General features: G+C 55.9%; 52 protein-coding genes (2 of these 52 cut by a window edge). 19 read left to right on the top strand and 33 right to left on the bottom strand.

What is annotated here, in order from left to right; genetic code table 11:
* The 12 genes from HALDL1_00495 to HALDL1_00440 form a co-directional block, all read right to left on the bottom strand.
* Window positions 1-131, bottom strand: the 5' portion of a protein-coding gene (locus HALDL1_00495) for a hypothetical protein (protein ID AHG05673.1). It extends 37 nt beyond the left edge of the window; the window shows 131 of its 168 coding nt (coding positions 1-131); it begins with the start codon at window positions 129-131; its stop codon lies off the left edge, out of view.
* 909 nt (window positions 132-1,040) lie between these two features.
* Complete coding sequence (locus tag HALDL1_00490) at window positions 1,041-2,003, bottom strand: endonuclease (protein ID AHG05524.1); 963 nt, start codon at window positions 2,001-2,003, stop codon at window positions 1,041-1,043.
* A 216-nt stretch (window positions 2,004-2,219) separates the two neighbouring features.
* Window positions 2,220-3,119, bottom strand: coding sequence for a DNA-binding protein (locus HALDL1_00485; GenBank protein AHG05523.1), 900 nt, complete (start codon window positions 3,117-3,119; stop codon window positions 2,220-2,222).
* A gap of 736 nt (window positions 3,120-3,855) precedes the next feature.
* Window positions 3,856-4,386 (bottom strand): twitching motility protein PilT, encoded by a 531-nt coding sequence (locus HALDL1_00480; protein ID AHG05522.1) that lies wholly within the window; start codon window positions 4,384-4,386, stop codon window positions 3,856-3,858.
* On the bottom strand, window positions 4,383-4,613 hold the full coding sequence (locus HALDL1_00475) for a hypothetical protein (GenBank protein AHG05521.1): 231 nt from the start codon (window positions 4,611-4,613) through the stop codon (window positions 4,383-4,385). The genes HALDL1_00480 and HALDL1_00475 overlap by 4 nt, the downstream gene beginning before the upstream one ends.
* Window positions 4,614-4,773: 160 nt before the next feature.
* Window positions 4,774-5,142 (bottom strand): hypothetical protein, encoded by a 369-nt coding sequence (locus HALDL1_00470; protein AHG05520.1) that lies wholly within the window; start codon window positions 5,140-5,142, stop codon window positions 4,774-4,776.
* Window positions 5,139-5,786, bottom strand: coding sequence for a transposase (locus HALDL1_00465; protein AHG05519.1), 648 nt, complete (start codon window positions 5,784-5,786; stop codon window positions 5,139-5,141). The genes HALDL1_00470 and HALDL1_00465 overlap by 4 nt, the downstream gene beginning before the upstream one ends.
* Window positions 5,787-5,792: 6 nt before the next feature.
* Window positions 5,793-7,130, bottom strand: coding sequence for a transposase (locus tag HALDL1_00460; GenBank protein ID AHG05518.1), 1,338 nt, complete (start codon window positions 7,128-7,130; stop codon window positions 5,793-5,795).
* 2,506 nt (window positions 7,131-9,636) lie between these two features.
* Entirely contained in the window at window positions 9,637-10,374 is a 738-nt protein-coding gene (locus tag HALDL1_00455) for a hypothetical protein (GenBank protein ID AHG05672.1), read from the bottom strand.
* A 123-nt stretch (window positions 10,375-10,497) separates the two neighbouring features.
* A complete protein-coding gene (locus HALDL1_00450) occupies window positions 10,498-12,240 on the bottom strand; it encodes a hypothetical protein (GenBank protein ID AHG05517.1) in 1,743 nt (580 codons plus the stop codon).
* Window positions 12,233-13,012, bottom strand: coding sequence for a daunorubicin ABC transporter ATPase (locus tag HALDL1_00445; protein ID AHG05516.1), 780 nt, complete (start codon window positions 13,010-13,012; stop codon window positions 12,233-12,235). Before HALDL1_00445 ends, HALDL1_00450 begins: the two co-directional genes overlap by 8 nt.
* Window positions 13,013-13,254: 242 nt before the next feature.
* A complete protein-coding gene (locus tag HALDL1_00440; GenBank protein AHG05515.1) occupies window positions 13,255-13,587 on the bottom strand; it encodes a hypothetical protein in 333 nt (110 codons plus the stop codon).
* Window positions 13,588-14,340: 753 nt separating this feature from the next.
* Between HALDL1_00440 and HALDL1_00435 the strand changes: the two genes are divergently transcribed.
* A complete protein-coding gene (locus tag HALDL1_00435) occupies window positions 14,341-14,700 on the top strand; it encodes a hypothetical protein (GenBank protein ID AHG05514.1) in 360 nt (119 codons plus the stop codon).
* An 18-nt stretch (window positions 14,701-14,718) separates the two neighbouring features.
* Here HALDL1_00435 and HALDL1_00430 read toward each other — a convergent pair whose 3' ends face one another.
* The 4 genes from HALDL1_00430 to HALDL1_00410 all read right to left on the bottom strand — a co-directional run bounded on the left by HALDL1_00430 (window position 14,719) and on the right by HALDL1_00410 (window position 22,184).
* Entirely contained in the window at window positions 14,719-15,540 is an 822-nt protein-coding gene (locus HALDL1_00430; protein ID AHG05513.1) for a transposase IS4, read from the bottom strand.
* A gap of 3,635 nt (window positions 15,541-19,175) precedes the next feature.
* Window positions 19,176-20,450, bottom strand: coding sequence for a transposase ISH8 (locus tag HALDL1_00420; GenBank protein ID AHG05512.1), 1,275 nt, complete (start codon window positions 20,448-20,450; stop codon window positions 19,176-19,178).
* A 283-nt stretch (window positions 20,451-20,733) separates the two neighbouring features.
* Window positions 20,734-20,970 carry a hypothetical protein gene (locus tag HALDL1_00415; GenBank protein AHG05511.1) on the bottom strand — a complete coding sequence of 79 codons (237 nt, stop codon included), beginning with the start codon at window positions 20,968-20,970 and terminating at the stop codon, window positions 20,734-20,736.
* 215 nt (window positions 20,971-21,185) lie between these two features.
* A complete protein-coding gene (locus HALDL1_00410) occupies window positions 21,186-22,184 on the bottom strand; it encodes a hypothetical protein (GenBank protein ID AHG05510.1) in 999 nt (332 codons plus the stop codon).
* A 169-nt stretch (window positions 22,185-22,353) separates the two neighbouring features.
* On the opposite strand from HALDL1_00410, the gene HALDL1_00405 reads away from it, so the two are divergent.
* The 3 genes from HALDL1_00405 (at window position 22,354) to HALDL1_00395 (ending at window position 24,534) form a co-directional block, all read left to right on the top strand.
* The gene (locus tag HALDL1_00405; protein AHG05509.1) at window positions 22,354-22,713 is read left to right on the top strand and encodes a hypothetical protein; all 360 of its coding nucleotides are present in this window, start codon (window positions 22,354-22,356) and stop codon (window positions 22,711-22,713) included.
* Window positions 22,710-23,204, top strand: a complete 495-nt coding sequence (locus HALDL1_00400) for a hypothetical protein (GenBank protein AHG05508.1) — start codon at window positions 22,710-22,712, stop codon at window positions 23,202-23,204. Before HALDL1_00405 ends, HALDL1_00400 begins: the two co-directional genes overlap by 4 nt.
* A gap of 682 nt (window positions 23,205-23,886) precedes the next feature.
* A complete protein-coding gene (locus HALDL1_00395; GenBank protein ID AHG05507.1) occupies window positions 23,887-24,534 on the top strand; it encodes a cell division control protein Cdc6 in 648 nt (215 codons plus the stop codon).
* Window positions 24,535-24,674: 140 nt separating this feature from the next.
* On the opposite strand, the gene HALDL1_00390 is transcribed toward HALDL1_00395, so the two are convergent.
* On the bottom strand, window positions 24,675-25,841 hold the full coding sequence (locus HALDL1_00390) for a transposase ISH3 (GenBank protein AHG05506.1): 1,167 nt from the start codon (window positions 25,839-25,841) through the stop codon (window positions 24,675-24,677).
* Between the two features lie 91 nt (window positions 25,842-25,932).
* Between HALDL1_00390 and HALDL1_00385 the strand changes: the two genes are divergently transcribed.
* Together HALDL1_00385 and HALDL1_00380 are read left to right on the top strand one after the other, a co-directional pair.
* Window positions 25,933-26,553 (top strand): cell division control protein Cdc6, encoded by a 621-nt coding sequence (locus HALDL1_00385; protein AHG05505.1) that lies wholly within the window; start codon window positions 25,933-25,935, stop codon window positions 26,551-26,553.
* 564 nt (window positions 26,554-27,117) lie between these two features.
* Window positions 27,118-27,570 carry a hypothetical protein gene (locus HALDL1_00380; protein ID AHG05504.1) on the top strand — a complete coding sequence of 151 codons (453 nt, stop codon included), beginning with the start codon at window positions 27,118-27,120 and terminating at the stop codon, window positions 27,568-27,570.
* Here HALDL1_00380 and HALDL1_00375 read toward each other — a convergent pair whose 3' ends face one another.
* From HALDL1_00375 to HALDL1_00350, 6 genes are all read right to left on the bottom strand, one after another.
* Complete coding sequence (locus HALDL1_00375; protein ID AHG05671.1) at window positions 27,571-27,669, bottom strand: hypothetical protein; 99 nt, start codon at window positions 27,667-27,669, stop codon at window positions 27,571-27,573.
* Window positions 27,670-27,781: 112 nt separating this feature from the next.
* The gene (locus HALDL1_00370) at window positions 27,782-28,129 is read right to left on the bottom strand and encodes a hypothetical protein (protein ID AHG05503.1); all 348 of its coding nucleotides are present in this window, start codon (window positions 28,127-28,129) and stop codon (window positions 27,782-27,784) included.
* An 801-nt stretch (window positions 28,130-28,930) separates the two neighbouring features.
* On the bottom strand, window positions 28,931-29,869 hold the full coding sequence (locus HALDL1_00365; protein ID AHG05502.1) for an LtrC: 939 nt from the start codon (window positions 29,867-29,869) through the stop codon (window positions 28,931-28,933).
* An 88-nt stretch (window positions 29,870-29,957) separates the two neighbouring features.
* Window positions 29,958-30,305, bottom strand: a complete 348-nt coding sequence (locus tag HALDL1_00360; protein AHG05501.1) for a hypothetical protein — start codon at window positions 30,303-30,305, stop codon at window positions 29,958-29,960.
* 69 nt (window positions 30,306-30,374) lie between these two features.
* Window positions 30,375-31,376 (bottom strand): hypothetical protein, encoded by a 1,002-nt coding sequence (locus HALDL1_00355; GenBank protein AHG05500.1) that lies wholly within the window; start codon window positions 31,374-31,376, stop codon window positions 30,375-30,377.
* A gap of 123 nt (window positions 31,377-31,499) precedes the next feature.
* Window positions 31,500-31,721: a hypothetical protein gene (locus HALDL1_00350; GenBank protein AHG05499.1), complete on the bottom strand. Its 222-nt coding sequence runs from the start codon at window positions 31,719-31,721 to the stop codon at window positions 31,500-31,502.
* A 70-nt stretch (window positions 31,722-31,791) separates the two neighbouring features.
* Here HALDL1_00350 and HALDL1_00345 point away from each other — a divergent pair, with 70 nt between their 5' ends.
* The 3 genes from HALDL1_00345 to HALDL1_00335 all read left to right on the top strand — a co-directional run bounded on the left by HALDL1_00345 (window position 31,792) and on the right by HALDL1_00335 (window position 33,961).
* Window positions 31,792-32,046, top strand: a complete 255-nt coding sequence (locus HALDL1_00345) for a hypothetical protein (protein ID AHG05670.1) — start codon at window positions 31,792-31,794, stop codon at window positions 32,044-32,046.
* Window positions 32,047-32,207: 161 nt separating this feature from the next.
* A complete protein-coding gene (locus HALDL1_00340) occupies window positions 32,208-32,438 on the top strand; it encodes a hypothetical protein (protein AHG05669.1) in 231 nt (76 codons plus the stop codon).
* A gap of 158 nt (window positions 32,439-32,596) precedes the next feature.
* Window positions 32,597-33,961 (top strand): restriction endonuclease, encoded by a 1,365-nt coding sequence (locus tag HALDL1_00335; protein ID AHG05498.1) that lies wholly within the window; start codon window positions 32,597-32,599, stop codon window positions 33,959-33,961.
* Window positions 33,962-33,988: 27 nt separating this feature from the next.
* Here the strand turns inward: HALDL1_00335 and HALDL1_00330 are convergent, their stop codons facing one another.
* The 7 genes from HALDL1_00330 to HALDL1_00300 form a co-directional block, all read right to left on the bottom strand.
* Entirely contained in the window at window positions 33,989-34,858 is an 870-nt protein-coding gene (locus HALDL1_00330; protein AHG05497.1) for a hypothetical protein, read from the bottom strand.
* A complete protein-coding gene (locus HALDL1_00325; GenBank protein AHG05496.1) occupies window positions 34,855-35,805 on the bottom strand; it encodes a hypothetical protein in 951 nt (316 codons plus the stop codon). Before HALDL1_00325 ends, HALDL1_00330 begins: the two co-directional genes overlap by 4 nt.
* Window positions 35,806-35,953: 148 nt before the next feature.
* Window positions 35,954-36,349 carry a hypothetical protein gene (locus tag HALDL1_00320; GenBank protein ID AHG05495.1) on the bottom strand — a complete coding sequence of 132 codons (396 nt, stop codon included), beginning with the start codon at window positions 36,347-36,349 and terminating at the stop codon, window positions 35,954-35,956.
* Window positions 36,350-36,793: 444 nt separating this feature from the next.
* Window positions 36,794-37,285 carry a hypothetical protein gene (locus HALDL1_00315; GenBank protein ID AHG05494.1) on the bottom strand — a complete coding sequence of 164 codons (492 nt, stop codon included), beginning with the start codon at window positions 37,283-37,285 and terminating at the stop codon, window positions 36,794-36,796.
* A 105-nt stretch (window positions 37,286-37,390) separates the two neighbouring features.
* The gene (locus HALDL1_00310) at window positions 37,391-37,831 is read right to left on the bottom strand and encodes a hypothetical protein (GenBank protein ID AHG05493.1); all 441 of its coding nucleotides are present in this window, start codon (window positions 37,829-37,831) and stop codon (window positions 37,391-37,393) included.
* 82 nt (window positions 37,832-37,913) lie between these two features.
* Entirely contained in the window at window positions 37,914-38,294 is a 381-nt protein-coding gene (locus HALDL1_00305) for a hypothetical protein (protein ID AHG05492.1), read from the bottom strand.
* A 343-nt stretch (window positions 38,295-38,637) separates the two neighbouring features.
* Window positions 38,638-39,888: a pyrrolo-quinoline quinone gene (locus HALDL1_00300; GenBank protein ID AHG05491.1), complete on the bottom strand. Its 1,251-nt coding sequence runs from the start codon at window positions 39,886-39,888 to the stop codon at window positions 38,638-38,640.
* 1,323 nt (window positions 39,889-41,211) lie between these two features.
* On the opposite strand from HALDL1_00300, the gene HALDL1_00295 reads away from it, so the two are divergent.
* A complete protein-coding gene (locus HALDL1_00295; GenBank protein ID AHG05668.1) occupies window positions 41,212-41,463 on the top strand; it encodes a hypothetical protein in 252 nt (83 codons plus the stop codon).
* Window positions 41,464-41,894: 431 nt separating this feature from the next.
* Here the strand turns inward: HALDL1_00295 and HALDL1_00290 are convergent, their stop codons facing one another.
* Window positions 41,895-43,283: a metal ion permease gene (locus HALDL1_00290; protein ID AHG05490.1), complete on the bottom strand. Its 1,389-nt coding sequence runs from the start codon at window positions 43,281-43,283 to the stop codon at window positions 41,895-41,897.
* A gap of 7 nt (window positions 43,284-43,290) precedes the next feature.
* Window positions 43,291-43,650: a hypothetical protein gene (locus tag HALDL1_00285; GenBank protein ID AHG05489.1), complete on the bottom strand. Its 360-nt coding sequence runs from the start codon at window positions 43,648-43,650 to the stop codon at window positions 43,291-43,293.
* Between the two features lie 53 nt (window positions 43,651-43,703).
* Here HALDL1_00285 and HALDL1_00280 point away from each other — a divergent pair, with 53 nt between their 5' ends.
* Window positions 43,704-44,849, top strand: coding sequence for a transposase ISH3 (locus HALDL1_00280; protein AHG05488.1), 1,146 nt, complete (start codon window positions 43,704-43,706; stop codon window positions 44,847-44,849).
* Window positions 44,850-45,190: 341 nt separating this feature from the next.
* Window positions 45,191-47,539, top strand: coding sequence for a hypothetical protein (locus HALDL1_00275; GenBank protein ID AHG05667.1), 2,349 nt, complete (start codon window positions 45,191-45,193; stop codon window positions 47,537-47,539).
* Here HALDL1_00275 and HALDL1_00270 read toward each other — a convergent pair.
* Complete coding sequence (locus HALDL1_00270) at window positions 47,498-48,937, bottom strand: transposase IS66 (GenBank protein ID AHG05487.1); 1,440 nt, start codon at window positions 48,935-48,937, stop codon at window positions 47,498-47,500. The two genes, HALDL1_00275 and HALDL1_00270, sit on opposite strands and share 42 nt — an antisense overlap.
* 424 nt (window positions 48,938-49,361) lie before the next feature.
* On the opposite strand from HALDL1_00270, the gene HALDL1_00265 reads away from it, so the two are divergent.
* The 7 genes from HALDL1_00265 to HALDL1_00235 form a co-directional block, all read left to right on the top strand.
* Entirely contained in the window at window positions 49,362-51,593 is a 2,232-nt protein-coding gene (locus HALDL1_00265) for a hypothetical protein (GenBank protein AHG05666.1), read from the top strand.
* A 9-nt stretch (window positions 51,594-51,602) separates the two neighbouring features.
* A complete protein-coding gene (locus HALDL1_00260) occupies window positions 51,603-52,001 on the top strand; it encodes a hypothetical protein (protein ID AHG05486.1) in 399 nt (132 codons plus the stop codon).
* A gap of 55 nt (window positions 52,002-52,056) precedes the next feature.
* Entirely contained in the window at window positions 52,057-53,394 is a 1,338-nt protein-coding gene (locus HALDL1_00255) for a transposase (protein ID AHG05485.1), read from the top strand.
* Window positions 53,395-53,729: 335 nt separating this feature from the next.
* A complete protein-coding gene (locus HALDL1_00250) occupies window positions 53,730-54,626 on the top strand; it encodes a hypothetical protein (GenBank protein AHG05484.1) in 897 nt (298 codons plus the stop codon).
* A gap of 244 nt (window positions 54,627-54,870) precedes the next feature.
* Window positions 54,871-56,163 carry a hypothetical protein gene (locus HALDL1_00245; GenBank protein ID AHG05483.1) on the top strand — a complete coding sequence of 431 codons (1,293 nt, stop codon included), beginning with the start codon at window positions 54,871-54,873 and terminating at the stop codon, window positions 56,161-56,163.
* A gap of 493 nt (window positions 56,164-56,656) precedes the next feature.
* Complete coding sequence (locus HALDL1_00240; protein ID AHG05482.1) at window positions 56,657-57,568, top strand: cobyrinic acid a,c-diamide synthase; 912 nt, start codon at window positions 56,657-56,659, stop codon at window positions 57,566-57,568.
* Between the two features lie 2 nt (window positions 57,569-57,570).
* A protein-coding gene (locus HALDL1_00235; protein AHG05481.1) for a hypothetical protein crosses the window boundary here: on the top strand, window positions 57,571-57,671 show its start. The gene runs 352 nt beyond the window's last position; the window shows 101 of its 453 coding nt (coding positions 1-101); the start codon lies at window positions 57,571-57,573; its stop codon lies beyond the right edge, outside the window.

Genomic DNA, 57,671 nt, shown 5'->3' with positions numbered 1-57,671 from the left:
AATTGGCTGAACGCCTGGCCTATGCTGAACCTATTGGTCAGTATCTCCCGCCTGAGGCTCCGTTTGCTCTTCTGAAGGATGCTGAAGTCCGGGAAGCAAGCGGGACGCTTCCACAACGACCTATCGACCATGTAGCTGAACTCATTAGAGAAGCACAGGTAGTCAAAATCGTTGCGCCTGTTGTCTATCCCTCTATCACTACCGAACTTGTCTCACGGCTCCAAGATGGAGGAATAACTGTAGAGATTCTTATGACCGAGGACGTGCAAAATGAACTTTGGACCACATTCCCTGATGAGATGAAAGCGTGCATGAAGAGTGATTCCTGTACGCTTCAACGAACTAATAATGAATTGCCGTTTGGGATGGTAATCCTCGAGGACAAAACCCTGTGTCTGGGCGTATATGATGATTCTATGCGATTGCTTGGGACAATTACGACCCGTTCAGAGGATGCTGTAGAATGGGGAATCAGCACCTATCGCAAGCACCGAAAAGAGAGTGAGGAGATATTCTATCGCGGAGGAAGCCACAATTCGAGTAAAATATCTACTAGATAATATTGCTCAATCACAATCATGTTGCTGAATCCGCTCTGGGAGTCCGACTTTCCCACAGACGGGACACTCCCGCAGTGGTGTCGGCGGCAGGTCGTTCCAGGCATCCAGAGCAGCCGTTAACTGTGCTTCGACGATTGGTGAGTCGGTCGTGCGGCGGGCTTCGCGGAGGTGAATGCGAAGCCGTTCACGGGCCGTGAGGGTACGTTCTCCGGACATGGGTCTCGGGGGCACGTCTTGGTGTGCCCTCCGCCCCTCTGGGGGCAGACAAACACACTGTCTCGCGACAGCGGGCTTGCCCCTCGGGACACCACCTCCAAAGCTGTGGTCCCGGTTGTGGCTGCCGGCCGACCGCAGGGAGGCCGGGAGCGGAGGGTGGGGCGGTGGGGCTTGGGCTGGTCTGGCAGTAGAATATCAACTGGTCGCTACCTACCCTATCGGTATTCAGTCAGCTACACGTTCGACGGCCGTCTGATACGAAATTCACCGTGTATCAAGGCGAAGCGGTGAGGCCCGCTCCCAGAGATGATGATGCTCGACACACACCGTAATGAGGTTGTCCAGACGGTTGGCCCGCTCGAAGTTGACCTCATTCTCGACATCGCCGAACGCACTTAGTGGCCGAATGTGGTGCACGTGAAGCCCTCTCGTGAACTCCTCTCGGTGCGCCTCTTGCGTCCACTCACAATCCGGCGTCTGGCAGGTGTAGTTATCGCGTTCGAGTGCTTTCTGTCGTTGCTCCTCCCAGTTGTCCCCGTATTCCCGCCACTCGTGGGCTGGCTGTTCCTTCCAGTTGTAGTTATCTGGGCCAGATGGGCGACCAACCGGCTCGTACCCAGCCGCCCGAATTGCAGCTTGCCAGCCCTCCCAGCGGTTAAAATAGGGCCGACGCGAAAACTCACCGTGGTCATTCATCTCCTGCGCTGTGGGGGCCTTCCCTAACTCGTCGACAAGCCGGTGAATCTCTTCGAGTAACGCTTCATCAGTAATGCGATGGCGCTTGTGAGGGTCGTATCCAGCTGCCTCCAACGCCTCGTTCCAACTTCCAAAGCGATCCTGCGCGATTGTGACCGTGAATTTCCCCTTCGAGCGCATTTCGGACGCCGTTGGCGGGGTACCGGTCTCCGTTGCAAGCCGACTGATTTCGTCAAGGATTGCGTCCTCGGAAATCCGGTGTTGCTTTACCGGCTCATATCCCGCGGACTGGAGCGCCTCCGTCCAGCTGCCAAACCGGTTTTCGTACGTCCCAGCTGAATACGCTCCAACTGTATCCATTTCTGTGGTCGTCGGTGAACGACCGAACTCGTCTACTAGACGATCTATTTCAGCCAATAATTGTGCTTCGGAGATTCGACGACTATGGCTACTGCTGTGGCCACCTAGCACGTCCTTGGTGTCAAAGGACTCACCACAGACATCGCAGGTTAGATCACGATTACCCGTCATTTGTACTACCCGGAGCGCTCGTGCGCCCGCACCCCTCTAGGGGCCCGATAAACCCGCTTGGATCGCGCCCCCATTCCCCCGCTTTGTCGGATGAATGTTGGACCGGTGAATGAGGTCGTGGCTGCGCGCGCAGCGAAGCGAGCACGGAGCGGAGGGTGGGGCGGCGGGGTCTGGGTCGGTCCGGCACGTAGCAAAAAAGAAGGCCGCGCACGCTGGCTACGCTTCCCACCACCGACCGCGCTCGGGGAAGTGAACGGTGCTCCACCCGGTTAGAGCCACGGAGACGCGCCCATTGTACCAGTTCTTCGCCGCTCCGTGAATCCGCACGCGCTCGCCCTCTTCGATCCAGGGTTGGTCACTCGCAACCCATGACGTCACCTTCGTTTTCCCACTGTCGTCCGCGATTAGCCCGACTTGCGCGATGGCCGGCGAGTCCGCATCCCAGAGCACCTCGACTCGGCCCTCGATGCTCACCTCTTTGCGATTGACGTTCTCGAGCTTCCCAATGGGAATCACCGTCCCAGGTGCCGTCTGCAACTCCTCGAACACCCCGACGACCGCACTCGTCAGGTCTTTCCCACCGACGACGGCTTCACCCAGCCGCCGACCAATCGCTGCTCGCGACCAGCCATCCAGTTTCTTCGCCAGCCGCATCGACTGCTTGTTCACCGCCGCTAACTGCTCCTGCGTGAGTTCTGCACGAGGATCGCCTCGCTCCGGGTCAGCCATCGGATTCACGCTCGCCGCCCGCTTCTGGAACTCCACACGCCGCTCAGCGCTCCGCTTCGCTGCGATATCTCGCGTCCGCTTCGCGCGTCCCTCCTGCTGACTGAGTTCAGCCTGGGCACTGATGTGCTCCAACTCGGCCTCCCGCGCCTCGATGCGTTCCTCCTGTTCGAGGGTCTTCCCGAACATGTGATCCGGGCCTTCCTCGACCCGCGCGTCAGGATGGTTGGAATCGACTTTCGCCTGCACTTCCATGTCGACCGTTGCCCGGAACTCCGGCGTCTCGTCGACGACCGGGAACCCGTCTTCATCGACCGTCTGACCGCCCGCTTTCTCGAATGCCTGTTCATCCACCGTAACGACCTTGCTACTAGAGCTGTTACTTGACATTGGTCTCACCAAAGACCGAAGGCGCGTACGCGCCGACACCGCGATGCTGCTACATCGCGGTTTTCCGACGACACCGACCGACAGAACCATCTGCGCGCTCTCGCTCGCGCCTTCGCGAGCGCCCCCTTGGGCGCGAGCGAGAGCGCGCCTGCATGAGGTGGCCCCAACCAGCACCGCGCGCCGACCCGCCCGGAGCGAGCGGCCAGCGCATTCCCCGTTCGCCGCGACGCAACCACGTCCGTCGCGGTCGGCGCAGCCGAGGTCCGGAGGACCCGAACGGGTGAAGCGCTGGCGTCGAGACCAGATTCATTTTAGCCCGGAACGGGCGCGGGCGGTGCGGAGAGCGCCCGCACGCCCGGAATGGTCGGTCGCGAGCGACGCGGAGGGCGGAACGCGGCGAGCGGTGCGAGCCGGGACGTACACACCAGCCAACCGATGGAGAGCGCTTACCCAGCAACAGAACCGGGGCGGGACTGAAAGGGGCCGACCGCTCGTCGTGCCCCGGCGACGCAAGCACCGCAGGGACGAGGCGCGCAGCGAGTCGCGACCGGCGAGCGGTCGGGGGCTTTCGAGGTGACCGCACCTGTCGCTAGAAGCTGGTTGTCCTTCTAGAGGACCTATGACGGGACCTTCGGGACGTCACTGCGACTCCCCGAAACGTATGATGGTTCCAGCACCATTAAGCAGCGTATCCGTACTGCCCTCCACTGCTGTGGCGATCACTACGACGGTGGTGCTATTCCTCGAAGTCCTCAGGCAGGGCTGCAGTCACGCTGTCGACCGGCGCGTAGTAATTCCGCTCCTCAATCCACGTCGTAAGCCACTCATCCGCCGTCTCGACGGTCAGTTCCTTGAGAACAACGCCGCGAACCAGCAAGCCGATCGACCCGGTGAGCGCTATGTCGTACTCGGCCGCGAGCGCTCGGGCGGGCCCGTCATCCGTCACGAGCGTCCCATCAGCCGTGTGCGCAGCCACCAGGGCTTCGGCTTCGCCGGGATCGAGACGGGTCTGCACCGTCGGATAGTCCTGCTGGAGCTGCTCCGGTGCCGTCTCCACAATCCCGATCCGCCCCGACTCAAGACCATCGAGGGCGTGCTCTAGATACGCGTAGCCGACCTCACGGCCCTGCTCCAGTTCGGTTCGGACCGCGGGAACTGTCCAGAGGTCATCAAGCGTCGTCGTGAGCCAGGTGACGGAATCAGTGCTCGCGTAGTTACTGAGCACTGTTGCGTCGAGGACAACAGGCCGCGAAACCGGCTCGCTCATTCAAGGTCGAGCGCCACATCGACTTCGTCTTCGAGTTCGTCCATGGACTGCGGGCCGAGCTGCAGCTCAACACCGGCCTCCTGAAGGAGTTCCTCCATCTCCCAGCGAGTCACGCCGGTCCGCTCGGCGGCCTTGCCGAGCGAGATCTCGCTGAGGACGTAGAGCCCGATCGTGGTCGCGAGCTCCTGTTTGTCCTCGACAGCGTTACGGCGGCGATCAGTAGCCATGGGGTCTACCTGAATAAAGGGGCGGTGGACTCATTAATGTGTCTCCAAGGAGGAGTCGGTCGCGAGCGACGCGGAGATCTGGATGGACCGTCCTAATGTGGTTGAAAAAGGAGGGATGGTCAGTACAACGCCGGGTCTTGTTTTCCGCGTTACCACGGGATTATTTGCGTTCTGACGCTTGGATGCGTCCGACCACGACCTTTCCCATTGGCCACGACCAGATGACCACGAGCAGGCCGATCTCCGCTGCCGTCGGCAACCCACGTGGAAGCAACACGAGCCCGATGAGTATGATGCCCGCCATAATGATGAAAAACCGCATATCGTTCTCCACCAGCTCTTGGGCTACGCGGGTCTGCTTTATCACCAGACCCACAATGGTTACAATAGCGCCTCCAATGACCCCAATTATTAATATAGTTCCATCGAGACTGGCGGGGAGACGGCCTCCCCAGAACTCGAACCACACCAGTAGAGTGAGGAGGGCTGAAACGAGGAGATCTGGTGCGATAGATCGGTTCAATTTCATCGGTCCATCAGCGCCCGGATCATTTCCTCCATTTGTTCAAGTACATCCCGTTCGGAGCTGGAGACCCGCTTAGGTATGAGGTAGTTCACATCGAGGTTTGAGAGTGTCTGGAACACTTGTATCGAGTCAAACTCTCGATCACACAGCACTGTCTCGATTGGAACATGCTCTTTCGCTCGTCGAACGAGCCGTCGCACAGTACGATGGATCTGATTCGACGGGTTCTCATCCCACTCAGAGCTCTCTCGAACCGGCTCGACAGCCAAAATCAGCGGGATGTTCTGCCCGATGATCGACAGCGTCGCAAATTTGAACGCTCGACCGTCCCTGTCTTTCGTCCCGCTGACCATCGACATCTCCTCGACATCTCCATAATAGGGAATGGTGGTGATGTCGATCGCCGCAGTGACTGGACGGCGGAATGAGGATTCAGAAGCAATCACGGAAAGCAAGCGATCCGTTGTCTCGTAGAAGCCGTCGACAAGCTCGTCAGGATCGAACTGCTTGACAGTGCGAAGGTGGGTATCGCCATGTGGGCCGTAGTCCTCGCCACGCCGGTACTGAAAGCGAGTAGCTCCCTGCGTGGCTCCGCACCGAACCATTCCCATGAATGTCTGTAACTCGAAAAATTGGTCGTGTTGCAAAGCGGTCTAGACTTTGCCGCTGGTACTCTCAATTGAGAGGTCACAGTTGATTGCTGTTTTGGTCGAACGTTGGAGCAGTTCGTCGAGGAACGCATGGTAGTACTCGGGGTCGGCGTACTTCACCAACCGAAGTTGGAGTATCGCTTCCAATCCCTCTGCTGTCCAGCGCATCCACTGGTTCTTGCACCGCTTGCTGACCTCGCCCATCAGTCGTTCGACGGGGTTCGAGGTCCACGGAACCTCGAACCCCTCGACAGCGTGCTCGGCGAACGTCACAATCGACGGCAGCCACCGCCGAAGATACCCTGCAGCCTTTGCTGACCCGAACTGCTCCAGTTGCCACGCTGTCTTCTCTAATCGCTCTCTCGTTCGCGCGATCCGCGAGCGGATCGCCGCGAACTCCTCCGCTGGACGATGCTTCGCCACAGAGTTCTTCAGATGGAACACCTCGTCGATCACCTCCGAAACGATCTCCTTCCGACGGTCCAAGGAGAAGACGCCATCGTCCCAGAGGGTGTAACCCAGCGTTCGGCCGACGTGGACGAGATCGAGCTGGTGGTCACGGTTTTCGTCGGTAAAGGCTGTGACGATGCCGCTATCAGCGTCACTGACGACCGTCGCGTCGTCAGTGACTGCGCCGATATCATCGAGTTCGGCGGCAGTTTCGTCCCAGTCAGCGTTGACCGACAGATCCAGCAGGGAGCGTGACTCTTCGGCGGTGTCTTCGCCGAGCGTTGCTTGGACGGAGTGGGACGAGCGGTCGTCGTCTTGGCTGTGGCACTTTGTCCCGTCAGGAATGACGGCGTCAGCGTCTGTGCCAGCGACACAGTCTGGAAGGAACTGTTTGAGCTTGTGGCCGTATTTCTTTGCACGGCGGTTGATGGTGGTCGGCGACGGCATCGAGACGAAGCTGTCGCCGTGATTGGCAGCGTCTCGATAGCTGAGCGAGGTAGCGAGATCGACGCTTTTGGCGGCGATGTCCTGCTGATAGCGGTTCTGCCCGTCGAAGTCGAGAACGTCTTCGACGGGCCGGAAGTAGCTGGATTCGTCTGGGGAAGCGGCTGTATCTTCGACGTAGTGGAGAGAGAACTCGTGTTCTCCGGCAGTTGTGACAGCTGTGCGGGTGTCGGTGCCGGCGCGTTGGAAGCGCTGGTCACCGTTGCCATGTGCGTGTTTCTCACCACAGAGCGCCTCGACGCTGGCGGCGTCGAGGCTCTCGACCAGCGATTCGAGAAGGACTGCTTCGAGGTTCTGGTCAGTGACGGCCTCGGCAAGCGTGGCGAGCGGTAGCGTTTTGTCGTCGTCGATACTCAGTTCGAACCGCACGTCGATTGTGGCGTGCATGGGGTACCTCGGTTTGGACACCAGAGGCAACCCCGCCTTCACGGGAGTCAGTTACTACTGAACTCTAGAGGACTTTGCGACACGACCCACAAATTGTAGTCACAAACGATGAAAACATAAAGTTTCTCTACATGACTAGAGTCTGTTCATCCAAATTGGTTGTATTCTACGCCACCGACTAGTCCGTCTCTCGTGACGCCCACTGTTATCTAAGATACTTCGCTGAATCTACACTCTGTATTGACCGTAATTGAAGCAGAATATATCACTTTCTAAGGATTTCAACAGAGCTAAGTATACTCATTCGGTCTATAAATACAGTATGTCGAGTATATCTCAAAATAGTGATGAGGTACGGATAGAATTATGACTAATCAAGGTAAACTAAGATATTTTAATAAATTTTTTGAAAGCTATACATTCCAATATTATCTCGTAGCGAGCCTACTACTGATTTTTCTTATACTTGGGTGGACGTTACGACTGTTCTCTACGTCTTTGTCGACATTACTTGAGCCATATCGAACGCTGTTTCAATTGACGCTTGCAGCAGGTCTCATAGCTATTCTCCGAAACGAATTGGGGCTAAAGACCTACGGGCTGTTTGCTCCGATCGTCCTTGCACTAACATTGCTGTCGACAGGCTTAATTTGGGGATTAGGACTTTTCTTAAATATTTTTGTTATTTCTATGGGAGTTTACGCGATATTAGAACCGCTAAATGTTGGAACAGCCCACCGTCTTGGGGCCATAATTAGTGTCGTCGGCCTCTCTGTGGCTGCGTTTTTACTGATGGGTGATATTGGGCTGTTACCCCGTCTTTCTGGGACGATTGAGGTCTTTTTTCCGGCAATTGTCACCGCGTGGTATGCCGATCGCTTTGCCAGTGATGTCGAAGAACGTGGCTGGTCTGTGCCATCAATTCAGTTCATTTGGACCTTACTCGCAATCGTACTCACTTACGGCCTGATTTCTACGAGACCGATTGTCGACTGGTATATTCGTACACCGGAACTGTGGGTACTACTCATTGGAACAAATCTCTATTTGGGAGTTACAACTCGAACTCGATTAAAAGAGTATTATCGATTCAATTCCCACTGGGGCGGATTCATAAATGGGATCGGGACTCGGATACAGGTTGCACTCCGCAATATCTCGGCTTGGGTCCGTCAGGAGCCGAGACAAACCTCACTTACAGACGTACTGGGCATAAATATCAGGAATAGATACATAAAGCAGTATAATCCAGGTCATCTTCGAACGAGTGCGGGAAAAGTCGAAACAAAGCGACGATTGCACGGGTTAGGTATTCCGACACCGGACACGTACGCAATCGTGGAAGATACGGACGATCTCTCTCAAGCGAGAGCTGTGTTTGAAAAACGAGATTCGTTTGTAATTAAACCGGATGATGCATACGGCGGTGAAGGTATTCTCATAATCACAGATCGTACTGAAGACACATATCACACGACGGATGGAAAAAAGACAGTCGACGACCTCCTTCGACACGTCCAACGGATCATCCAAGGTCAGTATGCAGGAATCAATCTGAGCGGTGCTGCGATCATCGAACAACGGGTAGAGGCAAGCCCGTTATTTAGACGACTCTCATCAGGTGGCGTCCCAGATATTCGAATTATTGTATTTCAAGGATATCCGATCATGGCGATGACGAGACTGCCGACCATTGAATCGGGGAATCAAGCGAATCTTCACAAAGGAGCAATTGGAGTCGGGCTTACAGTTGCTGATGGAACTCCACTCGGCGCGTATCAACAGAGCCATCATCGCTGGGTGCCTACCCATCCCGATACTGGCGTCGACCTTACAGCATTCAAAATTCCGGAATGGGATCGGATCTTACAGACAGCCGTTGAGACCGCGGCCGCCTCTGGACTCGGGTATGCTGGTGTTGATATCACTCTCGACGGGTCTAATACACCACTTGTATTCGAAGTAAACGCGTATCCGGGGCTCGGAATCCAAAACACGACCCGTCTTGGGCTGTTGAAACGGTTGGAATGGATCTGTGAACTCCCACCAGCGTGTGAGTTCTATCCACCCGAAAAGAAAGTCGACCTTGCTAAACAGTGGGACACAGCGGGATACCAATGACGAGTGTAAATCGGTTCGTACTCGTAGCAGGTCTCGCTGTCAGTGTTGTGACACTCGTTGTGTGGCAAATCATCATTCGTTGGTCTCTGAGTACGTTCGAAGTGGTGTTTTTCACTCTTCCCGTCGGGTTCGTTCTCTTCTTGTTTTGGCAAGCCCTCCTCTATTACATTGTCAGTTTGGGTGACCAACCTGGCGAGTGGGGCAACTGGGACGAACCACTAGTTGAACAGACTATCTCTCAGTCAACAACGAACTCTGATAAAACAGACCAAGATTGAATATGAACATAGAATGATAACACAGGATCTGAGAAGTCAGGATCTGAGAAGTACTGGAACTACCGAACATGTAGAAATCTAAATATTTGGTCGTGTCGCAAAGTCCTCTAGAGTTTGCCGCTGAGAGTCCCGACGGTACTTAGTACAAACAAAAATACTGCGTTAGAATGGTGTGCACCAAGTGCACGTAGCTTAGAGAGCGTTAGAGATAGCACCGCCGAGTAGTCTACATGACCATAACTCGAAACTCTAGACCGCTTTGCGACGCGACCGAAAAATTGCGTGTCCTCGTACGAGGCGTTCGACGCCCGACCAGAGTCGAAGTGTCCGAAGGCGTGATCACGCGCGAGGCGCGTTGTCTGAACAATCTCCTCCTGTGAGAAGGATTCGTCTTCTACTGAGTCTGCGGCTTCCTCAGTATCGTTGAGGATCTCTGACTTTGGCCGAACCTCGGGCGCTGAAATGTCGCGATCGTGGACTTCCTTGATGACGAAGTGGGCGGCAGCGTGGATGTATTCGTGAACGGCGTTGTCGAATCGATTTCGCCACGCCCGCGAGAAGGCTGATTCGTCGGGCACCCGGCTGAAGCCGAGAATAGTGGCGACTTCCGGTTGTCGGGTAAGTCGTCGACTGAAGTCGGCGTATGAGTCACCCGTTATCTCCACGAACACGAACGAGAACACCATCGCGCGAAAGGAAAGTGGCGCAGGATGCCACGCTGGATACCCGTCTTCAATCGAGTCTATCGAGTGATCGAGGTTCTCGAATGCGGTGACGAGATTGGTTTCTCTGAGTTTGTTTCGGATGATGATCCCGAGCTGGTACGCTTCGCACAGGGAGCGCATTTGAAGACTCTCAATGGGAGATGAATCGTTAGAGGTGGTCATACGATAGATGAGAAAAATGATGAAACCAACGCTTTGATTTAGACTTATTTGAGGGATCCAATCCAGGTTAAGCCCGAACGTTCACGAGATCTGGTAAGACTCGAACCGACTGATGACATACCAATAGGACGTTACACCGAGAAGGACGAGTCCCCCGATCGCGCCACCGTAGCCACCCAACTGAATAACCCCCGGCGCGAGGTTCCCAACTCCTGATCCAATTGTGCGTACAGTCGTGAGCACTGGCTCGACGAGACCGACACCACGTTCAGCTACCCACACCAAGGGGAGCGAGAGAACCGTCGAAAAGAATCCAGCGATGATAGACCGTGTTCCTTCGGGAAGGAACCACGACAGCGCACCGAACAGCCCGAAACCGAACACGATAATTCCGTGGAGTGTACTCGCCGTCAAGCTCGGCGGGAGGATGTTTTGAGCCCGACCAGCGGAGACTGTACTAAACCGGGGAAACCGAACTCCGGCTGCAGGTGCAAGCAATACAGAACACCACAGGAGGGCAGCTGCCAACAGCAGTGCTGCCGTGAGATCAGTCGTGTTGAAGGGACTGAACAGCCCAAAAACGAGTCCTGTAAGAAGTAGGAGCATGCTGCCGACAGAGAAGCCGAGGATTGCCAAGCCCCGCACAAACGTCCGACCGGAGACCGTTGTCGTGAGTGTCACGGGTAGTACATCACCTTCGTCGCCGAGCGGATTCAACCCGAAGGCGACGCCACTAAACCAGGGAATACCGACAAAACATACCGCCAAGAGGATTTCCCAGCCGATCCCGGAACCGAAAGCATTCACGATTGTCGGTGCTGCCACGATGGCCGGTAGGAGGACGAACGATAGTTTTCCAGGGTTCCGGAGCGTCTGGATGAGTGCTCTGGCTGCGACGGTCCGGCTCGGTGTCTTCGAGAGAACGAGCGACAACGGGATGGGCCGCAGTGCCGCTTCAAGTGGCGAAACGGCCTCCGGCGGGGAAGTCGATTCCACCCCAGTTATGGTACCTGTGATCGGATCGCTGTACCAGTAGATTCCTGCGAGGCGATCAACGGCCGCCCCAGCGAGACCAACAAGTGCGATCGTCACCCCAATCGCCCCGAGTGCTCTAAGCAGTGATGGCTGAATCGGTGATCCGACAACGAGGAGGTCAGTATACCAAGCGATAGGAACCGACGCAAGGACGGCGAAATCGATCCGGCCAGAACTCAGCGCGAAGATGGGACCCATGAGAAGCACTGCGAGACCAATTCCAAGAGGGGTTTTATATCGAGCGATGAACGGTGAGGTCGAAACGAGCGTCGCGCCGGCGAGACCAAGCGTGTACCCGACGATACCAGCACTCGCGAGGAGTGTAGTGACCGCGAGTGGGATACAGAGCACCGAGAGTGGTGCCCCGACCGTCGCAGCGAACGCCCCTGCGAGAATGATCGTCGGTAGGGCGAGATAGGTTGCCCCACGGAGGAGTTCGGCGATAACGAGACCAGTTACGACTGCCCGCGTTGATGTCGTCGTAAGCATGAGTGATTCTGCGTCGATCCGTCCCGTCCGGGAGAGCGCTCTAGCGGCATATAAATAAACGATCGTCCCCCAGAACGGGACAGTAAGTCCAGCAAGCATCGCAGGCAGCGGTGTTGGTTCCAAATCAGCCAGAAAGAGGCGCATGAGCAGTACCAGAAAGGCCGTTACCGCCAGAACGGCCAGTACTGCTCCACCAACCAGGAACAGTCGGAGGGAGTCCTGACGAAGCCCACGGAGCGTCCGCCGATACTCAGTTGTCCCGATTCGTACGCCGTGTCTGAGCCAGCGGCGGTCACTCATCGTGGTTTCCCGATTCGTCTTCGGGCCCCTGCGTCGCGTCTGGGAGTTCCTGCGTTACCTCGAGGAAGACGTCCTCGAGCGAGCGTTTTTTTCCGGTTTCGGCGCGGCGCTGAAGCTCGGAAGGCGCTCCTTCGGCGACGAGTTGGCCATTCGAGATGACACCGACGATATCAGCGTGTTCTTCGACGATCGGCAGGATGTGTGACGACAGGATGATCGTTGTTCCCTCGTCGGCGAGATCGTCGATCATGGTTCGGAGGGTGCGGGCCGCTCGTGGATCGAGGCCCTCTGTCGGTTCATCGAGAAAAAGCACGTCGGGGCCGTGTAACAGGATCTGGACGAAGGCGAGTTTCTGACGGGTCCCCTTCGAGTATGTAGCAATACGGCGGTCGATGTAATCCTCGAGGTCAAGTGCGTCGACGAGGCTCTCAATGCGCTCTTGCGTTGGCTCCAGCGGGAGATCACGCAGGCCGCGGATATAGTCCAACTGCTCGTGTCCGGAGAGTTCATCGAACAGGGGTGGTTCTTCGGGAAGGTAACCGATATGTTCGACGAGGGCGAGACGATCCGTGATGGGATCGCCCATCACCCTCGCGGAACCACTGGTTGGTTTCGTGAGCGTGGTCAACATCCGCATCATGGTCGTTTTGCCGGCACCGTTCGGGCCAAGCACACCGTAGACGACACCTTCCGGAATGGACAGCGAGAGGTCGTCGACGGCGAGGACAGTTCCGTATTGTTTCGTCAGGTCGTGAGTTTCGATTGCAACCATTGTGAGGGCGTCGTTTCGATATTTTGTATCTGTTTACCCCCACAGAGAGGGTTCTCAATCCCCTGAAACGCCCGAAAATAAGGGGCAAAATAGCATTTATAAGTGATCCTGTTTGGCGGTGAATTCAAAAATCGACAGACGGCGCTGGTGTTAGTGACGTTACGCCGTTGAGCGGTGAAGCTGGGCGCTAGCAAAAGCCTCTTCTGTCTTGCGATTTCTGGGGGTAAACACATACGATATTTTTATACGGTGTTGAGGCGTGGCCCGAGCAGGTAGACGACGACACCTGCCACAACTGCTGCACCGCCGATAAACCGGAGGTCGACGGGAATTTCTCCGACAAGCGGGAATATGCCGAGGATACCGATTCCAACTCCGACGGTGTACGATCGGGAGACTATCCATTCACCGAGGACAGCTACTGCGCCAAGCGCAATCAGGACGCTCGCTGCATTAAACGATGAACTGACCGACACGACACCAATAAGGATGAGGCCGCCAACCGTGGCACCGACGCCAAGTCGCTGAATTTGCGTTGACTCATCAAGGGTTGTATTCGAATCGCGGCCATTCATAACACATCAGCTCGTTTCGCAACCAGATACGCTACCGGTAACATAAGTAAAAAGATTAGTCCCAACGCGTAATTCAAGATTTGATCTGAGTCTGTTGACACACCATATAGTAAAATGATGAGTACAATCGCATGGAGGGCTGCTAATACCCAGATATACTGATTTTGTTTCATATTGATGTAGATGACCAGAAATTATATAATTGTTCGGTTAGGTCCCACAATCAAGACACTGGCCACAAAAGACCGGGAGAGTAATCCCACAAACACTCGTGAAACAGATAATAAACGCTACTGCGCCCGGGACGCCAAAAGTTAAGAAAGCCAAACATGCTGGACAGGCTCCTCCAATGATTCCGATACACGTAGTACAGGTATTCAAACAAGACTGTTGTGCTATAGCTACTTCTCCAACTTCAATATCATCCGAGCTCGGTTCGTCGTCTTCGAATAATTCTTGTACTTCGTACTGAATCTCACGATCCTCTAAGAGCACCTCATACACTTGGAGATCCAAGTCCGAATCTGGATCCTGTTGAGATGATTGTTCTGACGAATCTTCGAAGCCTTTGAAGAGGCGAAATCCGTTCATTTCTGAGGTTTTGACAATCCTCAAATCTTCTGGCTCTGTTGAAACCCTATTCTTCGTACATATCCTTGCTTGAAACGCCCCAGTTAATGAGAGCTGCGTATTGACCAATAAAAAGTCATATAATACCCATAGCGTTTTGTGGGTGTCTGGTGAATTACATGTATGAGTGAAGAAGAACTCGATCCGGTCGAACAACTTCGTCGGGTCGGGATTGGACTGGTACTCGGTGGGCTGGCCTTTGGTGGGCTGTCGTTTGGTGTCGATGCGGTTGTGAGTGGTATCGTGCTGCTGGGTGCTGGTATCATCGTCTGGTGGGGTGAATATCGCCGAGAGTTGACTGTCGGGATTGGGGTTGGTATCGGGGTGGCTGGACTGGTCGCTCTCATTGACGTAGGAACCGACACCGGCTTCAATGGGCTCCGGTTGGCAGGATTCATCGTTGCGCTCGGTGTCGCGGATTACGTGCTTGCACCTGCCTACGGTAAAATCCAAGACGCCGGTGAACGGGCCAGTAACCGGTAGAAAATCTGTGCTGACTATTCAGAGTGATCGGTCAATATTGTGACTGAGACAGGCGATAGTGAGTTCACGGAACTGTTTCCACCAGTGCCGTGAGCGGACGAATGCACCGTACTTTCGCTTGAGTGTCGAATTGACGGTCTCAGATTGACTCCGTTGGCCGTAGAGATCGGCGTCTAAGCGCGCGTTCCATGCCTTGTGGAGCGGTGTGAACTCACGATGCTTGATTAGTGGCCGAACCTCGTATTGACGGGCAAGCCGTCTGATCTTATGGTCGTCGTAGCCCTTGTCACCGAGCAGAATGTCAATATCCTCTGGATTGCGCTTGATCAACGACGGAGCGATCTGGCTATCGTGTTTCCGAGTCGTCGTCACGTGTAAATCGAGAATCGCGTTGACCTTTGTATCGACCAGCAACGTCACCTTGAGTTGCTGAATCGTGAGTTTGGCTCGTTTCGTGTAGTGTTTTGAGGCGTGACTGCGGTCGAATCCCGACGCATCAACACCAACAACTCCGCTCGTCGGAAGTAGCGTTGCTGAGAGAGTCAATATAACACGCCACACAGCCATATCAAGCCGATTGAACGCCTTACAGAGTGTTGAAGGGGTAGGAAGTTCGGCTAGTCCAAGAGTTCGGCGGATGCGTGGCATCTCGATTAGTTCGTCAAGCAGGCCTCGGTAGGTTGTGTCTTTTCGAACTTTGAGACATAGCAGAACAACGTGCTGGGGAAGTGTATAGCGATGTTTGGAGAACTTCGAGGAGTATCGAGAAACCGCTCGGCGTGCCAGATGGATCGCCTTCTCAGTAAACCGGAGAATCTGCGACTTCGGGAGAGCCTTCATGTCGTGGAATTACAGGACGAACATGTAATTCTCTAAGGATTTCAACAGAGCCGAGGTGATGGTAATGTCTTCCACCTTCGATTTCGACTCCATTAGGCCTGTAGGTGGATCGGTCCAGGACGGGTTTGAGGAGCTTTGCTGTCAGATTTCCCGGTTGTATGACGAAGTGCCTGAAGACTCGAGGTTCACAAAGAAGGGATTCCGGGATTCTGGGATCGAATGTCTTTGGGAACTACCAAACGGTGAGACATGGGGATGGCAGGCAAAGTTTTTCGATCAAATTGATTCGAGTCAACTAGATCAGTTGGATGATTCTGTAGAGGCTGCATTAGATAATCATCCCAATCTCTCTAAGTACTTTATTTGTGTCCCCTACGACCCCGAAGACCCTGATTTGGATGATGGAAGACGGAAAACAGAATTAGAGAAGCTGAATTATAGAATCGAGAAGTGGGAGGACTGGGCCGAAGATCGTGATATGGAGGTTGAATTCGTTTACTGGGGCGAATCAAAGCTAACTGGACTCCTTGATCAAGAGAAATTTAGAGGACGCCTTTACTTCTGGTTTGAGAAAGAGCAGCTGACGGACAATAAACTAGAACAACAGACTGGTGTTCAGATTAAAAACGCTAAACCCCGATATACTCCCGAAGCAGACGTTGATGTCCCTATCGCAAAGGCGTTTGAGGCATTAGGAAGAACGAATTGGTTCCACAACGAATTCCAACGGAATCTGTCTAATCTGCAAGAAAAAGAGCATAAGGCGTTATCTGATGGGCGACCCGAGCTCTTGCGTAATCTTCACTCCAGCGAGTACCAAGATCTAGTTGAAAGCTTGGAAATCATTCCCCAGCTTGCTTCTAACCTCAATAAAATCCATGAGCCATTCCCACTCGGCGAAATAATATCAGAGACGAACACAGCTGTATCAGCAGTAAGTACTCTCCAAGACGAAATCAGAGAAGAACAGGACGATGAGTCACAAGACAAAGAACTGAAAACTGCAAACCGACACTTGAGAGAGCTGTGGTCTGAACTCCGGAACTTCCGGAGCGTCTTACAACAGGATTCAACATCACTAATAAACAATTCTGTACTCTGCATCACGGGAGGAGCGGGCGTCGGAAAGACTCACCTCTTCTGCGATATAGCCGAAAACCGGCTTTCCGAAGGGAAACCAACTGTATTAGTTCTCGCCAACAGCTATCAAGGCGGTAATCCGTGGAAATTCGTAATCGAAGAAACTGAACTTGAATGCGGAGTTGACGAATTTTTGGAAGCGTTAGATGCCTTCGGTGAAGCTCGGGATGTCCGATCTCTCATTCTGATAGATGGCCTAAATGAGAGCAGGGCGATGGACCAATGGCTCGACTACCTCTCCGGTATGATTCAGAAACTTAGTCACTATCCCTACGTCGGACTAGCCTTCAGCCTGAGACCGGAATACGAGAGATGGATAATCCCGGAACATCTCTCAGATGACGATCTCGTAAAGATAGAACATAGAGGATTTGTCGATAGGGAATACGAAGCAACACAAACCTTCTTCGACTACTACGGTCTTGAAGAGCCTTCTGTACCTCTCCTCTCCCCTGAATTCCAGAATCCGTTATTTCTCAAACTATTTTGTGAAAGTCTTGAGGAACGGGATGAACCACGGGTACCATCTGGATCCCAGAACCTGAGCAATATTTTCAATAACTATTTAGGCTCAATCCATAGGGAAATTTCTCGTCCAAGCGAACTGGGATACAATCCTGATCGAAACTTGGTGAAGGAAGGTGTCGAAGCTTTAGCCCGGGAAATGGCAGAACAGGAAACGGATTGGCTTTCAAAAGACGAAACCATAGCGATTCTAGAAGGTCTCTACGAATCCGACAGTTATGACGATAGTCTATATCACCGGATGGAGTCTGAGAATGCGATTTCTGAATTTGTCAATATCCGCGAAGACCAAAAAGCAGTGAGATTTCCCTATCAGAAATTCTCCGATCACTTCATCGCTAAAGAATACCTAGACCTGTATCTCGATACTGACGACGTCGATGTATCTTTTCAAGATGGCAGCGAACTAAGCCGTATTATTTCGAATGGTCGGAACCCGGGACTGATACAAGCCCTCTCAATTCAACTCCCTGAATACGTAGATCGAGAACTCTTCGAATTCTTCCCAGGAGAGAATCTGGTTGAACCGTTCATAGATAGCATCACTTGGCGAAAACCAGAAACCCTAACCAACCAAGATGGGGAAATCAAGGAGCCAATTCTAGACTTCATCCATGACTTTGTCAACACCCGCCGTCGTGTAACAAATTTCTTAGATACGGTACTCACTGTGGCTCTGAAGCCAGACCACCCCTTCAACGCTAAATATCTTCACGAAAACTTGCTAAACAGAGAAATCCAAGATAGAGACCATCTCTGGACACTATATCTAAATCGGCGCTGGGACCCTGAAAACACCACTCAGCTTGTTAGAATCGTCGAATGGGCCGGAGAATTGGAAGACGAAGAGCCCGGTGATGAAGTTAAGGTACTTTCGTCAATCATCCTTTCGTGGCTATTCACGAGCTCAAACCGGTTCGTGAGAGACCGGGCGACTAAGGCCTTGACCAATCTGCTAGATGATGACTTCGAAATTTGGAAGAAGGTTGTAAACCAATTCCAAGGGGCGAACGACCCGTATGTACTTGAAAGAGTATACGCTTCAGCCTACGGAGCTTGTCTGCGAAACCCCAGTGATTCTGAGATGCCTCTACTCGCTGAAGCGGTATATCAGCGGGAATTCAAAGATTGCAGTCCACTACCACATTTCCTCGCTCGTGACTATGCCAGAGGAATCATCAAAGCCAGTCTACGAGCAGACACCGATTTTCAGGTGAACCAGGAACTGGTCGACCCACCATACGAGAGTCCAGAGCCGGAGATACCCTCAGCGAAAGAACTGAAACAACAGTGGGAGTCAGTTGTCGAGGCTACAGAACACGACTGGGAAAGCCTTGACTCTGAATGGTTTGATCTTATCGGAGGTGATTACGAGGGTGACGGGTTCAGCGACTTTGCAAGATACATCGTCGGCAGTAACAATGATCGATACTTTAAAAACCACAACTTAGAGATTGGAGAAGCTCTGCGATGGATAGTCAAACGTATAATCGAACTAGGTTGGCATCCAGACTTGTTCAAGGAGTTCGACGACCGACTTAGGAAACGTCCCTACGACCGCCACGACACGGCCAAACCCGAGAGAATCGGAAAAAAGTATCAGTGGATTGCATACCACGAACTTCAGTCCCGTGTCTTCGATAACTACCAACCAATCACCGGAACTACCTCCGAAATTACAGAATATCCCCAACCTTGGGACTGGCACATATCCGACCGAGATATCGACCCTTCTTTCTCACTGGCCCACTACACAAAGCCGGAAACAGACTGGTGGAACCCTATAACGGAAGAGGAAGCAACCAACCCCGAGCAGTCACACAAAGATTGGGTTACTAGTACTGAGACGCCAGATTTAGAACAGCTAATTCAGTTTGATCACGGTGACGAGACATGGATTAATCTCCACGGCCGATACAGCTACCGGGAGGAAAAGAAGGGGCTAATATGTCACTTCCATTCGTCTTTAGCTAAGACTCACACCTCGGTTGCGTAGCGGTAGCGAGCGTCTCTTGTAATATCGGTCGTTGCTGGTGAATCTTCTGTGCGTCTTCGATCAGCCGCTCCAACAGCGGCGGTGGCGAGTAGCCGAGATACTCGCCGAGTTCGTGGAGGATGAGCTGGGCGTGCGACCGGAAGGTCGCCGCCCAGCGCTCCGGCGGAAACACGATCTCGTCGCCAGCCTGCTCAGTGACCAGTTCCAACAGCTCACGGCTCACCAGCAGTGACAGCAACGCTGCGTACAGTAAGATCTTCACTACGTCCTCGTTGCTTGTGTCGAACTCGTCCAGGTCGTACTGTGTCTTCAACTCACGGAACAGCAACTCAACTTCCCACCGACACCGGTATATCTGCGCTAAGTCTGCCGGAAAGAACTCCTCTCTCGACAGATTTGTCACGTACAGATGGTAGTCGTCGGCGTCCTCGTTGCGGACGCCGACGACGCGGAACCGCTTCGTATCTAGCGACCGCGTCCCGTTGTACGGCCCACGCTTGAACTCGACTTCGACCTCCACATCGATGTACGTCCGCGAGAGGTCATCGAGAACCTCTCGGAGCTGCTTGCCCTCTAAGGGAATGGCGCGCCCGCGCCATTCCCGTAATTCAGCCGTAATCACCGGATTTGCGTTCTGTTTGAGTCGGCTCACGAAGTAGCCGCCGTTCTCGTCAATCCGCGCAAACCGGCGGTACTTGAAGTACGCTAAGTCGAACAACACGAGGCGGTTCTCAAGCCACGACCCTGTCTTGAACAGCGTGCTATCGTGTGTTTTCTCGTCGGTAACATCGATCCGTTCAATCGTTTGGTCAGTAGCATTGTGGAGCAGGTGGAGCTTCGCTCCAGCCTGCTCCTCGTGGCGGGCTTCGTACTTCTCGGAGAGAAACTCGTGTAACCGCAACACCGTTCCATCGGCGATTATCACGTCCCTGAATCGGTTGATATCAGCGTCAACAGCATCGGGAACAGCGACCTCGTCGAGACCATGCTCGACGAGGTCGCGGAGGTACTCCGCGAGCGTCGGCGTCAACCGCTGATAGAACCCACCCGGTGAGATCGACTCGTCAGCTGTCGAGTTGTAGCTGCGTCGAAACCCTGCGAGTGTTCGGCTTTCGCCTGCGGCGAAGCCGAACACGAATGCCCAGATGAAAGCGGGAATCTGGAGCTTGCGGTCGCGTTCGACCACGCCGAGTTCCTCGGCGTGCTCTTCGAGGAACTCGGAGGGAAACAGTGTAGTGAGCCGACGCATAATTCGAGATGAGGAAGTCTGGTTGTACACAGACTCGACTTCCTCATTCCTCTCGAAAAGAAGCCTCGATAAGCTACCGCAGTACAGCGATTCATCTCCTAACTAAAGACGGATGGACACTAACGTAATCGATGCTAGCCCGATTCAGAACTGCTGGAATATCCGTGGGACCAGAGAGAGATACCGAGACGGTTGGAGAATCCGGGTCACCCATACCATCGATTCTCACATCAGACGGATAAACCATCTGTGCTGGAGAGCCTCGAGGTACTCGCGTTGACCGTTAGACAAACGCCTGCGTCCGCTCTGCTGTGTGCTTGCTGACGACCTCGTTGACACCCTCGCGATCAAGCATCGCTTTGTGGAGCGCTTCCTCGATTGTTCTCAGCTCGCTTATCTCGTCGGCATCGTCGATTCCTTCCTCCCATGCTTCGCGTTCACCGGGTCGGAGGACTCCACGGTCGTCGAGCGCGGCGACCAGCTCGTACAGATCCTTGGAATACGCAGACAACTGCGCCATATCCCATTTTCCATTCTGTATATGGCTTAGATCTTTCTTTCAGACTCGAATCCGTTCACTGTGATATCAAGTAGAGTTCAGCAGACGATTGTGAGCAGTACGTGAGAAAACTGGTCGTCCAACTGGGTTGATACTCTTGGTCGGTAGCGGGAACACCCACGTCAGGGCCGACGTCAACCGTAACGTGTCCCCCATCGTCACGTCACTGGACCAGCTCACCGGTCCGATCTCGATGGCGTGTGATACGACTGTCCAGACTTGAACTCAGTCAGTTCCTCGATCCGCAATTCGAGCTCTTCGACTTCATCGCGAAGCTGGTCGACGCCGTCGGAATCGCTCGCCGCGAGCTGGTCTTTGAGGCCCTGGAGCCGTGTCTCCTTTCGATCTTCGTCCACCTCGGCTTTCCGAACGTACTCGGTTTCTTCAGTCTCGTAGACATCGCTTTCAGCAACATCAGTCACCTCGAGGGCATCGTCAACTTTCCCGCGGTCAACGCTCACCACCCGGTCACGGTCGATCCCAGCTGATTGGAGCGTGTCCAGCACTTCGTCGTCATCTTTGAGCGAGCGATTCGTCCGAGCAGTCCGCTGGACCGAGCCGTATGATCCCGAGACAGGGCGGTCGTGATGGAGTCGGTCTAAGAGCGTGTCAGCAATTTCCTTGCGGAGATCGTCGGCATCCCGTTGGACATCCGAGAGCAAGGTATACAGGTCGATGAGCGTCCCTGTCTCGACATCTTCGAGCGCCTCCACCTCGTGGCGTTCAAGCGCGTCGACAAGCAAGAGCGCATCCGCGTAGACGTCGAGATCTGGCACCGCTCGTTCGTCGAGAGCAGGATCAGGCACAGAGGAAGGGTCCTCATCAAGTAACAGTGAGGTGGTTGGCTCTTCGGTCTCGATAATCACACCTCGGTCGTCGTTCACCTCGAATCGTGGATGGAGACTCAACACCGTCGGGTATGGATCCGCATCGGGTGGGAGTCGGTCGAGGTCAAATCCGTCGTGAGAGTCAGAGACCCGCCGATATAGCGTCTCGAACTGATCTTTTAGAAGAGGTCGCGACTCACCGCTGTCTGTGAACCTGATGATGACACGGTGTTCCTGGACGCCAGTGATCTGAAACCGGTCGTTCGAGAGTGGGGTTCGGAACGTGGCTCCTTCCGGGAGCTCATCCAACCGCTCAAGGAGATTGTGCCAGCTGACCCGAAACGACATATTCGTACTGAGACAGTCGGATGCTAAATGTCTGAGGTTGCTCACAGAGATTATCGATCAATTCGTCATCAGAGGGTGAAAGTCACTTCTCGGTTTCGACGACGGAGATAAGACACGAAGATACGATTGAGTCCACGGATTCAAGATATTTCTCCACGAATCGTCGCATATGATCGATGGTCCAAAAACCTCACCTTCGTTTCTCTCGTCGCTTCCGAGCCAACCCATTACCGACGACATCGTGAAGCAGATTGGCGAAAACGACAACCCAAAAATTCGCGGAGCTATGGGTTTTCCGGGATCATCCCCTGGCACGATCGAAGCGTTCCTGCTGGATATGGAAGCGAAGACACATGTGATTGTCTTTGATCCAGGCGCGGAACAATGGCACGTTTACAAATCATTCGAAACCGAGGGGATGAGCCATCAACAGATGGTTGATTATGCGAGCGAACTCGCCAACGAGTGGCTCGCCCAAAGCCTCTCGGACCGCATCGCAGCCGCAGAAAACACTGAGCAGGACACATGATTCTCCGCTACTACGCTGATTCGGACGTCCGAGAATGGCACGACCATACGCTACGGCTCTTCCGAACGCTGTATGATACGCACGGCATCGCTGTCGAGATCGACCGGATCGACGAGCAGCACGGGCCGATCACGGACTTCCCAGGCGAAATACGATACTCGACGCCCGAAGAGGTCTACGAGCGCGATCTTAAACGCAACCGTGCTCTGAACCAAACTATCGACCAGACACCGTCAGAGGCGTTCAAACGCTACAGGAAACTCGATATCGCTGGAAACGTTGCGGTAGTCGATGATGAGGGAACTGTCCAATGGGCCTCAACACTGCCGGGCTACGCTGACGGCTATCGGCCAGGGGCTGCGTCACAGACTGCGATGGACTTCCTAGAGGATATTGCCACCGATCCAAGCAACCGTCTCTGCGTTGAGTGTCTCTCTCTGCTGGATGGCGACGAAACCTTCTGTCCGAACTGTGGCTACGAATTTCCATAGCGTACGCTATTGGATCGGGAGTATCGAACGCTGACTACCTAGTATCATACAGGATACATAAAAATGAGTAGCTCTATCAGCTGGTTTCACGCCATTAGCCCTTTACATTTGACCGCTTACAATGCGTACACTCTTGGAACGCAAGCGATGGGGTTGACGACCAGACCACGAGAAATGATATCCCGTGCCGCATTAACATTCTCTGTGGAGCTACACACTAGACACGAATGGTCGCACACCTACAACGGTTTGTCTGCTTCACACTACTCTCGAAGTGTGACCCCACCCACCCCGGATTGTAAGTGTTCTCACGACTGTTAGGGTCCCTGGGGGACATACTGCCCAGAGATGTATTATATAAAAGCCGGGTGAATAGCTCCATATACACACCCCTAATTGTAAGTGTAAACACACGCTTAAGAGCCGAGTTATGTGAAATTTCTAGCTTTAACTATACCCTGCTATACTACCTCTACCCATAACCATATATAATATAATACAGATAGAAGTAGTTCCGACAACAAGACAGTGGGTTGACATTCGTGCAGAACCGGTCCTACCGTTTTGACTCATGGAACACTTACAATCCGGGGTGGGGGTGTTGAAGACAGATAGGAACAGATACAACACTTACAACACTTACAAGGTGGGGTTTCAAGTACGTTGCCTAACACGACGTGATATGGACTCGCCATTCAAGGGTGCAAACGATATCTTTCAGACGAAGGAGCCCTTTGAAGAGGCATATCATCCTGAAGAGATCCTTGAACGGGACGAGGAGATCAAGACGTTTGCTGCGGCTTTACAAGACGTACTTGATGGCTTTGGGCCGCCTAACGTGTTTATTTACGGCCAGACAGGCGTCGGGAAAACTGCAACGACTCATAAGGTAACTGAGTATCTTGAGGCTGACGCCATAGAGGCCGGGGTGAACCTTACTGTCTTTAGCATCAACTGTAATAAGCGAGATACGACCTACAAAGTCATCACCCACCTCGCCAACGAACTCTACTCAGAAAAGACGTTCAAGCAAGGTCATCACCCAGATACACTCTGGGATCGTATCTATACCGCGCTCGACGAACTTGGGGGGAGTATTCTTGTTGTCCTCGACGAGATCGACAAGCTCGGCGAAGATGAGGAGCTCCTCTATGAATTCCCTCGAGCGAATGCGATGGGCGAACTTGAGCACGCAAAGGTAGGCATTATCGGCATTAGTAATAATTTCAAATTCCGTGAGAGCCTTTCGCCCCGGGTCAAATCCACACTAACCGAACGAGAGATTCAGTACCTCACAAAGCATCCTCGGCTAGCTGTTTCTGCGGCCTGAGTTCTGTGTCGAAGCGGTTGTACTGACGGTCTCGACGAGAGAATTACGGACGGATCGACGGAGAGCTGTCGCTGTCGGCGGCGGTCAGCCGCCGACGCGACAGCGTCGCCACTCACTCCGCTGGCTTGCTCGGTCGGTGGTTAGCGGTGGAATCGGTCGTCAGGTGGCCGATTCGCGGGGACGGCCCGACGCACCGCGAGGGCCGTCCACGCAGCTCGTCGAATCATATTGACGAACTCCTTGTACGGCCACCACCAGAGGCGACGCCCGCCTCGGCGGGGCGTCGCCACATACTCGTAGTGAAGGTACCGCCAGACGTTCTGTAAGAGGAGACTCACCACCACGTACAGCAGCCGTACCGTTGGATCTCGTGTTGTCGTTGTCGCTATCGCTTGCTCAAACAAGCGATAGCTTGACTCGATACCGAAGCGTTTCGAGTAGTGGTATCGAGCGTCCCGTGGTGAGTCGATGAACGGCGCGTCAGCGGCGTAGCCGTGACGCGCCACACCGTTCTCGTCATACTTCCCATTTAGGTACGTACAGTCGATGTAGACGGGAAAATCGACGGTCCAGCTGTGACCGTCGAGTTTCCCCGTCAGATCATGCTGAATGACGCGACTCCATCCTTCCGAGAGCTCTTGCTGAATCGCCTCACCCCACCGGATGATCGGGATCACGTACGCGTAATTGTGCGCCTGAAGCAGCGTGAGACACTTACTGTCGTAGAATCCGCGATCAAGGTAGACGGCCTTGACCCCGGCGTCAAGGCCGTCGAGGACACCGAAGAACTCAGCGAGGACACTACTTGCGGTATCGCCGTCTTTGAGACGGCGTACCGCCAGCGTGTAGCGTTTGTTCTTCACACGCGCGTAGAGTGTGGCATAGGCGTGGAACGCAGTGGTTCCACGCTTCGCTACCGAGTGATAGAGGCCGTCTGTGTCGTCTTCGTCACCGTAGTAGGGCCGCAGGTGGAGGTCTGCGCAGACCTCCACCTGTTCGGGGAGCAATTCATCGAGATCCTTTCGCAGGAGCGTGTTAGCGACTCGTTCGAGCCGTTCCGGCTCGAACTTCGTCCGAAGATGGTAGAGGACCGTGTTCCCAGCGGGTGAGTTCTGGCTCGACGCACAGAGCGTAGAGACAGAGGTCCCGTCGGCGCAAGCGCCGACGAGGACCTCATAGATGTCTTCAGCAGTGATTTCAGCGTTATTGGCTAACGAGAGCGAAACTTCCTCGTCAAGGCGGTTGACGAGAAAGTTAAGAAGCTGGTCCTCGTGGATCTCACCGTCTGCTTGTTTGGTTTTAGACACACCTTCAGCAAGCAGACGTTCTAACTAAGCGGCTTTGTGAAGTACTGAGATTCAGTTCTCGCCGTATGACGCAAATGAACTCCGAACGATCTTGAACTACTACGCAGATTTAGTTTTCTACGAGAACGTGCTTAGTGACGACGTTGTTCCCTTGTGCGCAGCTTTCACCGCCCAAGACACGGGTGATGCACGAATGGGACTTGATCTTTTGGAAACTGCTGGCGACATAGCTCGTCACGAGGACGCTGACCATGTTGTTGAAGAACACGTTCGGATCGCCCGCTCGCAAGTAGACCGGGCGAATACTGAGCGGATCGTTACCAATCGCCTGACTGTCCAAATGCAAACTGTGTTGGTTGCAACGACGTTTCTTGATGTCGACCAGAGTACGGACGCCAAAGTCAAAACCATCTATTCGTTCTATAAGGATCTCTGCGATCGCCTCGATATCGATGTGCTTTCTGAATCCCGTGTGCGGGATCATCTAGACACGCTTGATATGTTTGGGCTTCTCGAAACGGAAGAAGTGAATCTCGGTCGTCGTGGCGGGCGGTCGTATATTTATTCGATTGTGGATGAGCCACGAGTTGTCATCGAGACGCTCTACAATATGGACCGCTTCGAAAATCTCTTCGGTGACAGCGCCGAGGAGTTCCTAGACACGTATGAGGTTGACACACGTAGCGATATTCAGACAAAGCTCGGTCTGTAAGCACCAGATACACTTACAATCTGGAGAGCGGACCACCAGTCAAACACTTACAATTGGGGGTGTGTAGCGACCGTGAACTCTTACAATATGGGGGTCGGCGCTCGGTAGAACACTTACAATTGGGGGTGTGTACGAGATCCTGTTCTATCCCGTGATCTCTACGAGCGATACGTGAAGATCTGCGGCCGTCTCGACGCTGATAGCGTGAGTGAACGTCGTGTCCGTGACCACCTCTCGGATATGAATATGCTCGGACTGATCAACCTCTATGAACGGAACGAGGGGCTCTCAGCTGGTCGGTATCACGAATACGAGCTTGATGTCCCGTCGAAACGACACGTTTTGAAGAGCTCGCGAACATCATCCAGTCGACAGCCGACGATAACAATCTGCTTCAGTCGGATATCTCCGACTATTGAACGCAGTTTTCTGCGAGGCTAGATAGCTGATGAGGAACCGGATACGCATGTCCCCCCCACAAGTAATGTAGATCGAATGAGTTGGGGTGTGTAACGAATGACAGACTCGACGGATCCAGCCCCTCGTATCACGGATCTTTCGTCGATCGAGCCGGAGAACTTCAAATTCCGGAATACGCAATTTCTGAGAGCAGACGGCCATCACTACGACAATCCACACGACGAGTCGTTCCTTGAACAGCGAAAGGAGATCTGGCGAGTGAGAAACGGCGATCTCGAACGGGTTCTCGAGGAGTTCCCAACTGATCGGCCGCTTCCCGAACAGTGCGCGCTCTGGATACACGCGCTCGTAGGGAAACACTTCTTCCCGGATGCGAACCACCGTACTGCGATCGTTACATTGCGAAAGCTGCTCCGTGACAACGGGATGGAACCGGGAGAATGGTCGACGGAGCGGGTCAAACGGGTACGGGCTGAGTCACACGACGTTCGAAGAGAGATACCTCCCATCCATCTCGACGGGTTGTATGAAAAAGACGAACTGTATCGCGTCTGGCTTCAGTTCTTCGGCGAGGTCCTTCCTGAAGAGTATCGCTGATTACTCGTCGTCGTCGGTGTCGTTGTCTGCGAGCGCCTCGTACAGTTCCTCGTTCTCCTCGACGTCTTTCGCCATCTCTCGCTCACTGTCCCAGTTCATCGTATACCGTTATCTAGGTGTGCGTACAGTGAAAAGCGTATCTCTCCCCGAGATGCTCGTTAGTCGACGTCGACCGTGGCGTGTTCTCCTCGTTACGTCGACCGACTCACCGCTACTCACTTCTTGGTTTCCCGATGTACTCCGATTTCATCGTCCCATTTTCACGATAATAGCGATAGAGATACGGGCCGTGTATATCCGCGGGATCTCCGCTGGTGCACTTGCAACTGTCGTCGCCACAGGTGACTTTCTCTTTGACGACGGTTCCGTTGTCCCCGCTATCGGGCTCGTCGACGGGCTCGGCAGCCTCGGGCAGTTCGTCGGCGTCAACTGACTGGTCGCGATACTCGATGAGTGACTCAACGTAGCTCTGTATCTCGTAGAGTGTCTCTGTATCCTGCTTTGGGAGCCCTTCCGCGAGATACTTCGGGAGCGAGGTGGGTGGTGACGGCTGCTCCATGCCTTATGTAACAATTGGAGCCACTTTAGCCCTCAGATGCTACATAAGGTATTGGACTCCTTCCACCAACTGTGAGCCCTTCAGCAATTACTCCAGGTCGTAGGCCGCAATCTCGTGAGAGCCACACTGTGGACATTCAGCGACGTCCTTCTCCACGCTGTATCCACAGTGACGGCACTCGTGGTGCGCTGTCGATGACGAGTCAAGCCTGACGATCTGTTGAATGAACTGTTTACTGAGCATTGGTGGGGTCAACGATCTCGCCACAGCTTGGACATTCGGCCCACACGCACGGGTCACCGCCAGCAGTCTCATAGTGGATGATTGCGTGCCTACCCGTGACTGTCTCGCCGCAGAACGAGCAGTCGCCACGGACTGTCTCTGGGTCATCAGGTGTCATTCTCACGAGTTCACGGGCTACTTCGAGGGAGAGAGGGAGCGTGTGACACTGCTTTAGAGCTGGTCCGGTCGGTGAGACTGACCCAGCTTTGCTCCCTCTCTTCAAAATTAGAGACTCTGTGGCTTATAGTTCGGGCAAGCAGAGTGGAAGTACTTCTCCGAGGCGGGTGCCTGACTGTGAGTCGTGAGTGGCCATCACGCAGCTGTGGTCACTAACGACGATGTGTCGGTACCTAGGCTGTCCTCACCGCTGTCTGTAGTTTTCTGCGCCCCGTGGAATACGCCCTTGACAGAAATTAAGACGCTCTCGACGGAGGTGAGAATGCGCCTTCGCCCCTCTGCGGGCGCAGAAAACTTAACCAACGAAAGAGGGAGATCCCAGCAATCTGTTGGTTAACCAGTTTAGCGAGCAGGTGGCTCTTCGAGCACGTCGATGAGTTCCTCTGCCGTCCGACTGATCCGTCCAAGCCGCTCGCGAACGACCTCGGGATCGTCCGACTCCCAGGCTGCGAGGTAGAATGCCGACCCACTGGTGTCGAGTCCGCAGTAGCGCCCGACGACGTACGCGACGGCTTCGGCCTCGACTTCGCGTTTCGACCGCTCGGTGTCGTCGTCGACGTCGAAGTGGAGCAAGGCGTGGGCGTACTCGTGGATCAGCGTCCGCGCGAGGTCGGCCTCGTTCTCCCGATCGCGCACCTCGACGAGCGGCTGGACGTCGACGAGGCTCAGCTGCTCGCAGATACCCTTCGCCTCCCCGTGCGTCCACTCCTCGGCTGGAACGATCCGCACCGTCACGCCGATCTCGTCAGCAGCGTCGGTCAATTGGCTAACAAGGTCGCCGGCGTCCCCGGTCGCCTCTGTGTCGAGGTCGGGGAGCGGCTCACCGTCGGTCTGGGAGATGTCAAACACCGATGCGGGTCTGAATCCAACGAGTCCCTTCGACCACTCTTCAGGCGGTGTCTCGTCGTAGTCACAGTCACTGTTCTCGTGGTAGCTCGGCGAGTTCTCGCACTCCGGGCACTGTTTCGTGATGATCGGTGCCCAGATCCAGATGGCCGACTCGCCCTCCGTGACGTGGCGGTCGAACTCCTCCTGCCACGTCCGGTAGCCCGCCACCCGGCTCGCTTCTGGATACTGGCGCTTGATGAGGAGCGTATTCCGGTAGGAGTAGTCGTGGAAGCGACTCTGGACGTCGAGCCACTCCTGGAACTCTTCGCTGGCCTGCGCGTCGTCGACGCCGGCGACGAGCTCGTCGATCCACTGTTCGATCGTACTGTTCATCTCGTCGTCTCGCGTGTCGGTCTCCTCGAAGGAGACCGACGAGGTACTAGTCGTAGCCATTGTGTTCACCGAATCAAGTTCACGGCGACTGCGTCTGTTCAGGACGCGCCGCACCCCCTCTGGGGCGCACAAAAAACCGCTCTCGCGGTTACCGGAGTTCGTGGGGTTCGTCAGCGAAGCCGACCGTGACGAGGTACTCGAGGAACTCGTCGAAGCGCTCAACGTCGCTGGGCGTGTCGGTCGCGAGGTGCCGCGCCCACTCGATAGCCCATCGAAAGGCGGGATCCGTGCCGCCCTTGCCGTGAATGTACCACCACCGGGCCGCTTTCAGCACGACCAGCGGATTCGTCGGCGGCTGCTCACCGGCGAGCCCACGGGTGATGGATTCGATTTCGTCGGGGATATCGACAGGTTCGACCTCCGCTGATTGCGTGGTGTCGATATCGACCGGGATCTCGTCGATCGAGACGTTGTCGGGACTCTGTTGTTGACTCACTGGAATCACCTCTGAGGACTCTTGATGGAGCCCTCGCCCTCTCTGGGGCACGAAAAACAGGTCGCGAAGTCACGCCGGCGGGATGTAGACGCTCTGCTCGCCGGCGATTTCCTCCAGGTTGTTCCGGTGACGGTGACTGAAGTAGCACTCGTAGCTGCAGTATCCACAGATTGCGCCGGTATCGTATTCGGCGACGTACGGGCCGCGGCGAGTTCGCCAGACGTTCGCCCCGCACTCGGAACAGGCGGCGCCCTCGAGATCGGCAGGACTCGGTCCCTCGTACTCGACGTTGAGCCCCTCGTCTTGCGGTGTCGATTCGGGCCAGATTCCGTGGGTCCTCCAAAACTCACGGACGCGGGCAAGGCTGTGGCGCACCGTCTTTCGTACGGTGACGTGGTCGGCGTCGCGACCGCTGTCGTCCCAGCCGTCGGCCGTCCAGAATTCACCGAACTGTGCGCCACGATGCAACCCGTTCCAGTCGACGCCGACGATGTCGGCCGGTGGCTCGTCGGTGAGTGTCGGTCGGGTCAGCTGTCGAATGGAGTCGAGCTGCTTGGGCGGGCTCCCACCGAGGATGTGGACGCGCCGCCCTCTCCAATCGGCTGGGTCGGAGAACTCGTGAGCCAACCGGTCAGCATAGCCTCGCGAGTAGCCAAGGACGAGGTCCTCCGGAATCGCGTCGATCACCGATCGTGACTTCGGGACGATAATGAGCTCGGCCTCGGGGTAGCTGGCCTGAATCTCGCGAGCGGCGGCGACGTGGGCGTCGACGCCGTCGCATTCGTAGACATCGCCTATGACACCGACCCGAGGTTCGTGCTCGAAGAACCGATCAACGAATCGATCCAGATCGGGGTTCCGGAAGTCGTTGTCGAGCATTCCGACGGGGATATTCAGGTCCTGATACTGGGTCTGCTGGTATCCACAGTCCTCTCGGAACCCGGGTAGGAATCCGACCTTATAGGCATCCAGGGTGAACGGCGCTCGATGGAGGAAGGCCACGACGTCGGCTTGTCTGGCGGCAGCGATTTCACTAGCCGTGTTGGAAGTTGCACTCAGATCAAGGGACATGACTGGGCTTGCGAGGCCGCTGCTGGCCGCCCCACACCCATTCAGGGGCTCGAAAAACCGGGACTACATCTTATTAACCAACAATTAGTGATACAACTCTGGATTGTTGGTTAAGACCGGAATCTACTCCTTGTCCTCACGGAGCCCCCTAGCCTTCCACTCGAGGCGTCGCAGAATATGCGTCCGGTTCTGGTTAGCATTCTCGTAGGCGACGCAGGCTCGGAGCGTCTCCATGTCGTGAATCGTCGCGATACCAGCGTTGATGAGTCGCGTATTCGGGGGCTCGAGCCGCTGTTCTGGCGAAAGCTCGCTTGAGTCTGTTGTTTGACTATCTGGATTGCTCACTGATGATCGCCTCCACCACTACTGAGGCGACAAAATACAGCCCTCGCCGTTACCCGTCTTCTTCCTCGGGTTGGATCTGGCGGGCATCCTCTGCGAGATCATGGATATATTCCCGAAGAACCTCCATGTCCTCGCGAGCGTCTTCGAGGGTCTTGCCTTTCGCTTTCGCGATTACCTCGTCCTGATCCCTGGTACCGGTTCCACGTTTGAGCTTCACTGTGAGGGAGACGCCGACATCACTGCGTTCGACGTACTCCGTTCGTGTCGTCTGTTCGCTCGATTCAGCCGGTTCATCATCTGCACGAGATGGTTGGGTATGTTCTGACATGGGTTGCTTTCGGTGATTAGTATTTAGATGGACGGTGCGGCCGGCTCGCCGGGTGTTTCGCGAAGGACTGCGTCGATCTCGGCTCCGGTGAGTCGCCAGCGTCCAGCAGACCCTGCGCAGTCCAGTTGGCTCACGACCTCGGTTTTGAACTCTTGGTAGTGGTCGAGGGCGACCGCTTCGTCATCCGTGTAATCGAGCAGGAGGGCGAGTGCAAGTTGGGCCGGCCCGCTGCCACCATATCCCCATTCGAAGCCCGAAGGACTGTGATTCGCCAGCTCGAGACTCCGCTCTGGCGTGAGCTGTTCTTGGTCCGATTGCTTCTCGACGATGGCGCGGCCTCGACGACGGTAACCGACGTAGATGACGTCGGGATCAGCCGAGGTCCGTGACTGTACGTGTGAGCGTGGGTCGCTGATTCCACTCATAGGTTGGTTCGCGGGAGGTTCGTTCGATCACCCCCGCACCCCTCTCGGGGGTTCAAAAACAACACGAGGCTGCGTTCGGCAACGTATTTGACAGTTGCAACGTACTGTCCACATAATTCGGAATGGCTGTACTGGACGATCTCTCGGGGTTCGAGTTCGAGGATGTGATCGAGGACGTGTTCCGTAACCTCGGCTACGAGAACGTCCGCCAGGCCGACCGCACGGCTGACGAGGGTCGCGATGTCCTTATGGAGGAGGTCGTCGACGGAACGCGGCGTGCGATCATCGTCGAGTGTAAGCACACGGGGACGGTCGGACGCCCCGTCGTCCAGAAGCTCCACTCCGCCATAGCGACCTTCGACTTCGACGGCCCCAAACGCGGGATGGTCGTCACGACCGGCCGGTTTACGAACCCTGCTCAGGAGTACGCAAACCGCCTCCAGCAAAACGACGACCCACACGCAATCGAACTGCTCGATGGCGAGGACCTCCGGGAGATCGCCGACGAGATCGGCCTCGACCTCTACAACGGCCGCATCGAGATTCTCTGCGACGAGACGCTACGTCCCTACGATCCGGCCGCCGACGTCGACGCGGCCGTCGAGGTGGCATTTCGCGACATCGAGAACATCGAGAGCGCCGACCTCCCGGAACCACATTCGGCGGTGACGTTCCGCCCAGTGGTCGCGGTCACCGCGGACACGAACGCCGTCTTCGAGACGTCGGTGGGTGTCATCCACCGGATCAACGACCGGACGCGGTTCGTCGTCCACGCCGAACGCGGGCAGCCGCAGGTCGTCGACGAAGACGTCGGGACGCTGGTCACCGAGAACCTCCATGCGACGGTCGATCTCGACGCCGAGCAGTTCGGAGCAGTGTTCGACGACGTCGAGGAGAACCGGTTCGGCCAGACGCAGACCGAGTACAAGGAGTGGGCCGTCGAGCGGCTCCAGCAGCACCACACGACGACGGTGACCTACACCGGCGACAACAACGTCACATACAACAAGACCTGCGAGCCGAACCGCTCGGACATCTCCGTCCAGACGATCGAGCCGGTGTATCTCCCCGAGGTTCGGCACACCACTGACCTTCAGGAGTACACCTATCCTTACGAGTACTACGCAGCGGGTCCGTCCAGAGTGACCGCCGAGGACGGGATCCATCGGTGCGTCCACTGTGACACGAGCGGCGTCGACGAGCCGTACACGTATTGTCCGAACTGCGGGGCAATCTCCTGCGACAGTCATAGCAAGACCGAACGGCTTGAGCAGGAGCCGGTGTGTACGGGGTGTGCGGTCACCGAGCGATTTGCGTTGAAGACGAAGTACTTCTACGACGAACAGAACCTCAAGGCGTTCCGCGAGGAGTACGCGGCGATGCCCCTCCACGAGAAAGCGATGGAGAACAGGCTACTGGCCGGAGGGAGTGTGGTCGTGGCGCTTCTGGCGGTTATTGTCCTGCTCGCGGGTGGCGGCATCATCTAAGTCTGTACTCAAACATGTAGTACCTGCTCAGCGGCGTCGAACTGTATCTCCGTCGCGCTCGAGAATCTGCTTTGCGACTAGTCGATCAATCGCTTCATCGACGGTGTCTTCCTGGTCGTCCGAAAGTGCTCGCACATTCGCGAGAACTCTATCTCGAAGTACTTCGACGTTGTCGATCCCATCGTCAACAGCACCCAGAACGGTATATTCGACCTCGAACTCCGTCGCGAACTCTGCGATACGAGCGGTGAACTTGTTTGGGAGCCCCGACAGTGAGTTTACTGCCATCTCGATAGTGAATAGGGGATGCGAACGATCACGAATCTGCCGTGCTTCAGTCGTGCCGGTATTGAACGGTCGCTGTTCGTCGATCTCAGTGAGAATCAACTCATAGTCCAGCCCACGCTGGGCGTATTTCCGCATATCTTCGATGTCGCGTCGACGGCCACTCGCTAGATCACCGCCGGAAACCGCTTTCAGCAGGAACATATCCTCATCCGAGAGGATGAACGCTGTTACGAAACTCCCGGTCCAGAACTCTTCGGCCCGGTCGCGCATCCGGTCTGTGATCCAGACTTTCCCGACGATTTGCTGTTCGAAGATATCGATTCGAAACCCGCGCTTGTCGTGATGCAGTTCGACGGTTTTTCCGACGCCCTCGAACGACTCTGTTGGTTCATCGACAACCGTGAATCCCTGTGACGTGAGCGTCTGATAGACGTGTTCGAACTCAGAAACAACACCTACCGCAAGATCGATATCTTCGGTTTGGTCTTTCAATCCCCGGACCGTCATCGCAGATCCGCCGAGGAGATAGACCGTCACGGACTCCGACAGCCAGCTATCGAACTCCTCGAGGAATTCTTTGATCGCCTCGCCACCTTTGAATACCGTCATACTACACCGTACTGCTCTTTGAGCGCCATAAATTCTGATTCACTTGGAAGGACGACAGGGATCTCGTCCGAGTCTTCGACCCCTTCCTGAAGTGCCTGGTACATCGCAGCGACCGTGGTTTCCAGATCGTACCACGTTGCCGTGTCTGTGAGCGTTTCCTGGTCGATATCTAACGCCTCGATCAACAACATTGCATAGCTAACCCGGCGGGAGCCGCTATCGAGGGCGAGCGTGTGACACACCACTTCGCCCGGTGTGAGTTCCTCGTCGGGCGCATACCAGAACGCGGGTTCGCCGGCGAGGAAGAATTGCAGGCCGTACTCTGCAAACCGAGCAAGCCCGGTCAGTTGCCAGTCGGTGGCGGCCTCGAGTGCCTCTGTATCCTCGGCTGTCTGCACGCGGACGAGTGCTCGCTTCGGATCACACCATTCGACGGTCGCACTCGGTGCAAGTCCTCGGACGCGCGAGCGGTGCTCGTGCCGGACGACTGCACGAGCGAACGTCAGAAGCGGCGAGAGGTCCTCACTCAACGCGTACTCTGGGCCGGAGGGGGATAGCATCGCGCGATGCTTGAGCGGTGACAGCGCCTTGTGGACGCCTTGCCGAGTAATCTTGAGTCGCTCGGCAATCTCAGACACACGTCGGGGCTCGTCGAGATACCAGCATACCCGGAGTGTAGCCGGCGAGAGAAGGTCGGGCCATTCAACGTGTCCGAGTTCGGATCGAAGGGCCCGGTACGCTTCGACGACTGGGTGGTCTGTGAGGGAGACCTCCCGCTGGTTGTTTGCCCCACGGTGTTCGGCGAGCAACCCCGATTCGAGTAGCTCGTCGAGTACGTCGTAGAGATGAGTCTGCGAATACTCGGTTTCCATCGCGAGATCAGCTGCTGTTGCTTCCCGGCCGGTGCTCAACGCGCCGATGACGGCGAGTCCGGCCTTAGTGAGCATCTATGTCTACTGTAAGTGCCATACCTATAAATACGCTTCGTGATTTAGGTTGACGAAACTCGATTCAACAACGATTCGTCAATGCGATCTGCGACCGCAGTCTCTAATGATCTGTTGATTCACTATCTGAATGCTGGAGCGAACATCCCTAAGCCAGATGTGACACCTCGTCTGGCTCGTCGATGTCGTCGAACTCACCGTGCTTGACCGGTTCCCAGTCCTCGCTGGGTTCGGGACTCCACCAGTCGATCTCGTAGTCACCCGGTGCGCCGAGAATCTTCACCCTCGCCGATCCGTCAGGCAGGTCGCGTCGAAGTTTTTCGTCGACGTGGAGATTCCAGGTCGTGTCGGTATCGAAGCAGGCGAGGACAGCTTCCTCGTAGCCACGGTCCTCTTGCGGTTCTTGGAGTTCCACCTGTGTGTTGCAGTGCTTGCAGAACACGCCCTCGAAGGGGATGTGGCTGAACACCTCGTGCCCGCAGACCGGACACCAGAGGAACTCGAACAGTGCTTCGCTGTGGCGGTCGATGACGTCCAGGCTCATTTGTGGATCTGGCCCGTGTGATTCGGGCCACCCTTCCTGCCCCAGAAAAACGCGACCGCTGGACGTCTTGTGGCTTCAGCGTTCTGCAGCGTAGACGATCTTCGAACGAGCTTCGTAGCCACAGCCGGGGCAGTCGAACCAGCGCTGTACGTTCGCCCCGTCAGCTGCCTTCTCACCGACGAGAACGTCGTCATTCGGGCACTCAGGGCAGCTCAACTTGGGGGTTGGTCTGTCTCGAAGAGTGTCCCGAAAGACTGTCGCCTGCTTCGTCTCGAAGCCACGTGACCAGACCGGATAGCCGTCGACGAGGATTGCTGCTCGCCACTTGTACCGGTAGGAGTCCGGTCCACGGTGGAGAACGGCTCGGGCTCCAGTCTCGGTGTTTCGATACGCGAGCGACGGCGTTCGACTCTCCCGTGTCCAGTTTGTGATTCGGGGCATCGGTTAGAAGTGGACGTCGGCGGGGACGATCCAGAGGTCTTCACTCTCTTCGAGGAGTCGATCCAGCTGTCCACGATGGCGGATGCCGGTCGCGTGCTGATCGTACAGGAACACCGATGGCCCGTCGTACGCACCGACCTGGTGGAACGCGTGCCGAGAGAGGTTCTCATCGCGCATGATTTCCTCGTCGGAGAGTTCGTCGATGGCTTCCTTCACCCGTTCGAGATTGCGCTCGAACTCTTCTTTCGTCGCTTCCCACCCTTGGTCGAGTAGGTCCTGTCCATCGTCCGAGTCAACGGGGGATGCGGCCGGTAAATCGCCCCATCGAGCCTTGCCCGCAACCGTCGTGTTCTCCTCGTCGAAGGACACATAGTAGTCGAACACGGCGGATGAATGTGGATCCGCTCCCACTAGTCGGTCGAACACCGTCTTCCCAGTGGCCAACGCGTCGTTCTGTGTCGATGCCTCTACCAGTGCGTAAATGACCATGTGCATCGGTTTTCACCTTCGTCTGCCGACGCACGCGACTGCACACTGCCTCGCTACGTGATGCGCCGGCACCCATCGCCGGCGCTCAAAAAATAGTACTGACGATGCTGGCTAGACGTTCTCGATCTCCGACTGGCAGTCCTCCTCCTCGACGCTGATCGTCAGGTCTCCGCTCTCGTAGTCGGCCTCGAACTCAACTGAGAACGTATCCGAGTTATAGGCGGCGTGGTATGCACGATGTCGCTTGAGCGACCCGGTCGCCTTGAAGTGGAAGAAGGCAGCAGCTGTGTAGGGTTTGCTTGCTGTTTCGATTTGCGCTTCGACTGATGCCGGGAGTGCGATGTGCGGCGTGTCACTGTCGATTCCGGCGGCGAAGACTCGAGCTTCGTCGACGCTTGCTTGCGAATGTGCTGGCGTCTCACCGTTCAACACATTCACGGGTGTTTCCGTCTCGTCTGTGAATAGTACGTCTTCGAAGGTGTGAGTGCCAAGAATCGCGTCTGGGCTCAGCTCACACTCCTCAAACGGATCGTTCGATGGTTGTTCAGACATTAAATCACGAAGCCCTGAGGGCTCAGTCATTCAGCCCTCGAAAAACAGGACCTTCGCATCTCGCGGGGAGACTGATTTTCGGCTACTCCTCTATCGTTTTGAGGGTGCTGAGGTCCGCGTAGAGGACCTCGCCGTCGCGAACCACGTATCGCTTCGCCAGAACCGGGAACCGACACTTCGTGTACCCCGCGGTCTGGATGTCGAGTTCTTCACCGGATTCGAGATAGTTGGCCAGCTTTCGGAGGAATTCGTGAGTGACGAGACCACCTTCGTAGTCTGGAAGTCCATCCTCACGAGTTTCGTAGATCTCGAAGGCGTCGTAGCCCCAGATGATGAGCTCTCCTTCTTCGTCTACTTCCCAATTCAGGGTCCCGAAGCAATGTGCTTCGCAGAGCTGGCGGACTGCCTGTGCATCGGTTACGGTCGCGCCGGTCGACGCCGTCGCTGCTTGGAGTGTTGCCATTGTTAGTCCTCGAGGGCACTTTCCTACCCCCGCACCCCTTCGGGGGGAATAAAATCGACTGCGAAGCTCTGTTGAAATAGACCTTCCATGACAATCCGTTGAGACGGTGCTGAATAGAGCGCTCGTATCGGGAATGTCACACTTGTACTTTCCACATATTGTACTCCTTCCAGCACTGCGAGCGCTCTCTAGCTCTTTGCTTTCCTCGTTGCTGTCGAAGAGCAGCGAAGCGAACGTGGCACGTCCATCCCGTGAACGCGTCGGACTCACCATTTCTCCTGACGTTTCGATCCAGACAAAGCTCGTGTGCGATGCTGACGGACTCGCTGTTGCGAGACCCGGCTCAGTTGGCCAGTGCCACTAGTGTCCCGCCGCTCTCTCTGTCGAGGGTGAAGTCCCAAAGGACCGGAACGTAGAGCCGTCCGCCCGCTGCGACCGCGTCGTAGCCGATGTTACCGGGTTGTTCGCGTTGCCAGCGGACCTCCCCGTTCCGGCGGTCGACGGCGAACGTGTTCGCCGGCTCATCAAGTCCCGGCTTCTCAGTAGTGACGATGACAGACCGTTCGGTCACGAGCGGGCGAGTCCGGAGGAAGACGCCCTCCTCGGAGGCAAGGGAGACACGCCAGCGCTCGGTGCCATCCGCGGTGTCGAGCGCCACCAGCGCCCCGTCATCGATCGGGAGGTAGAGCCGGTCCCCGTCGGTCGAGACGCCGGCTGTCGATCGTACGGGGGCCGTCCAGCGAACCTCCCCGGTCGCGGCCGACAGCGCGTGGAGCCGGTCGCCAGGGATGTATGCGTCGCCATCGACCACGGTTGGGGTGTCGAAGTCGGTCTCTCCGGGTGCGTACCGCCACTCCGTCAGCGGGTCCCCAACAGTGCCGGGCTGGATGGCGACGACGCTCCCAAGCACCCGTGTCGTGTAGAGGACGTAGCCGCTGCCAGCCGCGGGGGCGGCCGTCGAGAATCGGTCGTCGCCGGTGGTGTAGGTCCAGCCTTCTTGGCCGCGCGTGTCGAGCGCCAGCAGCGTCTCACCAGTAGAGGCGAATACCCGATCATCGCGGCCGAGGACTGCCTCGTTCACCGATCCGGAAGTTTCCCGACTCCACCGCGGACTCCCGTCGCGGGCGTCGAGCGCGTACACCCCATCTAGGCCGCCGACGTACACAGAGCCGCGGTGGACGACCGGGGGACACCCAGATGACCCGCCGCCTCCACCCGGCAGCGTCCGCCGCCAGCGTTCTTCGCCGCCCCCGTCGAGGGCGAGCACTGTGCCAGCTTCGCCCGACTCCGGGGCTGGCCCGGCGTGAACGAACACTCGATCCTCGACCACGGCCGGGGAGGTCAGGCCACCCTCGAAGTTGACCGACCAGACCGGGTCGGGATCATCAACCCGGACCTCGGGGGCGAACCCCGCATGACCGGGTGTGCGACCGAACTGCGCCCAGCCGCGTTCCTCACCGGGAATCGGGTCAGTTGTCGTCTCAGTAGTTCGGGGCCAGCCTCCGCCGAACCGCTCGGTTGAGCAGCCGGCGAGGGCGGCGCTACTGGCGGCCCCGATGGTCGCGAGTAGTCGGCGTCTCGTATGGAGGGTCACTGTCACTACTGCTGTAGCCGAGAAAATAATGCTGTCGACAAAGTCAGAGGATTCCAACAGAACCGATTGAGAGAGAGGCTAAATCGGTGCTGTTCGACCGAGCCTTTCCTCAGGATTCGGCCTTGGTGTTTGCTTTCTCCGAAGTACCTGGCCGAGTGAGCAGTCCTACTTGTTCCAGAAGCGTCGTGGCCTCAACGACTCGCTCTCGGTCGGGAGAGTCCAGTTGCTCGATATCGATGCTGTTGAGGTTGCTGAGTGCGCGATGCAGTCGGTATCCTGGTGTGTCTCGCGGGTCCATCATGTACGCCTCCGCCGACTTCTGGCGCAGAAAAACGAAGCAGGTACGCTGATGTCTCCCGCTGAAGCCCTGCACCAGCCTTAACCAACAGACTTCGTGTAGGCATCCTGTGTTGGTTAAGGTGTTGTTCAACCGATTATCCTACTCGGGGTCTGGTCCGTGACGAGGTGACTGACACACCCGGCACTCCCACATTGGCTGGCCAGACCATTCGTCATCTGGGAGCGGCTCGAACTCCTGGAACTGATGTTCAGTCGTTCGACCGCACTTGCGACATTCAAGACGTGTTTTCGAGGGAGCGTTGGGTTGACGATTCTCGGACTGGTCGTCGTCGACGGAACGCTGAAGTGCAATCGCTGGCACTAACCAGACGTGTTAAGTTGCGAATGACACAGAATGTTCACGACCTATTTTCACAAGAAATCGCTAAGATATGATCCCTCAAACATGAGTACTCATCAATATTTATCTAGTATACCAATCCAAAATAGCCAGTTTAAGGTACATAGGCTTTGTTGAAATCCTATTGAACTAACACTTTTAGCAGTGACACAGCTGCTACGTAGATGTGGGAATTGGCTGTTTCTTGAGCGATTACTCACTTACAACCCGTTTTTTATAGACTAGATATGCTAATGGAAGCATTAGAACATAGATGACGGTAGTCATGGCTAAAAATAGCTCACTAGAATCTACTGCTAAACTGTAGAATAGACCGAGTCCAACGAGACCATATGCTACAGCAAGTGTCCAAATTACTTTTGACATACATAATGGGTTAATGCCTGATGAGATAACGATTGTGGGACCTTTGCTCTGTACTGATCTTAGAGGGCTCGGTCGATATTGTGGACAAGACATCTAAGAACGAGTTCACGGAACTGTTTCCACCATTGTCGGGAGCGAACGAAGGCACCGTACTTTCGTTTGAGCGTTGAGTTGACCGTCTCTGATTGACTTCTCTGTCCGTAGAGATCAGCGTCTAAGCGTGCGTTCCATGCCTTGTGGAGAGATGTGAACTCACGATGCTTAATCAGTGGCCGAACCTCGTGGTGACGGGCAAGTCGTCTGATCTTCTGGTCGTCGTAGCCTTTGTCACCGAGCAGAATGTCGATGGTCTCGGGGTTGCGTTTGACCAACGATGGAGCGATCTGACTATCGTGTTTTCGTGTCGTCGTCACGTGCAGATCGAGAATTGCGTTCACTTTCGTATCTACCAACAGCGTCACTTTGAGCTGCTGAATCGTGAGTTCAGCCCGTTTCGTGTAATGTTTTGAGGCGTGACTGCGGTCGAACCCTGACGCATCAACTCCAACGATTCCACTCGTCGGAAGTAGCGTCGCTGAGAGAGTCAATACAACACGCCATACAGCCATATCAAGCCGATTGAACGCCTTACAGAGCGTTGATGGCGTAGGTAGTTCAGTTAATCCAAGAGCTTGACGAATGCGTGGCATCTCGATCAGTTCGTCAAGCAGACCACGATAGGTCGTGTTCTTCCGAACTTTGAGACACAGTAGAACAACGTGCTGCGGGAGTGTATAGCGGTGTTTAGAAAACTTCGAGGAGTATCGAGAGACTGCTCGGCGTGCTAGGTGGATCGCCTTCTCAGTAAAACGGAGAATCTGCGACTTCGGGAGGGTCTTCATCTCATGGAATTACACGACAAACATGTAAATCTTCAAGGATTTCAACAGAGCCCGATTTATCAATGGTGATCGTGAGCGCCCGAGACTGTTGGATCGATCATAGCGAACTCCTCGGGTGTCTCCTCGAAGGCTCGTCGACACGCCTTCGAACAGAAATGGTAGGTATCACCATCGTGGATGACGGTTGGACCATCCTCGCCGGTTCGCATTCCACAGACAGGATCCCGGTACTGACCGGGTGCTCCCAGACCGCGTCGGTACACGTAGAGAAGGAATCCTGAGAGTGCGAACGCGATCAGATTGAGGTAGAACGTATAGTTCAGTTCGAAATAGGTCTGCTCGCTCGCAGTCATGCCACCAGCGAGATCGGGGACGATCCCTAACACACTAAATAGCTGTTCCATGAGAAACCCCGTGAATGCCATCGTCACGAAGAACACGCCGAGGATATACAGCATCACACTCCAGCCGTAGTACTTCCGGTAGACGTTGAGCACGGGGACTGTAATGAGGTCGGCATAGACGAAGGCGATCACACCGGCGAAGCTCACACCGCCACCCCAGAGCGCAACGGCGAACGGGACGTTTCCCATGCTACCGACGAAGCTAATAACAGCGATAGCCACGCCCATGACTGCGTTCTCAGCGCTGACAAGGATGCCGTCGCCCTGCAAAAACAGCGTGTTCCAGACCCACTGTGGGACGAACACGATGACGAATCCAGAGATCAGAAAGCCCGCTATCACGTCCGTGTAGAGCATCGACCACTCCTTGCGATACTGGTTGCCGACCTTGTACCAGCCACCCCACGACAGGAGTTCGTCTCGCCAGCTCCCACTGCTGGCCACCTCCTGCTGATAGGTCTCCATACAACCCTCCGAACAGAATTTCAGCGTCTCGCCACCATCCGTGACGAGCGAATACTCGTCTCGCCCCTCCATTCCGCAGGTCGGATCCTCGGTCACGCCGTGGTCGTGATCTCGCTGATTCAGTTCGGTGCGAACCTCCTCAAAGAGGGTTTCTGGAAGCGTCAACTGGACGATCACTGCCATCACTGCGATGAGGATGAGACCACCGAGTAACTCGGCAACGAGGAACTCCCAGCCCAACAGGATCAGGATCATCAATCCGAGTTCGACGATGAGGTTCGTCGACGCGAACATGAACGCGAGGAAGTTCACGACGTGGGCACCCTTTTTGAAGAGCCCCTTCCCGATGGCGACCGCACCGAAGCTACAGCCGCTGCTGGCAGCGCCGAACAGCGTGGCCTTCGTGACACCGGCCATATCGGCATCGCCAAGCACGGCAGCCATTCGTTCTTTCGAGACGTAAACTTGGACGAGACTGGTGATCACTAATCCCATGATGATCGCCCAGGCGGCTGTCCAGAGGAAGCCGATCCCGATCCGGAGGGCCTCGGCAACCGCTGGTCCCAGTGGTGCTAACATCATCGGTTTACGGTTCGGTTTCGAGTCGGTCCCGCCGTCGTTCGTACTCCTCGTCGCTCAGGTCGCCACGTGCGTAGGCAGCCCGAAGCTCCTTGACTGCAGGGTCAGATGAGTCATCCCCCTTGCGTGTCGCTCGATAGCCGAGGTAGACGGCCCCGGCAATGACGGCGACGAAGAGGAGTTGCATCCCCACGCCAATGATGAGCATCCATCCAGACATGCCATCTGCACCCCACATTCCGGTACCCCACATCCCACCCATCATCGGTCCGGCCCACATCATGCCGAACAGGGGAACGATAATCAGGGCAGCGATGATTGCGAGGACGACCCAGACGAGTTGTCGATCAATTGTATTGGTGGTCATGATAGTATCAGTCGATCACATCGGGTTAGAGTAAGTGTCTGCTTGGGTGCGGTGTGAAGCCTACCCAGGCAGACAGCGAGATAGAGGAAGAGCACCTGCTTAATTGTGTCGTCAACAGCCTCGACGAGGAACTTGCGATAGACCTCGGCGAGAATGTCGAGGTCACGACAGAGACGTTGTACGAGGTCCTCGCCGGCGCCAGCGCCGGCGGGACCTCAATCAACCACGTCTGCGAAACAACTGACGACTCGCCCCACGCCAATACCGTCCGTGGACATCTCACCGACCAGTTTGAGCTGGACTCCGTTGAGGCGGTTGGGGACACACTCCTGCAACGAGATACTCTTGAGACACTGCCGGATCGGCCGGTGGAGGTCGTCGCCGACCTCCACCTGGATCCTTACTACGGTGACGAGGACGAGACAGAGGCGCTGTACTCCTCGCAGGCTAAACGCGGAACCACGGCGTTTCACGCGTATGCGACGCTCTATGCGCGGGTACGAAACAAGCGGTACACGCTGGCGGTTCGCCAGTTAGTCGCTGGCGAGACCACCAGCGATGTCCTCGCTGAGTTTCTTGAACTGCTTGACGGCCTTGACCTCGGCGTCAAGGCCGTCTACCTCGATCGCGGATTCTACAACAGCACCGGTCTCAAACTGCTGTACGCGCACAACTACGCCTACGTGATGCCGATTGTCAAGTGGGGCGAAACGATTCAGGACGAACTCAACAGCGGCTGGAGCCGCGAGATTGAACACGATCTCGCCGGCGAGGTGACGTTTCCTGTGTTCATCGACTGTGTTTACCAGCAAGGACGGTGCGACGAACACGGGGTGGCGCGTCACGGCTACGCCGCTGACGCGCCGTTCATCGACACGCCACGAGATGCCCGAAACCACTACAGCAAACGCTTCGGCATCGAGTCGAGCTACCGATTAGCCAAGCAGAGCCTCGCGTTCACCAGTTCTCAGGATGCTGGACTGCGGCTGGTGATGTTTGTAGTGAGCCTATTGCTTCAGAACAGCTGGCGGTATCTTCACTGGAGGTACGTGGCGGCGCCCCGCCGCGGGGGGCGCCGCCTCTGGAGATGGTCGTTCACGGAGTTCTGTGAGATGGTGCTGCGGGCAGCCTGGACAGCGCTTGGTGTGCGCAGGTCTGTTCCAGCGAACCAACCACTCGACGACCGGTTCTTCCGGTAGCTGTCCACCGCTCGGGACAGCAATCGTGAGTGGCGACACTGTCGCGTCGGCGGCAGTCCGCCGCCGACAGCGACCCCTCACCGCCGAAACTCACCGTCCGTGTCATTTCGAGAATTGACCACGCATCGAAGACGCAAATTCAACCTCTACTGGAGGGGGTAGAGAATTCTCGATGTGATCGACTGATGCTAGGTCACTACGTAATCGGTTGTGAGAACGGAACGAGGGATCTGTCGATTACCGCCCCTGATGGAAGTCGTGATGGGTCGGGGTACCGGGAGACGACAGGGCGTGTTCCCCACGAAAACATTAATACGACTGATAGAGAATAGGTGAGACGAATGGGTGGACTGGTTGATTACGACTACGACTTTTTCGACGAATACCAGTCCGACGTCCTCGCTGATCTACCGTCCATAGAGCAACTCATCCGATTAGATGATGAGGTCGCTAATAAAGTCACGATGCCCCGATATGAGGGGCCAGTCGATCCGATCGAATGGACATTCTTAGAGAACTATTACAGCGGCCTATTCGCGGACTTCATTACTGACCGTATTCAGGGTCTCGTCGACACGGAGCCGATCGAGGCAAATCGGGACAGATTCCACGGTTTCCGGGAGGACATTGTATCCGTAAATCAGAATCTTCCAGCGCAGCGGGCAGCGCGATCAGGAGTGATTTCGAAGCCTGCAGAAACGGTCCTTCTCAAACGACTGCGACAGCTTGGCTTCGATCCGAGTGCCTTAGATGTCAGCCACATCGGCAGTGGTGGCGGTCTCTACCTGTTGGAGCTGTTCGTGACCGCCGCCCAGCAAGAAGCTCTGTCAGATACAGCCCTGTTGACAGCCCTCCTGGACGAAGCCGATTCGCTGGGCAGCATGAGCAAAGAGGCGGCGATGTCCCGCCTGCATCGGCCTGTCCTGATGGTCTCCCTGTGGGATAACCAGGAGGAGGGACTCAACGAATGGCTGGACAACGGTCGACACGGGATACTCGAGATGGCGACCGCCACGGGGAAAACTGTCGCTGGGATCGCCGCCATCGCCGAATGCTGCGGCGTCCTTCCGGAAGACCCCGACCACGAGCCGCGAACCGACGACGCGAAAATCATGATCGTCGCCCATTCGAACGCGATCCTCAAGCAATGGGAGCAGGAGATACAGGAGAAGCTCGGGCTCCCAATGCCTGCTGGACAGACGGGTGAACAGGCAGAGAGCGTGTCCTTTAGCGGTGGGGAAGTCGAGTTCTACACTGCACAGTCCCTCCTACCACGATACGATCGTGATCTCGCCGACCAGTATGATCTCGTCATCTACGACGAAGTTCACCACTACTCCAACTTAGATGGGTACGGGGCCGCCATCGACAGACCCAATTATCGGGCTGCGATGGGTCTTTCGGCGACGATCGGCGACGACGGTGAACTGAAACGAGAGCAGCTCACTGAACTGTTGGGTGACGTCGTCCACACGTACGGGGTTGAGGACGCTCGTCGTGACGGGATCATACCTGAATTTGACTGGACGGTACACCCGACGCCGCTCGATCCCTACGAACGGGAAGAATGGGATGAGGCGACAGAGTCGATCTCCGACCAATTCAAGCACATTCGGCGGTCGGCAGCAACCAAGCGGATTCTCAGACAGGTTCCTGTTCCGTTTACCGAACTCGAAGACCTCGGGGACTTCATTCGCGCACACGAGGCGGCGTCGATGGTCTTTGACGACGAGGAGATACCCGATGAATGGTCGAACCTCCAGGCGACGATTCATTCGCGGACCTGGATCCGCCACCGATCACAGCCCAAGATCGAAGAGGCAATCGAACTGGCGAAGGACTACCTCGAGGATCCGGACCAGCCTGTCAAGCTCGTCATCTTCGCGATGGACATCGACACGGCTGACGAAATCGCAGACCAACTCGGGGAGGTGTCCGATCATGTCTATCGGGCACACAGCCAGCTTGAGACCTCCTCCAAGAAGAACAACGAGACAGTCCAGCGAAACATCAACAAGTTCGGGAAATGCGAGAATGGCGTACTTGTCTCTCCTAAGATGCTAGACGAGGGGATTGACGTCCCGGATGCTGAAGTCGGCATCAACGTCGCGGGGACTAAAACGAAGCTGCAACTCGTTCAGCGGATGGGACGCGTCCTCCGCAAACACGGCGATCAGCGGCCCCACTTCCACCATTTCATCGCCATGCCCGACGAGAACTACCTCGCGGGGCTGGACTCGAAGGAGTACGTACAGGAGCTCAACTGGGTGCGGGAACTGGGGGAGACGATCGGAGTGCAGCCGATCATCGAGGAGGCCGGCGTCGACGCCGAACTGCTGGAGCGCGCCGAACAGCGTGGGCACGAACTGTGGGCCCGCGATCTGCTTGAGGACCTCGAGGTGGAGACTGTCCAAGGGAACGTCAATCTGGAACAGCTTCTTGATGAACTGACCGTCGAAGCGACGGAAATCCTGCTGGATGAGTTATGGCTGGAAGGGGAACGAGTGGCGCAGGATGACTGGGAAGCCGCGATGGAGGCACTTCGTGACTCGGAAGCCCTCTCCGTCGAAGGGCTCCAGCGCGTCTGGTGGCTCTTCCCGCTCTACCGAGAGCGACCGACGGAGTTAGACGAACTATTGAGTATGTGTTTACCCCGAGGACTCGACGGATGGCACAGCGTGAGTCCGTGAAATCATCTCGTTGTCTCGGACAATGCGCTTGAGCTTCTCGTAGGGATTGCGTCCCTGCTGGCGCGATGTCGCCAGCAGGGACAGCAACGTCTCGTGAACGAACATCCCGCGGTCGTTGCGGAGCGTCCCGATGATTTTCCGGAGAACAACCGGCTCACGAAGCGCATTCTCCGCAGCGTTGTTCGTTGGCGAGACTGCTGGCTCACCGATGAAGGTGAGCCAGTGGTCGATCCCTCCTTTGATCTTCCCGAGCAGTGTTGCCACTGGGTCGTCGGTAGCTGAGCACCTAACGAGCGATTTGAGTCCGTTCTGGCTTGATCGGTGCATCTGTGCTCGCTCACGAAGGCTCGGGTCGGTCTCCAGCCACGACTGGAGACCGACGTACATTTGCGTGAGATGCCGGTGAATTGGCTCTCCGTCCTCGTACTTGTCAGCGACATCTTCCGCTTCGCGGAGAATATGTGCCCAGCACCGCTGGAGGTTGCTGGTGAATGCCGGATATGCCGTCCACCCATCGCAGACGACCGTTCCCGCGAAGTCCTCGCCGAGGACTTCTACGGGAACATCGCTTCCGCGACTCTCTCTGACCGCGTACAGCGTGTGCTCGTCCGTCCTGAACGTCCACATCCACGCCTGTTCGCCGTCGCGTTTGATTCCCGTCTCGTCGATGTGAACAACGTCAGCGTGCTGAATCCGTCGGCGGATCTGTTCGTATTCACAGCGACCGGCGCGCGCAGCGCGCTCGGTCGCGTGCCACGCAGATGCACCTGAGAGTTCGAGGCCATGCAATTGCTCGAAGCGGTCGGCGATCTTCCGGTAGGGGAGGCGGTGATCGTATCTGGAAAGAGCGGCTTGGGCGATGACGTTCACCCCGAACTGCCCCTCGTCGGGGCAGTCGGGGTGTGAAGCGACAGTCTCGGCTCCACAAGAGTAGCACTCGTAGTGATGGCGGTTGTACTGTGTAACTTCGGGTGGCTGTGGATCCGGGAGTTCCTCGACGAGTCGGGGGCTGACGCCCGCCGACTCGTCGAACCCTTCGCCACACTCCGGACAGCAGTCACAGGTAACGTCGATTTCTCGATCTGGGTCAGGTGCGGCTCGCCACTCAGGGTCGTGTCCGGGCTTTCGACCCGGTGTCCCACCGTCAGTACGTGGCTGTTCGTCGTCCTCGTCCGCATCGGACGAGGACGACGACTCCTCTTGGTCTGACTGGTCCTTGCTCGGTGGTGTATGCGGTCCCTCGTACCACCGGAGCTTAGCTCTGAGACGTTTGTTCTCTTCGCGGAGTTGCTGATTCTCTTGCTTGAGGTTTGTTTTCTCCTGCTCAAGTTCATCAACGCGATTTTCGAGAGCAGTGATCCGCTCAAGCAGTTGCTCCACTTTTTCGTCAGCGACCATCACAACTCTCCTCGGTCAGTGCAGACGACGCGGGACGGTCTCCCTGCCGGAGACCGTCCCTCGGAGAACACCCTGTCGTCTGCATTGCTCTACTGTTGGGTCAGGAGCAACTTACGAGAGAGTGGCGAAATCGTTCTGGGGGTAAACACGTACACTATTGACGGCGTCGTTAAGCGCCCTCTCTGAGGAAGCCTCTTCGACACGACAGTCACAACGAGAGACGGCCACCAACCACGAGGGAACATCGAGCGACGGTGAGTCGGCTGATGAGAGCACGTCTGGAGAGAGCGATACACACGAGCAGAAGTCGCCATCGTCGACGTCGGAAGACGACGAATCCCGTGAAGAGACAACCCCGTCGCAAGACTCTGATTCACCAGAGCCCCCCAGTTCCGAATCGACAGAAGACGAGTCACATCTGCAGGTGCCTGAGATCGTGGAAGACGCTGGCACCGATGTCCAGGTAAGGAGTTCCAGTGTGTTTGACGTGCTGGGGGTCGGAGAGCCGCCCACAGCCATTTCGAGACGGCTGCAAGTCGATCCCGACACAGAAGTATCCCTCGACGAGACCCTCCTGACGAGCACGGGCAATGGCGGCCTCTTCTCGACAGGCTATCTGCACCAGCGATCGCTCCAAACGTACCTGCTGAATGGGGAAGGGGTAATCTTCCTGCTGGCGTCGAAACGCCAGACTCCGGAATACACCGGCCAGCAGCTGCCGGAACTAAACGGGTATCGGGCTATTACGGCAATTACCCCCACGCGGGCGCTCTGCGTCGTCGGGAATGACCCAGCGAATCAAACCATCCAGATCCGCCACGAGGACGTCACAAGTGTCGACGTTCAGCAGGCTGGCCAACTCCTCTGGAAGCATCATGCAATCCGAATCCAGACGAACGACCAGACGCTCAAAATTCCCGACGGTACCGATACTGATCTTGAGGCTGCTGCGAGATACATTCGTACCGCTGCGTATGAGGAACGGTGTGCCGCAGGCGAGCGGCTCCTCGAATGCTGCGACGTCGTCGCGACCAGTAACGGGTTCACTACAGTTGACGCCGTGTTGGACGCAGCCAAGACGCGGTTCCAATCCGCTGTGGACTGGGGCGAGCGGTACGATCTCGATACAGCGAGGGCGGAAGCCGGTGTGGAGTTCACCAACACCTGTCTCGAGAGAGCTGACCGGCAGGTACGATTCGAGGAATCGCTCACAGAGGCTCAGCGACTCGTCAGTGATGCGCGGACAGCCTCGATAAACGGCGAGGAAGATCGGGCACAGCAGCAGTACCGTGAGGCGAAGTCAAAGCTTGAGGCGGTGCTGTCCGCCTCAGATGAGAAGCCGAGTTCCTCGGTGGTGGAAGCCAAACAGCTCCATGCGAAACTTGAGGAGGCTCTTGCGTCGGGAGCCGATAGCAGTGAGAGGGAGAAGAAATCGAGTACTGAGACCGAGACAGCGGCCACTGAGCAGTCTTCGAAAAGTGATAGCCAACGACCCACGCGGGACGATCTCATCAACGAGCTCCAGACCTTGACAGAGGACCTCGGTGGCGCTCCAAAGGCACCTGAGATGGACGATCAAGGCTCGTACTCGACTCACGAGTATTATCGGGAGTTCGGATCGTGGAACGATGCACTGGGCGCTGCCGGGATCGACCGAAGGGAGTCGCTCCTCGCTGAACTGAAACGTGTTGCTGCTGACATCGGAGAGATCCCGTCAACCACTCAGATCGACGAACACAGTCGATACAGCTCCGGAATGTATGCCGACGAGTTTGGGACGATAACTGCAGCACGCGAAGCCGCCACCTTCGCCAGCGGTGAAGATTCCGAACAGGAATCGCAAGCCCACGATTCGACCGACGAATCACACGGGCAGCCTGACGACAGCGCCACGGCGCCCACCCCAGATTCGGGACCATCCCGGCAGGCACTCATCAACGAGATTCAGCGTCTTGATGACGGTGAGAACCTCGTTCCGTACGCGTCGGAGATGGATTCTGACGGCGCGTACAAATCGTATGACTGTCTCCAAGAATTCGGCTCGTGGGATGAAGCGCTGGAAGCTGCGGGGATAGACAAACGAGAGCGACTCCTTGAGGAACTCCGGCGTGTTCGTGACGAACTCGGACAATTGCCGAAAACGACGGAGATGAACCATCACGGACGAGTCTCTGCGGGAATGTACGCCAACTTCTTTGGATCGTGGACGGAAGCAACCTCCCTGATTGATGCGAGAGAAGAGTCGACGAACGAGACGACTGAGTCCGATCCATCTCCCGATACCAGAGAAGAATCGAATTCATCGCCCGTATTGAATGGTGACAGGGATTCCATTCTCACCTGGGAAGACATCCCCGGGAACAGTCGGCTTCCGTCTCCAATCGCGGTTCAGGTGAAAGAGAAGAAACCGACGCGGTCGAATCGTGTAGAGGGACGGTATCTGGTCGCTGATCTCAACGGTAAGGAGTTCGAGCTCAAAGTCTGGCAGAAACATGGGCTCAACATCGAATGGGACGTCGATACGTGGTATGTGCTGCGTGAGGCCAGAGGAACGGTCTGGGAGAGCGACGGCGAGGTGCACCGACTGCTCGATAGCACGAGGGATCTTACGGCGAGTGAATGTGAAACACGTCCGTCGACGCCGATCAAGAGATAAGTGTTGGAAATGGATGAAGAAAGCTCGAAGGCTGTTGATTTCCTACCGGCGACACCGCTGAAGATCTCTTATCTCCGTGGGTTTCAAAAGAAAAGCTCAATCGAGGAAATCTGGATCCCCCGTTTCACCACCAGGGACGATATCGACGCTAACGAGAACGAGGTTTGGGACTTGGCTTTCGGCGTGGTTCCCACATCTGGCATCGAAACATTCCTTCTGAAGTGGCAGGGGCAGCTCGCCGTTTTCGAACTGGGTCCGAAGGGGTGGCAAGTCAAGGAATCATTTGAAAAAGCAGACATCCATCCCCAGGTGTTTGCGGAAGTCATCAAACCCTACGTCGGCATCGAACGAGTGATTCGCGAAAAGCAATTTATGGGTCGTGTCGCAAAGTCCTCTAGAGTTCAGTAGTAACTGGCTCCCGTGAGGAACGGGTCGCCTCTGGTATCCACCCAAGAGGTGACCCATGCACGCCACAATCGACGTGCGGTTTGAACTGAGTATCGACGACAACAAAACGCTACCGCTCGCCACGCTTGCCGAGGCCGTCACTGACCAGAACCTCGAAGCAGTACTCCTTGAATCGCTGGTCGAGAGCCTCGACGCCGCCAGCGTCGAGGCGCTCTGTGGCGACAAACACGCCCACGGCAACGGTGACCAACGCTTCCAACGCGCCGGCACCGATACCCGCACAGCTGTCACAACCGCCGGGGAACACGAGTTCTCTCTCCACTACATCGAAGATACAGCCGCTGATAACGACGAATCCAGCTATTTCCGCCCCGTCGAAGACGTTCTTAGCTTCGACGGACAGAACCGCTATCAGCAGGACATCGCCGCCAAAAGCGTCGATCTCGCTACCTCGCTCAGCTATCGTGACGCTGCCGATCACGGCGACGGCTTCGTCTCGATGCCGTCGCCGACCACCATCAACCGCCGTGCCAAGAAATACGGCCACAAGCTCAAGCAGTTCCTCCCAGACTGTGTCGCTGACACAGACGCTGACACCGTCATTCCTGACGGGACAAAATGCCACAGCCAAGACGACGACCGCTCGTCCCACTCCGTCCAAGCAACGCTCGGCGAAGACACCGCCGAAGAGTCACGCTCCCTCCTGGATCTGTCGGTCAACGCTGACTGGGACGAAACTGCCGCCGAACTCGATGATATCGGCGCAGTCACTGACGACGCGACGGTCGTCAGTGACGCTGATAGCGGCATCGTCACGGCCTTTACCGACGAAGCCCGTGACCACCAACTCGATCTCGTTCACGTCGGCCGAACGCTGGGCTACACCCTCTGGGACGATGGCGTCTTCTCCTTGGACCGCCGGAAGGAGATCGTTTCGGAGGTGATCGACGAGGTATCCCATCTGAAGAACTCGGTGGTGAAACACCATCCAGAAGAGGAGTTCGAGGCGATCCGCTCGCGGATCGCGCGAACGAGAGAGCGATTGGAGAAGACAGCGTGGCAACTGGAGCAGTTCGGGTCAGCGAAGGCTGCAGGGTATCTTCGGCGGTGGCTGCCGTCGATTGTGACGTTCGCCGAGCACGCTGTCGAGGGGTTCGAGGTTCCGTGGACCTCGAACCCCGTCGAACGACTGATGGGCGAGGTCAGCAAGCGGTGCAAGAACCAGTGGATGCGCTGGACAGCAGAGGGATTGGAAGCGATACTCCAACTTCGGTTGGTGAAGTACACCGACCCCGAGTACTACCAAGCGTTCCTCGACGAACTGCTCCAGCGTTCGACCAAAACAGCAATCAACTGTGACCTCTCAATTGAGAGTACCAGCGGCAAAGTCTAGACCGCTTTGCGACACGACCAATTTATGGAACGAGAGTGAGCTATTTGCTCCGCTCAACTCCCCCCCTGGTAGGATTTATGCGAAACAGGAGCCGATTTTAACTCAGTATTTCGATGCCATATCTTGGACTGCTAAATAAAGATGAGGTGCTCCCTCCACAGGTACCGGCCGGAACGACAGTTGAGTGTCCAGCTTGCGGTGAAGGAATGTCAGTAGTACGGTCCTACAACCGTGGGAGCACTTTCGTATCTCGGCACTTCAGTCACAAGGGCGGCGGGAAGGGAGGTGGCAGCGGAGCCGGTAGTAATGACGGTGGTTGTTCTGGAGAGTCCGAGATGCATCACAAGATGAAGGCGATTGCATACGCCCGGCTGGAGAACGACTACCCGGAGGCAACAATTGAACTCGAGTCTAACCTCGAGGGGCGCATTCCTGACGTGCTATTAGAATTTCCCGAGCCGTGTAGTCCGTACGGAAAGGGAATTGCAGTTGAAGCCCAGTATCAGAATAAAGGAAAAGACAAAGCAGCAGTCGTAGAGCACTATCTTGATCGGGAGTACAGCGTTGCCTGGCTCGAGGAAGACGCCTTTTCTACCCACGATGTTGACCTCTCCGGCATCCTCTCGGTGTGGCCGTACGCTCTCCCCGACCGGTACGAGACGGAGGGGTATCCCGACGTGACGCGGTGGCTCTGGCAAGAGAAGAATCCAACAGTGGAGATGGAAATCCCGATTCCTGCAGACTACTGGATGTCGTTCGACAAATCGGGAGAGTGGGTTACCATCGCGGAGAAAAGCATCAAGCGGCGAGGAAGCGCTCGAATTTCCAGAACGCCAGATGGGCATCTAACGTTCTCACTCGGGAAAGCAAAGGGATGGGGCGAGAGCGAATCGCTATCCGTACAGGTTGTTCCGAATGACGTTCTGAAACTCAGATCCTTTGCCGATGATTTGGAGCGAAAAGCGTTCGGGGAGGACCGGCCGTCACCGGAAGAGTGTGATCCAGAGTGGCATGAACTCAGTAAGAGGTGGTTTAAGGGGTCGCCAACCGTGACGGCATGGATAACAGCCGCGCTGCCAGACCCAGATGGAGACTCCGATGTTGTGGTGACGTTGTGGAAGAAGCAGAAGGAAACGGAACGGGTGGCGATGCGAGTTGAATCATATGCTGCGGAGAATCTACGTGATCTCGCAGATCTCCTTGACCGGGCCTTCGAGATCGAGAAAAGCTGAGCGCCGTTACCCTCTGCCGACTTTGTATAGCGACATAGGATTCATACAAGTTCAGGCTACTACAGCATCTATTTTCGGTGTTCTCACAGACTCCAACGGTCTGTGTGTCCCCAAAACCTATATCGCATCTGTGAGAAACTCGCTACCAGCCAAATATGCCGGGCTTAGAATTGGAAACCGACTCAGCGAGGCGTCTATCGCTGATTCCTAGCCTCGAACAGCGGACACCAGGGAGGATAGCACTGTGAGCGGCGTAACGACACCAGGGAGTGACCGAGACTGGGAGGACGTCGACGACGTCTCGTGGACTCTTCTCGATCTCGAAGAACTCGTCGACGCGTACTGGGCTGTTGTCGCCCCGATGATGGAGACAGACGAGCTCGATCCAAAACGAGAAAAACCGACACACAGCTGGCTCCGCGACCATGGCTTCCGGCCGCTCCTCTACGCCCTGCGGGAGTACCACGACAGGACCTTCGCAGAGTTTTGGCGTGAGGATCTCGGGGCCGAGGCCGTAGAATCGGGTTACGACTGGGCGACCGACCACGAACGGACTATCGAGGCACTCGAGTCCTTCCTCACGTCACGGCGGAAGCGGAAGGGGCTCGCGGACTCGTCGATAGATACCCTCCGCTACCGATTGAACCGCTACGTCGCCGCCTACTGTGAAGAGAATGGAACCGACGACCTTGTGACACCCGTCGCCCGGGAGGGCGATGTCCCAGCTTACAAAGCAGTTGATGCGTGTTGGGCGGCGTTCGACCGGCTGCATGTGGATCTCGACGGTGGACAAACCAAACGCCGGATTCATCTCGCGGTCTCGAACTGGTATGCGCATTTAGTGCGTCGGAAGTGGGCTGCGGTGAACCCCGCTGACGGCCTCGACGACGAGTTCGATTGGTCGAACGGCGATGACGACGATACGGATACACCATGTCTCGCCACCGAGCACGTTCGCGCACTCTACAATGCGGCAGACGACCAGGAGAACCGCCTCCTGGTACTCGCCCTGTGTGCATGGGGTCTTCGTCCGAATGAGGTGGCCAGCCTACGAGTACGCCAATTCGTTCTTGACATCTCTACCGACGAAGTTCCGTATATTACGTTCGAGGAGCGGAAGAATGGGCCCGGCGAGGTGTCGCTACTCTACGGTAAAGAGGTACTCGAAGACCGCATTGCAATGTTCGCCGATCACGAGGAGTGGGATGGCTATCTGTTTCCGTCGCCACACGCCTCAGGCGGCCCGATTTCCCGGTGGACAGTCTGGAATCGCTTTACCCAACTCGCTGAGCAAGCGGGTCTGCCTGACGAAATTGGTGGTGTATCCCCCTCGCCAAAGATGGGGCGACGCTTCTGGTATGACGCCTATTCCTCGTCACTCGACGTCGTCCTCGGAAGCCTCGACGAGATTGCGGCCGAACAAGGAAGCGCGAGTGCCGACGTCGTATTGCAAAATTACCTCTCAGATTCGCGGGCCCGGAAGCTCCGTCGAGAGTATATGCGTGACCAGCTAGCTGCCGCCTTCGAGGAGGGTTGAGGGTATACTAAACGTCAAAGTAGTCTTATCCAAGTCAGTTATCCCGGCGAATGCGTGAGATAGATGGGCAGTGAATCACAGAGTCATTGAATCAATGAATCACTGAAAACTTGAATCAGAGAATCAAGGAGTTTCTGATTCCTGGAATCCAATATTATGTGGAGAGTCGTGGAGTCAATGAATGCCGGAAGCGCTGAATCAAAGATTCAGTGAGTCCATGGGATAATGAATCAATGAATCTGCTACTGCAGGAGGCACTGAATCACTGATTCAGTGACTGTCAGTATCAGACATCATCCTCCAAGATTACAGGCATTGTGAGGAATCCTGTATTCAGTGAATCCATGAATCAATGAGTTACTGATTTTCAACCAGGAGAAGTAGAATATGGTGGTATTAGAGGTGATACCACAGAATTCAGCACTTTAGAAGTTCTAGTTCGGCATTGGACGTCTGAGGTGGATTTATGAGTCATTGATTCAATGATCGAACCATGACCGAGACACCTCGTGGATGGGGCGTCACCCCATCGACTGGCATCCCCACGATCGCCTTCGGCAACCAGAAAGGCGGGACAGGAAAAACAACGGCGACGATCAACAGTGCCGCGGCGCTGGCTACTCGCAACCACGATGTTCTTGCAATCGATATGGACCCACAAGCCGACATGACGAAAGGGCTTGGACTTGGTCCAGGCGACGACAACGATCCTTCAAGCCCGAAGAACGAACTCCCCAACACATTAGTCACCGATGACGAGAATCTGCTCGACGTACTCGTCGATAATCCCCGCACGCACGATACTAGTCTTTCAGAGATTATGATCGAAGCCGACGAGTACGACCATCTGAACTTCGACCTGATTCCCAGCCACAAGGATATGGGCCTTGCTCGAGATTGGATGGACGATGCGAGTGCCCGACTCTCGCTGAAGCTCGCCCTCGAAGAGATGGTTGACGACGGATACAACTATGATTATATCGTAGTCGACTGCCCCCCTGACCTCTCAGTCCTAACAGATGCGGCGTTCATCGCGGCTCAGAACGTCTTCCTGGCTGCACAGACCCAAGCAACATCACGGGATGCACTTGACGATCTGTGGGACCAGTTGGAGTCCATCGAGGACAATCAACAGATCGAGATTGCAATCGTCGGACTCCTGGCGAACATGTACCGGGACGACGGCCAGTCGAAAAAATTCCTCAACGCCTTCGACGAGTCCTTCGCGTCGATGGCACCAATTTTCAAGCTCCCGATGCGAGTAGCGATTCAGCGTGCGTGGGACAACGGACAAGATATTTTCGAATGGGAAGACGCGAACGATCAGCAAGTAGAGCGTGACCTCTTCCTGGAAGTTGCAGAGACGATGGAACAGGCGTTCGACAAGGCGCAGGTGGAGGCGTAAGAATGCCCCGGGGAATGGACGAACGGTTCGAGGACCCTTCAGATGAGGTGGAAGAGGAGGACGCGGTCGCAGACGAGGAGACCATGGAGACGTCCGTGGAATC

It is taken from the genome of Halobacterium sp. DL1 (assembly GCA_000230955.3).
Lineage (GTDB): Archaea > Halobacteriota > Halobacteria > Halobacteriales > Halobacteriaceae > Halobacterium.
The sequence above is the reverse complement of the archived record's forward strand: the minus strand, read 5'-3'. Positions and strand labels throughout refer to the sequence as shown.

What these genes read in the sequence shown, in the direction of transcription:
- HALDL1_00490 (AHG05524.1), bottom strand. Translation starts at nt 2,003, where the DNA reads ATGACGGGTAATCGTGATCTAACCTGCGATGTCTGTGGTGAGTCCTTT.
- HALDL1_00485 (AHG05523.1), bottom strand. Translation starts at nt 3,119, where the DNA reads ATGTCAAGTAACAGCTCTAGTAGCAAGGTCGTTACGGTGGATGAACAG.
- HALDL1_00480 (AHG05522.1), bottom strand. Translation starts at nt 4,386, where the DNA reads ATGAGCGAGCCGGTTTCGCGGCCTGTTGTCCTCGACGCAACAGTGCTC.
- HALDL1_00475 (AHG05521.1), bottom strand. Translation starts at nt 4,613, where the DNA reads ATGGCTACTGATCGCCGCCGTAACGCTGTCGAGGACAAACAGGAGCTC.
- HALDL1_00470 (AHG05520.1), bottom strand. Translation starts at nt 5,142, where the DNA reads ATGAAATTGAACCGATCTATCGCACCAGATCTCCTCGTTTCAGCCCTC.
- HALDL1_00460 (AHG05518.1), bottom strand. Translation starts at nt 7,130, where the DNA reads ATGCACGCCACAATCGACGTGCGGTTCGAACTGAGTATCGACGACGAC.
- HALDL1_00455 (AHG05672.1), bottom strand. Translation starts at nt 10,374, where the DNA reads ATGCGCTCCCTGTGCGAAGCGTACCAGCTCGGGATCATCATCCGAAAC.
- HALDL1_00450 (AHG05517.1), bottom strand. Translation starts at nt 12,240, where the DNA reads ATGAGTGACCGCCGCTGGCTCAGACACGGCGTACGAATCGGGACAACT.
- HALDL1_00445 (AHG05516.1), bottom strand. Translation starts at nt 13,012, where the DNA reads ATGGTTGCAATCGAAACTCACGACCTGACGAAACAATACGGAACTGTC.
- HALDL1_00440 (AHG05515.1), bottom strand. Translation starts at nt 13,587, where the DNA reads ATGAATGGCCGCGATTCGAATACAACCCTTGATGAGTCAACGCAAATT.
- HALDL1_00435 (AHG05514.1), top strand. Translation starts at nt 14,341, where the DNA reads ATGAGTGAAGAAGAACTCGATCCGGTCGAACAACTTCGTCGGGTCGGG.
- HALDL1_00430 (AHG05513.1), bottom strand. Translation starts at nt 15,540, where the DNA reads ATGAAGGCTCTCCCGAAGTCGCAGATTCTCCGGTTTACTGAGAAGGCG.
- HALDL1_00420 (AHG05512.1), bottom strand. Translation starts at nt 20,450, where the DNA reads ATGCGTCGGCTCACTACACTGTTTCCCTCCGAGTTCCTCGAAGAGCAC.
- HALDL1_00415 (AHG05511.1), bottom strand. Translation starts at nt 20,970, where the DNA reads ATGGCGCAGTTGTCTGCGTATTCCAAGGATCTGTACGAGCTGGTCGCC.
- HALDL1_00410 (AHG05510.1), bottom strand. Translation starts at nt 22,184, where the DNA reads ATGTCGTTTCGGGTCAGCTGGCACAATCTCCTTGAGCGGTTGGATGAG.
- HALDL1_00405 (AHG05509.1), top strand. Translation starts at nt 22,354, where the DNA reads ATGATCGATGGTCCAAAAACCTCACCTTCGTTTCTCTCGTCGCTTCCG.
- HALDL1_00400 (AHG05508.1), top strand. Translation starts at nt 22,710, where the DNA reads ATGATTCTCCGCTACTACGCTGATTCGGACGTCCGAGAATGGCACGAC.
- HALDL1_00395 (AHG05507.1), top strand. Translation starts at nt 23,887, where the DNA reads ATGGACTCGCCATTCAAGGGTGCAAACGATATCTTTCAGACGAAGGAG.
- HALDL1_00375 (AHG05671.1), bottom strand. Translation starts at nt 27,669, where the DNA reads ATGAACTGGGACAGTGAGCGAGAGATGGCGAAAGACGTCGAGGAGAAC.
- HALDL1_00370 (AHG05503.1), bottom strand. Translation starts at nt 28,129, where the DNA reads ATGGAGCAGCCGTCACCACCCACCTCGCTCCCGAAGTATCTCGCGGAA.
- HALDL1_00365 (AHG05502.1), bottom strand. Translation starts at nt 29,869, where the DNA reads ATGGCTACGACTAGTACCTCGTCGGTCTCCTTCGAGGAGACCGACACG.
- HALDL1_00355 (AHG05500.1), bottom strand. Translation starts at nt 31,376, where the DNA reads ATGTCCCTTGATCTGAGTGCAACTTCCAACACGGCTAGTGAAATCGCT.
- HALDL1_00335 (AHG05498.1), top strand. Translation starts at nt 32,597, where the DNA reads ATGGCTGTACTGGACGATCTCTCGGGGTTCGAGTTCGAGGATGTGATC.
- HALDL1_00330 (AHG05497.1), bottom strand. Translation starts at nt 34,858, where the DNA reads ATGACGGTATTCAAAGGTGGCGAGGCGATCAAAGAATTCCTCGAGGAG.
- HALDL1_00325 (AHG05496.1), bottom strand. Translation starts at nt 35,805, where the DNA reads ATGCTCACTAAGGCCGGACTCGCCGTCATCGGCGCGTTGAGCACCGGC.
- HALDL1_00320 (AHG05495.1), bottom strand. Translation starts at nt 36,349, where the DNA reads ATGAGCCTGGACGTCATCGACCGCCACAGCGAAGCACTGTTCGAGTTC.
- HALDL1_00315 (AHG05494.1), bottom strand. Translation starts at nt 37,285, where the DNA reads ATGCACATGGTCATTTACGCACTGGTAGAGGCATCGACACAGAACGAC.
- HALDL1_00310 (AHG05493.1), bottom strand. Translation starts at nt 37,831, where the DNA reads ATGTCTGAACAACCATCGAACGATCCGTTTGAGGAGTGTGAGCTGAGC.
- HALDL1_00305 (AHG05492.1), bottom strand. Translation starts at nt 38,294, where the DNA reads ATGGCAACACTCCAAGCAGCGACGGCGTCGACCGGCGCGACCGTAACC.
- HALDL1_00295 (AHG05668.1), top strand. Translation starts at nt 41,212, where the DNA reads ATGCTTAATCAGTGGCCGAACCTCGTGGTGACGGGCAAGTCGTCTGAT.
- HALDL1_00290 (AHG05490.1), bottom strand. Translation starts at nt 43,283, where the DNA reads ATGTTAGCACCACTGGGACCAGCGGTTGCCGAGGCCCTCCGGATCGGG.
- HALDL1_00285 (AHG05489.1), bottom strand. Translation starts at nt 43,650, where the DNA reads ATGACCACCAATACAATTGATCGACAACTCGTCTGGGTCGTCCTCGCA.
- HALDL1_00275 (AHG05667.1), top strand. Translation starts at nt 45,191, where the DNA reads ATGGGTGGACTGGTTGATTACGACTACGACTTTTTCGACGAATACCAG.
- HALDL1_00270 (AHG05487.1), bottom strand. Translation starts at nt 48,937, where the DNA reads ATGGTCGCTGACGAAAAAGTGGAGCAACTGCTTGAGCGGATCACTGCT.
- HALDL1_00260 (AHG05486.1), top strand. Translation starts at nt 51,603, where the DNA reads ATGGATGAAGAAAGCTCGAAGGCTGTTGATTTCCTACCGGCGACACCG.
- HALDL1_00255 (AHG05485.1), top strand. Translation starts at nt 52,057, where the DNA reads ATGCACGCCACAATCGACGTGCGGTTTGAACTGAGTATCGACGACAAC.
- HALDL1_00250 (AHG05484.1), top strand. Translation starts at nt 53,730, where the DNA reads ATGCATCACAAGATGAAGGCGATTGCATACGCCCGGCTGGAGAACGAC.
- HALDL1_00240 (AHG05482.1), top strand. Translation starts at nt 56,657, where the DNA reads ATGACCGAGACACCTCGTGGATGGGGCGTCACCCCATCGACTGGCATC.